61 protein-coding genes and 5 pseudogenes (2 of these 66 cut by a window edge) are annotated in these 54509 nt (G+C 61.9%); 41 read left to right on the top strand and 25 right to left on the bottom strand.

Features of this window, described 5'->3' with window-relative positions:
• Together J2R80_RS43850 and J2R80_RS43845 are read left to right on the top strand one after the other, a co-directional pair.
• Nucleotides 1-334 (top strand): annotated as a pseudogene (locus J2R80_RS43850) (dihydroxyacetone kinase subunit DhaK); its annotated part reaches 556 nt to the left of the window's first position; the annotation flags it as partial.
• The gene (locus J2R80_RS43845; protein WP_375162668.1) at nt 311-1060 is read left to right on the top strand and encodes a DAK2 domain-containing protein; all 750 of its coding nucleotides are present in this window, start codon (nt 311-313) and stop codon (nt 1058-1060) included. The pseudogene J2R80_RS43850 and the gene J2R80_RS43845, both read left to right, overlap by 24 nt.
• A gap of 19 nt (nt 1061-1079) precedes the next feature.
• Here the strand turns inward: J2R80_RS43845 and J2R80_RS34210 are convergent.
• The 11 genes and pseudogenes from J2R80_RS34210 to J2R80_RS34165 form a co-directional block, all read right to left on the bottom strand.
• A pseudogene (locus J2R80_RS34210) lies at nt 1080-1214 on the bottom strand (nitroreductase family protein); the annotation flags it as partial.
• A 483-nt stretch (nt 1215-1697) separates the two neighbouring features.
• Nucleotides 1698-2132 (bottom strand): hypothetical protein, encoded by a 435-nt coding sequence (locus J2R80_RS34205; protein ID WP_309143782.1) that lies wholly within the window; start codon nt 2130-2132, stop codon nt 1698-1700.
• 23 nt (nt 2133-2155) lie between these two features.
• Nucleotides 2156-2305 (bottom strand): hypothetical protein, encoded by a 150-nt coding sequence (locus J2R80_RS43540; RefSeq protein ID WP_309143781.1) that lies wholly within the window; start codon nt 2303-2305, stop codon nt 2156-2158.
• A gap of 98 nt (nt 2306-2403) precedes the next feature.
• Nucleotides 2404-2652 carry a hypothetical protein gene (locus J2R80_RS34200; protein ID WP_159109526.1) on the bottom strand — a complete coding sequence of 83 codons (249 nt, stop codon included), beginning with the start codon at nt 2650-2652 and terminating at the stop codon, nt 2404-2406.
• A 26-nt stretch (nt 2653-2678) separates the two neighbouring features.
• A complete protein-coding gene (locus J2R80_RS34195) occupies nt 2679-3467 on the bottom strand; it encodes a 3-hydroxybutyrate dehydrogenase (protein WP_253640125.1) in 789 nt (262 codons plus the stop codon).
• Nucleotides 3468-3540: 73 nt separating this feature from the next.
• Complete coding sequence (locus J2R80_RS34190) at nt 3541-4332, bottom strand: acetoacetate decarboxylase (protein WP_253641052.1); 792 nt, start codon at nt 4330-4332, stop codon at nt 3541-3543.
• Between the two features lie 28 nt (nt 4333-4360).
• A complete protein-coding gene (locus J2R80_RS34185; RefSeq protein ID WP_141340184.1) occupies nt 4361-5533 on the bottom strand; it encodes a DUF3734 domain-containing protein in 1173 nt (390 codons plus the stop codon).
• A gap of 40 nt (nt 5534-5573) precedes the next feature.
• Nucleotides 5574-6176: a PepSY domain-containing protein gene (locus J2R80_RS34180; RefSeq protein WP_141340183.1), complete on the bottom strand. Its 603-nt coding sequence runs from the start codon at nt 6174-6176 to the stop codon at nt 5574-5576.
• A 30-nt stretch (nt 6177-6206) separates the two neighbouring features.
• Nucleotides 6207-6914 carry a hypothetical protein gene (locus J2R80_RS34175; protein WP_253640124.1) on the bottom strand — a complete coding sequence of 236 codons (708 nt, stop codon included), beginning with the start codon at nt 6912-6914 and terminating at the stop codon, nt 6207-6209.
• 21 nt (nt 6915-6935) lie between these two features.
• Entirely contained in the window at nt 6936-7091 is a 156-nt protein-coding gene (locus tag J2R80_RS34170) for a hypothetical protein (RefSeq protein WP_168857423.1), read from the bottom strand.
• Nucleotides 7088-7291 (bottom strand): hypothetical protein, encoded by a 204-nt coding sequence (locus J2R80_RS34165; protein ID WP_141340181.1) that lies wholly within the window; start codon nt 7289-7291, stop codon nt 7088-7090. Before J2R80_RS34165 ends, J2R80_RS34170 begins: the two co-directional genes overlap by 4 nt.
• Nucleotides 7292-7443: 152 nt before the next feature.
• Here J2R80_RS34165 and J2R80_RS34160 point away from each other — a divergent pair, with 152 nt between their 5' ends.
• From J2R80_RS34160 to J2R80_RS34150, 3 genes are all read left to right on the top strand, one after another.
• On the top strand, nt 7444-7695 hold the full coding sequence (locus J2R80_RS34160; RefSeq protein WP_141340180.1) for a hypothetical protein: 252 nt from the start codon (nt 7444-7446) through the stop codon (nt 7693-7695).
• A gap of 71 nt (nt 7696-7766) precedes the next feature.
• Nucleotides 7767-8204, top strand: a complete 438-nt coding sequence (locus tag J2R80_RS34155) for a hypothetical protein (RefSeq protein ID WP_168857422.1) — start codon at nt 7767-7769, stop codon at nt 8202-8204.
• 8 nt (nt 8205-8212) lie between these two features.
• Nucleotides 8213-8863, top strand: coding sequence for a TetR/AcrR family transcriptional regulator (locus J2R80_RS34150; protein WP_141340179.1), 651 nt, complete (start codon nt 8213-8215; stop codon nt 8861-8863).
• Between the two features lie 43 nt (nt 8864-8906).
• Here the strand turns inward: J2R80_RS34150 and J2R80_RS34145 are convergent, their stop codons facing one another.
• Nucleotides 8907-9560 carry a TetR/AcrR family transcriptional regulator gene (locus J2R80_RS34145; RefSeq protein WP_141340178.1) on the bottom strand — a complete coding sequence of 218 codons (654 nt, stop codon included), beginning with the start codon at nt 9558-9560 and terminating at the stop codon, nt 8907-8909.
• A gap of 206 nt (nt 9561-9766) precedes the next feature.
• Here J2R80_RS34145 and J2R80_RS34140 point away from each other — a divergent pair, with 206 nt between their 5' ends.
• Genes J2R80_RS34140 through J2R80_RS34125 form a run of 4 tightly spaced genes read left to right on the top strand, consistent with a single transcriptional unit; the run spans nt 9767 to nt 15976 of the window.
• The gene (locus tag J2R80_RS34140; RefSeq protein WP_253640123.1) at nt 9767-10639 is read left to right on the top strand and encodes a sensor histidine kinase; all 873 of its coding nucleotides are present in this window, start codon (nt 9767-9769) and stop codon (nt 10637-10639) included.
• Complete coding sequence (locus J2R80_RS34135) at nt 10636-11760, top strand: efflux RND transporter periplasmic adaptor subunit (RefSeq protein WP_253640122.1); 1125 nt, start codon at nt 10636-10638, stop codon at nt 11758-11760. The genes J2R80_RS34140 and J2R80_RS34135 overlap by 4 nt, the downstream gene beginning before the upstream one ends.
• Nucleotides 11757-12833, top strand: coding sequence for an efflux RND transporter periplasmic adaptor subunit (locus tag J2R80_RS34130; RefSeq protein WP_168857420.1), 1077 nt, complete (start codon nt 11757-11759; stop codon nt 12831-12833). The genes J2R80_RS34135 and J2R80_RS34130 overlap by 4 nt, the downstream gene beginning before the upstream one ends.
• Nucleotides 12830-15976: an efflux RND transporter permease subunit gene (locus J2R80_RS34125; protein WP_141340175.1), complete on the top strand. Its 3147-nt coding sequence runs from the start codon at nt 12830-12832 to the stop codon at nt 15974-15976. The genes J2R80_RS34130 and J2R80_RS34125 overlap by 4 nt, the downstream gene beginning before the upstream one ends.
• A 500-nt stretch (nt 15977-16476) precedes the next feature.
• Here the strand turns inward: J2R80_RS34125 and J2R80_RS34120 are convergent, their stop codons facing one another.
• Together J2R80_RS34120 and J2R80_RS34115 are read right to left on the bottom strand one after the other, a co-directional pair.
• On the bottom strand, nt 16477-16665 hold the full coding sequence (locus J2R80_RS34120; protein ID WP_246786830.1) for a hypothetical protein: 189 nt from the start codon (nt 16663-16665) through the stop codon (nt 16477-16479).
• Complete coding sequence (locus J2R80_RS34115) at nt 16662-17621, bottom strand: LysR family transcriptional regulator (protein ID WP_256527890.1); 960 nt, start codon at nt 17619-17621, stop codon at nt 16662-16664. Before J2R80_RS34115 ends, J2R80_RS34120 begins: the two co-directional genes overlap by 4 nt.
• Nucleotides 17622-17702: 81 nt before the next feature.
• Here J2R80_RS34115 and J2R80_RS34110 point away from each other — a divergent pair, with 81 nt between their 5' ends.
• Genes J2R80_RS34110 through J2R80_RS34085 form a run of 6 tightly spaced genes read left to right on the top strand, consistent with a single transcriptional unit; the run spans nt 17703 to nt 23172 of the window.
• On the top strand, nt 17703-18281 hold the full coding sequence (locus tag J2R80_RS34110; RefSeq protein WP_141340173.1) for a hypothetical protein: 579 nt from the start codon (nt 17703-17705) through the stop codon (nt 18279-18281).
• Between the two features lie 2 nt (nt 18282-18283).
• The gene (locus J2R80_RS34105; RefSeq protein WP_253641051.1) at nt 18284-18919 is read left to right on the top strand and encodes an efflux RND transporter periplasmic adaptor subunit; all 636 of its coding nucleotides are present in this window, start codon (nt 18284-18286) and stop codon (nt 18917-18919) included.
• Nucleotides 18834-19490 carry an efflux RND transporter periplasmic adaptor subunit gene (locus J2R80_RS34100; protein WP_253640120.1) on the top strand — a complete coding sequence of 219 codons (657 nt, stop codon included), beginning with the start codon at nt 18834-18836 and terminating at the stop codon, nt 19488-19490. Before J2R80_RS34105 ends, J2R80_RS34100 begins: the two co-directional genes overlap by 86 nt.
• A complete protein-coding gene (locus tag J2R80_RS34095) occupies nt 19487-22618 on the top strand; it encodes an efflux RND transporter permease subunit (protein ID WP_253640119.1) in 3132 nt (1043 codons plus the stop codon). The genes J2R80_RS34100 and J2R80_RS34095 overlap by 4 nt, the downstream gene beginning before the upstream one ends.
• 54 nt (nt 22619-22672) lie before the next feature.
• Nucleotides 22673-23029 (top strand): hypothetical protein, encoded by a 357-nt coding sequence (locus J2R80_RS34090; protein ID WP_253640118.1) that lies wholly within the window; start codon nt 22673-22675, stop codon nt 23027-23029.
• Complete coding sequence (locus J2R80_RS34085; protein WP_159109525.1) at nt 23026-23172, top strand: hypothetical protein; 147 nt, start codon at nt 23026-23028, stop codon at nt 23170-23172. Before J2R80_RS34090 ends, J2R80_RS34085 begins: the two co-directional genes overlap by 4 nt.
• Before the next feature lie 128 nt (nt 23173-23300).
• On the opposite strand, the pseudogene J2R80_RS34080 reads toward J2R80_RS34085, so the two are convergent.
• Nucleotides 23301-23926: pseudogene (locus tag J2R80_RS34080) on the bottom strand (FMN-binding negative transcriptional regulator).
• 541 nt (nt 23927-24467) lie between these two features.
• On the opposite strand from J2R80_RS34080, the gene J2R80_RS34075 reads away from it, so the two are divergent.
• Nucleotides 24468-24692, top strand: coding sequence for a hypothetical protein (locus J2R80_RS34075; protein ID WP_141340171.1), 225 nt, complete (start codon nt 24468-24470; stop codon nt 24690-24692).
• 202 nt (nt 24693-24894) lie between these two features.
• Here J2R80_RS34075 and J2R80_RS34070 read toward each other — a convergent pair whose 3' ends face one another.
• From J2R80_RS34070 to J2R80_RS34045, 6 genes are all read right to left on the bottom strand, one after another.
• A complete protein-coding gene (locus J2R80_RS34070) occupies nt 24895-25878 on the bottom strand; it encodes an HlyD family secretion protein (protein WP_141340170.1) in 984 nt (327 codons plus the stop codon).
• Nucleotides 25875-26312 carry a DUF983 domain-containing protein gene (locus tag J2R80_RS34065; RefSeq protein ID WP_141340169.1) on the bottom strand — a complete coding sequence of 146 codons (438 nt, stop codon included), beginning with the start codon at nt 26310-26312 and terminating at the stop codon, nt 25875-25877. The genes J2R80_RS34070 and J2R80_RS34065 overlap by 4 nt, the downstream gene beginning before the upstream one ends.
• Nucleotides 26309-26518, bottom strand: coding sequence for a DUF1656 domain-containing protein (locus J2R80_RS34060; protein ID WP_141340168.1), 210 nt, complete (start codon nt 26516-26518; stop codon nt 26309-26311). Before J2R80_RS34060 ends, J2R80_RS34065 begins: the two co-directional genes overlap by 4 nt.
• A complete protein-coding gene (locus J2R80_RS34055; RefSeq protein WP_253640117.1) occupies nt 26515-28497 on the bottom strand; it encodes an FUSC family protein in 1983 nt (660 codons plus the stop codon). Before J2R80_RS34055 ends, J2R80_RS34060 begins: the two co-directional genes overlap by 4 nt.
• A gap of 102 nt (nt 28498-28599) precedes the next feature.
• Nucleotides 28600-28821 carry a hypothetical protein gene (locus tag J2R80_RS34050; RefSeq protein WP_141340166.1) on the bottom strand — a complete coding sequence of 74 codons (222 nt, stop codon included), beginning with the start codon at nt 28819-28821 and terminating at the stop codon, nt 28600-28602.
• 562 nt (nt 28822-29383) lie between these two features.
• The gene (locus tag J2R80_RS34045; RefSeq protein WP_168857412.1) at nt 29384-29524 is read right to left on the bottom strand and encodes a hypothetical protein; all 141 of its coding nucleotides are present in this window, start codon (nt 29522-29524) and stop codon (nt 29384-29386) included.
• A gap of 224 nt (nt 29525-29748) precedes the next feature.
• Here J2R80_RS34045 and J2R80_RS34040 point away from each other — a divergent pair, with 224 nt between their 5' ends.
• From J2R80_RS34040 to J2R80_RS33935, 22 genes and pseudogenes are all read left to right on the top strand, one after another.
• The gene (locus J2R80_RS34040) at nt 29749-30645 is read left to right on the top strand and encodes a LysR family transcriptional regulator (protein ID WP_168857411.1); all 897 of its coding nucleotides are present in this window, start codon (nt 29749-29751) and stop codon (nt 30643-30645) included.
• Nucleotides 30646-30783: 138 nt separating this feature from the next.
• Nucleotides 30784-30972: a hypothetical protein gene (locus J2R80_RS34035; protein WP_141340164.1), complete on the top strand. Its 189-nt coding sequence runs from the start codon at nt 30784-30786 to the stop codon at nt 30970-30972.
• A gap of 61 nt (nt 30973-31033) precedes the next feature.
• Nucleotides 31034-31360, top strand: a complete 327-nt coding sequence (locus J2R80_RS34030; protein ID WP_253640116.1) for a hypothetical protein — start codon at nt 31034-31036, stop codon at nt 31358-31360.
• 54 nt (nt 31361-31414) lie between these two features.
• Complete coding sequence (locus tag J2R80_RS34025; RefSeq protein ID WP_141340162.1) at nt 31415-31900, top strand: hypothetical protein; 486 nt, start codon at nt 31415-31417, stop codon at nt 31898-31900.
• A gap of 217 nt (nt 31901-32117) precedes the next feature.
• Nucleotides 32118-32873, top strand: coding sequence for a helix-turn-helix domain-containing protein (locus tag J2R80_RS34020; protein ID WP_246786829.1), 756 nt, complete (start codon nt 32118-32120; stop codon nt 32871-32873).
• A 169-nt stretch (nt 32874-33042) separates the two neighbouring features.
• Nucleotides 33043-34257, top strand: a complete 1215-nt coding sequence (locus J2R80_RS34015; RefSeq protein ID WP_253640115.1) for an acyl-CoA dehydrogenase family protein — start codon at nt 33043-33045, stop codon at nt 34255-34257.
• Nucleotides 34257-35156 (top strand): enoyl-CoA hydratase-related protein, encoded by a 900-nt coding sequence (locus J2R80_RS34010; RefSeq protein ID WP_253640114.1) that lies wholly within the window; start codon nt 34257-34259, stop codon nt 35154-35156. The genes J2R80_RS34015 and J2R80_RS34010 overlap by 1 nt, the downstream gene beginning before the upstream one ends.
• Before the next feature lie 27 nt (nt 35157-35183).
• Nucleotides 35184-36425: a CaiB/BaiF CoA-transferase family protein gene (locus J2R80_RS34005; RefSeq protein WP_141340160.1), complete on the top strand. Its 1242-nt coding sequence runs from the start codon at nt 35184-35186 to the stop codon at nt 36423-36425.
• Between the two features lie 30 nt (nt 36426-36455).
• Nucleotides 36456-37238 carry an enoyl-CoA hydratase gene (locus tag J2R80_RS34000; RefSeq protein WP_141340159.1) on the top strand — a complete coding sequence of 261 codons (783 nt, stop codon included), beginning with the start codon at nt 36456-36458 and terminating at the stop codon, nt 37236-37238.
• Between the two features lie 53 nt (nt 37239-37291).
• Nucleotides 37292-38215 carry a 3-hydroxyacyl-CoA dehydrogenase gene (locus J2R80_RS33995; RefSeq protein ID WP_141340158.1) on the top strand — a complete coding sequence of 308 codons (924 nt, stop codon included), beginning with the start codon at nt 37292-37294 and terminating at the stop codon, nt 38213-38215.
• A gap of 21 nt (nt 38216-38236) precedes the next feature.
• A complete protein-coding gene (locus tag J2R80_RS33990; RefSeq protein WP_253640113.1) occupies nt 38237-39259 on the top strand; it encodes a 3-hydroxyacyl-CoA dehydrogenase NAD-binding domain-containing protein in 1023 nt (340 codons plus the stop codon).
• Between the two features lie 45 nt (nt 39260-39304).
• Complete coding sequence (locus J2R80_RS33985) at nt 39305-40336, top strand: heme o synthase (protein WP_253640112.1); 1032 nt, start codon at nt 39305-39307, stop codon at nt 40334-40336.
• Between the two features lies 1 nt (nt 40337).
• The gene (gene cyoA / locus J2R80_RS33980) at nt 40338-41213 is read left to right on the top strand and encodes a ubiquinol oxidase subunit II (protein ID WP_253640111.1); all 876 of its coding nucleotides are present in this window, start codon (nt 40338-40340) and stop codon (nt 41211-41213) included.
• A gap of 2 nt (nt 41214-41215) precedes the next feature.
• On the top strand, nt 41216-43198 hold the full coding sequence (gene cyoB, locus J2R80_RS33975; protein ID WP_253641050.1) for a cytochrome o ubiquinol oxidase subunit I: 1983 nt from the start codon (nt 41216-41218) through the stop codon (nt 43196-43198).
• Nucleotides 43195-43827, top strand: a complete 633-nt coding sequence (locus J2R80_RS33970; RefSeq protein WP_141340156.1) for a cytochrome (ubi)quinol oxidase subunit III — start codon at nt 43195-43197, stop codon at nt 43825-43827. Before cyoB ends, J2R80_RS33970 begins: the two co-directional genes overlap by 4 nt.
• Nucleotides 43824-44219, top strand: a complete 396-nt coding sequence (gene cyoD, locus J2R80_RS33965; RefSeq protein WP_253640110.1) for a cytochrome o ubiquinol oxidase subunit IV — start codon at nt 43824-43826, stop codon at nt 44217-44219. Before J2R80_RS33970 ends, cyoD begins: the two co-directional genes overlap by 4 nt.
• A gap of 5 nt (nt 44220-44224) precedes the next feature.
• Entirely contained in the window at nt 44225-44680 is a 456-nt protein-coding gene (locus tag J2R80_RS33960) for a hypothetical protein (RefSeq protein WP_141340154.1), read from the top strand.
• A 592-nt stretch (nt 44681-45272) separates the two neighbouring features.
• The gene (locus J2R80_RS33955) at nt 45273-45500 is read left to right on the top strand and encodes a hypothetical protein (protein WP_141340153.1); all 228 of its coding nucleotides are present in this window, start codon (nt 45273-45275) and stop codon (nt 45498-45500) included.
• A complete protein-coding gene (locus tag J2R80_RS33950) occupies nt 45497-45730 on the top strand; it encodes a DUF6894 family protein (protein WP_253640109.1) in 234 nt (77 codons plus the stop codon). Before J2R80_RS33955 ends, J2R80_RS33950 begins: the two co-directional genes overlap by 4 nt.
• A 378-nt stretch (nt 45731-46108) precedes the next feature.
• Nucleotides 46109-47338, top strand: a complete 1230-nt coding sequence (gene hemA, locus J2R80_RS33945; RefSeq protein ID WP_253640108.1) for a 5-aminolevulinate synthase — start codon at nt 46109-46111, stop codon at nt 47336-47338.
• Nucleotides 47339-47440: 102 nt separating this feature from the next.
• Complete coding sequence (locus J2R80_RS33940) at nt 47441-47800, top strand: hypothetical protein (protein WP_253640107.1); 360 nt, start codon at nt 47441-47443, stop codon at nt 47798-47800.
• A gap of 40 nt (nt 47801-47840) precedes the next feature.
• A pseudogene (locus tag J2R80_RS33935) lies at nt 47841-47960 on the top strand (nitronate monooxygenase); the annotation flags it as partial.
• 175 nt (nt 47961-48135) lie between these two features.
• Here J2R80_RS33935 and J2R80_RS33930 read toward each other — a convergent pair.
• Nucleotides 48136-49041 carry a LysR family transcriptional regulator gene (locus J2R80_RS33930; RefSeq protein WP_229193104.1) on the bottom strand — a complete coding sequence of 302 codons (906 nt, stop codon included), beginning with the start codon at nt 49039-49041 and terminating at the stop codon, nt 48136-48138.
• Nucleotides 49042-49163: 122 nt separating this feature from the next.
• Between J2R80_RS33930 and J2R80_RS33925 the strand changes: the two genes are divergently transcribed.
• Nucleotides 49164-49766 (top strand): glutathione S-transferase, encoded by a 603-nt coding sequence (locus J2R80_RS33925; protein ID WP_141340148.1) that lies wholly within the window; start codon nt 49164-49166, stop codon nt 49764-49766.
• A gap of 269 nt (nt 49767-50035) precedes the next feature.
• Entirely contained in the window at nt 50036-50932 is an 897-nt protein-coding gene (locus J2R80_RS33920) for a helix-turn-helix domain-containing protein (protein WP_253640106.1), read from the top strand.
• A gap of 517 nt (nt 50933-51449) precedes the next feature.
• Here the strand turns inward: J2R80_RS33920 and poxB are convergent.
• Together poxB and J2R80_RS33910 are read right to left on the bottom strand one after the other, a co-directional pair.
• Nucleotides 51450-53189 (bottom strand): ubiquinone-dependent pyruvate dehydrogenase, encoded by a 1740-nt coding sequence (poxB, locus tag J2R80_RS33915; RefSeq protein WP_141340147.1) that lies wholly within the window; start codon nt 53187-53189, stop codon nt 51450-51452.
• 390 nt (nt 53190-53579) lie between these two features.
• Nucleotides 53580-53702 (bottom strand): annotated as a pseudogene (locus tag J2R80_RS33910) (helix-turn-helix domain-containing protein); the annotation flags it as partial.
• Between the two features lie 137 nt (nt 53703-53839).
• Here J2R80_RS33910 and J2R80_RS33905 point away from each other — a divergent pair.
• On the top strand, nt 53840-54340 hold the full coding sequence (locus J2R80_RS33905; RefSeq protein ID WP_141340146.1) for a DUF992 domain-containing protein: 501 nt from the start codon (nt 53840-53842) through the stop codon (nt 54338-54340).
• Between the two features lie 155 nt (nt 54341-54495).
• Here the strand turns inward: J2R80_RS33905 and J2R80_RS33900 are convergent, their stop codons facing one another.
• Nucleotides 54496-54509, bottom strand: the 3' portion of a protein-coding gene (locus J2R80_RS33900; RefSeq protein ID WP_229189074.1) for a helix-turn-helix domain-containing protein. Its footprint extends 163 nt past the window's final position; the window shows 14 of its 177 coding nt (coding positions 164-177); its start codon lies off the right edge, out of view — the gene reads right to left on this strand; it ends in the stop codon at nt 54496-54498.

Below are 54509 nucleotides of genomic sequence, written 5' to 3'. Positions count from 1 at the left end.
TATCGGGATGTCGTTGGACACTTGCACGGTGCCCGGTTCGCCCAAGGAAAACCGAATCCGGCCGGGAGAGATTGAACTGGGGCTTGGCATCAACGGCGAAGCTGGCGCTGCGAAGTTGCCCTATCTCGGTGCACGTCAGGCCATGGCTGACGCGGTCGCGAGACTTGTCCCAAGAATGAGCGGGAGCGGCTATGCGGCGCTTCTGAACAATCTCGGCTCTACGACAGCCCTTGAAATGTCGGTTCTTGCACAAGAATTGCGGCAGTCCGCGCTCGGCCCTGCGGTGTCCCATATCGTTGGTCCTGCCTCGATGATGACGGCCCTCGACATGCATGGCTTTTCGCTCACACTCTATTCGCTGAGCGCCGAGGACGAAAAACTGCTGACCACAGAAACGCCACTGCGTAGCTGGCCGGGGCTTCAGCCTTTCGTGGCGCCTTGCATCGTGCCCTTGCCCGATGGGTTGGCTCGCGTGCGGCCAACGCCTTCCGCCGATCCTGCGACCGAGGAATTCCTCATCCGGTGCTGCAAGGCGCTGATCGCCGCCGAAGCGGATCTGAACGCGCTCGATGCCAGAGCAGGAGATGGCGATACCGGAACAACCCTTGCGAGCGCGGCGAGCGCCTTGATCCAAAACGTCGGTCAGCTTCCGCTGTCGGACCCCACGCAACTCTATCGCACGCTGGGGCAGGAGCTCAGCCAGACCATGGGGGGCTCGTCGGGTGTCCTGCTCGCGATCTTCTTCGCTGCGGCAGGCGATGCGGTATCAAGCGGCCACAGCCCGATCGACGCGCTCAAGGTTGGATTGGCCAGGATGCAGGAGGTGGGTGGCGCGCAACCGGGTGACAGGACCATGATCGACGCGCTACTGCCCGCCCTTGATGCCTTGCCGCAGGGGCTGAACGACGCAGCTCGCGCAGCAAGAGAGGGTGCGAACCTGACGGCCACCATGTCCAAGGCGCATGCTGGAAGAGCCGTCTACATCAGCGCGGAACGGTTGACAGGGCATGCTGACCCCGGGGCGGAGGCCGTTGCGAGATTGCTTGAGAGCTTGTGCTAAGTCGGCATTGAACGAGTTGCCAGGGCTGGGTGTTCATCGACAACAGAAAGGGCATCGCCAAACCAATGATTTCCGCAATCAGCGCCTTGGGTACTGGATCAGGTTTGTAACCGCGGATACTCCTGCGACCGCGGATAACATCGTCAAACTGCATCTGAGTGGTGGGATGGTGAAATTGTGCCGCGGATTTGCCCGACGTGTCGAGGTTTCGGTGCAAGCCGTCGGTTGCGGCGGGCCGCCGGCTACTTTGCATGGGGTTGTTTTCGATATTTGGCGGAAGCTGCGGCGGCGCCGACCGAACGGCTCTTCAGGCCGGTGCTCAAATCGTGGGTTTTGGTCTGGAAAGGTCGGGAATTCCAGATCTTTCAATGGGGATTGACTGACACTCTCTCCGCCATTTCTACGATCTCGTGCGCCGGTTTACGATCTTGTCCGATTTCGTGCGCCTTGAATTCGTTGTTCGTATCGGGATGCATGCCAAGGGCTAGCTATGACACTCCAAGGTCGCAACTCCGAATGCATCAATCGGAGGCAGGACGACAAAGCCTGGCATTAGCACACGAACATGGCTCAGCTTGATAGGTCCAATGCTCGTTTAACTGCGCCCCGGGATATGTCTCTGGTAAAGCGAGCGCGCTCAGCTCTTCGAGCTAGAGCCCTTCAGCGCATTCCAAGCCGCTTGGTTGGCCCGATCGAACGCGTTGCGGGATTCCGCGAGCGCTGCGCTCAGCACGGACGATGACTCGCTGCCGGCCTGCTTTAGCTGCTGCAGACGCGCTTCCGCCTCTGATGCATCGGATTTCATCTGCTTGAGGGCTGCATCAAAGTCCCCGGTGTGGGTCGCGGCCACCTTGCCGGCCGCCTCGCGGAACGTGTCTGCGGCCTCGCGCCAAGCCTTTGCCTGCGCGGCGGCGATGTCCTTGAAGGTCGCTTGCTGCTGTTCGAGCTGCTTGCCGGCGCTTTCGAAGTAGGTCTTCATCTGCGCCTCGAACCCGCTCCATTGCTTCTCGAGTTCTGTCCTGCTGCGTGCCCAGGCCGCTTCGCCGGCTTCGGTTTGCGCCTTGAGCTGCACCTGGAATTCGTCGCGGCGCTTCTTCAGATCGGCGATGATCTGCCTGCTTTGACCTTGGACTCGGCCTTCGCCTGCCCGGCCTTCATCTCGAACGAGGCGAGTGCGGCATCCATCTCGTCGATGCGCTCCTTGGCCCAATTCAGGTAAAAATGCACGTTGCTCTGCTCTGACATGATCGTCTCCGCTCGGTGCTCGAATTGAATGATCTCCCAAGTCAATTCTGCAGATGTTGACTTGAGTCAACCGCCCCGATTGTCTGATGCAGCGTCCCTCAGGCCGCGAGATAGGGAAACAGCCTTGCCTCATCACCGTGCGCCGTTGACCAAGTGCGCGACGGTCCGCGAGCCATCGCTGCGTAGAAGTCGCTCGGAGCCATCAACTCGGCGTCGCCTGGCAGCACATCCTCATTGAATATCTCCTCACAGGCGCGGAGAGCGTTCGCAAGGCGGTTATCTTCCGAAGGGTTGAGCTGGAAACGGCGTATCGTCTCGTTCCGGTTGGCTCGCCTGACAGGGGACATGATTGAAGCTCCGTGAATTGAACTGGCTAGGCGACGGTCCAGCCCCCATCCATCGAGAGGTTGGCGCCCGTGATTTGAGCGGCATCGTCGCTGCACAGGAACAGTGCCAGCGAAGCAACCTGTTCGGCGGTGACGAACTCCTTCGTTGGCTGCGCGGCGAGCAGGACATCATTGATGACTTCATCCCGCCGCATGCGCCGGGCCGCCATCGTGTTCGGAATTTGCTTCTCGACGAGCGGCGTCCAGACGTAGCCGGGGCTGATGCAGTTGCAGGTGATCTTCGAGCGAGCGAGTTCCAGCGCGACGGTCTTGGTAAGGCCCGCAATGCCGTGCTTGGCTGCGACATAGGCCGACTTGAAGGGCGAGGCGACCAGCGAATGCGCCGAGGCCGTGGTGATGATGCGGCCCCAGCCGCGCTTCTTCATGCCTGGTACCGCCGCGCGGATGGCATGGAAAGAGGCAGACAGGTTGATCGCGATGATCGCATCCCACTTCTCGGCGGGGAATTCCTCGATCGGCGAAAGGTGCTGGATGCCGGCGTTGTTGACCAGGATGTCAACGCTGCCGAAGATCTCCTCACCGAGAGCGATGAGCTCGGCAATCTCGCTTGGCTTCGCCATGTCCGCGGGTGAGTAGATCGCCCTGACCGTGAAATCGCGTTCGATCGCGGCACGCTCCTGCTCGACATCGGCAGGCGCGCCCATGCCGTTGATGACGACGTTGGCGCCCGCGCCGGCAAAGGTTCGCGCGCACGCGAGGCCGATGCCGCTGGTCGAGCCGGTGACGACAGCTGTCTTTCCGTTCAGAAATCCCATTTCGTACACTTTCCTCACTACACATGCGAATGACGATAGCTGCTGCGCCGGAGTTCGCGACGCCCAGTTGAACTTAAAAGACCAAGGCGTTCTCACCGGCTCGAATCGAGCCGCGAGCCGGCTGCTGCAAATAGTCGTGCACCACCTTTCCGAGGCCGAGCGTAAGGTCGGCGCGGATGTGGACGGCAGAGATGATCTCCAGGACCGGAAGGTCGGCAACGGGCGCCAGGGCGTGGGGCGCCAAGGCGAGGGCCGCGGGTCCGGCCCAGGCACCCTTCAGCACGATGTCTTCTAGATGATATTGGACGAGCTCGCAGATGCGGGGGCTGCCGTCGACATGTGGGATGATCTTGAGCAGGAAGTTCGGCTCGTTCAGGGCCGCCTTGATTTTCGACAAGTCGGCCGCGCGATGCTTGTAGCCCATCGTCCCGGTCGCAACCCGGAGCGGGCCGTAATCCAGCGTGCCGATCAATGTGTCGATCTCGGTTCGCAATGTCGGCTGGGCGAGCTTCTTCGGAAAGCCCCATAGCTCGCGCCCGCCCGCAATGGGGCCTTCGTCGTTGAGGAACATGCAATGCGTATAGCCGCCCTTGCGTCCGCGGAAGGAGACGGGGATGACCTGTCCGCTTTCCGTGTAATCGCCAAAGCCGTTCGAATCCGGCATGCGAATGAATTCATATTTGACCAGAGCTTCTCGCACGTCGACCTCAAGCGGCTCAGGAACCACCGCCTGGAGCTTGGCCGGATCGGTGCGATAGGTGATGATCAGGTATTCGCGATCGACGAACCGGTAAGGCCCGGGCGGATAGGCCGGGTTGGTCAGCGGCATCGCAAAGGCTCGTTGTTTCACGTCAATCTCGCGCATTTGTGCTCTCCAGGCGGTTGGGGTGGGCCTACTCGCGGCCGTCTTGTTCGAGATCAAACGTGAAGACCCCGTCGGGGCTCGAAGGCCGCGCGAGCACCTCGGGATGGCGCAGCGTGCGCAGCGCGTCGTGGTAGCCGGCTTGCCAGTGGTCCTGCATCGAAAGGCGCGAGAACTCGTAATCCTTGGAGTGCCCCTCGTGATTGCGCGCGCGATAGATCAGATGGACGATGTTGTAGACGTTGCGGGACACTGCCGTGCTGAGGAGCTTTACGTTCTCGTGCTGGCTGAGATCGTCAGGCAGTCGGCCAAGCAGATCCGTGAGTGCGCGCCGCAGGCGCTGCACGCGCTTGAATTGGTCGGTGCTGGCGCGGGTGCGGCTGGAATACTGGATCTCCTTGTGTCGCGTGACGACTTCAGCCATGTTGCGCGGAAGTTGACCGCGGGCGCTCCAGAGGTCGACCTGGAACGCAAGCATGTCCTGCGGGGCATCAGACTCGATCACCCATTGCAGCGGTGTGTTGGAGACGAGACCGCCGTCCCAATAGTGCTCCCCCTCGATTTCCACGGCGGGGAAGCCCGGCGGCAGCGCGCCGCTTGCCATGATATGCTCGGGCCGGATCGTATGGGTCGTGTTGTCGAAATAGACGAAATTCCCTGTTCGTACGTTGACCGCGCCCGCGCTGAAGCGCGTCGTTCCGTCATTGAGACGATCGAAATCGACCAGGCGCTCCAGCGTCGTCTTGAGTGCGCGTGTGTCGTAAATACTGGTCGCATCGTTGGCGCCAGCGAGCTGCAGCCAGGGTGGGATGGGGCGGGCGGAAAAAAATCCGGTTGCGCCGCACGTCGCTGCCAGGCCGGCGCTCATTTGATTGATGAGGTTGCGCGTGTTGTCGCTCTTCGCCCAATCAAGGAAAGGTGTTCCGGATAAGTCCCAGGGCGCCGTTGAAGTGACCTGGGTCCAGAAGTCGCGCAGGCGCTCGACACGGGACTCAGGCGGGTTGCCCGCGATGATGGCGGCGTTGATGGCTCCGATCGAAATGCCGGCGACCCAATCAGGATGAATGCTGGCTTCGGCCAAGGCTTCGTACACGCCCGCCTGATAGGCGCCGAGCGCGCCACCGCCTTGCAACAGCAGCGCGATGCAGTCAAAGGGTAACCGTCGTTGCGCGGAAAAGAGCTCGGATCGAGGCTGGAAGTTCATGGTGCGGTTGCTCTTGAGTTTTGCGAAGTGAACACGCGTTTCAGCGCTGGCTTGCGCTCTGCTTTCCAACTTTGCTCGGCTCGAGCATCACTTCCTTCAAATGGTCCCCGGCGGCGACGACGACCACGAAATTCAACCTGCCTTCTTGTCTCACGAGACCACCGGCGAGCGCACTGCCGGCCGCAGCTCTTTCGGCGACTTGCACCGCATCCGACAGTTCCTGCTTGCTCCATTTCAAGGCAATCATCTTGGCGAGATCGTCCCGATCGAGCTCCTTCAGGGAAGACGCCAGCTCCTTGCCCGTGACGCTTCCGGTATTTGCATCGATGGCGTTCTCCCACACGTTTTCATTTCTCATCGTGCGAACGCGGTAGACGGGTGGGTTGGCGAGTTCAAAGCTGATGTCGGCAGTCTTCGAGCCGTCATGCAGACGCTCGGCGATCTCCATTGCCCGGCTGAGCGGGACTCGTATGGTGCGGAATTTCGTGAGTACGCGCCGGATCGCAGCGTCCTCGGCTTCGCTTTGCGCCGTCGCGCTCGGCCTGTCCCCGTTTGCGGGATTTTGTGCCACGTCGGCAACCGCGCCGGTCGTCGTGAGCGCAGCGGACCATACAATCAGGGCAAACAAATGCTTCTTCGACATTGGTGAACCTCGTTTAGATTGGTCGACCGCCTACCAAAGGCGAGTGAGGGCGAACGTATCGCTGCAAGAGCTGTGGCCTGCCGAGCCGCAAGATCCCGCAGTGCCATGCGGTGTCGCGCGCCGCGCGGCTTGCCGTCGTTTCTCGGCAGATAGGTGAGAAAGCTTGTGGGTTATCTCCGGCGAAGCCAATGCATTGGAATTTCGGGAGACGTCCTCGACCGCCGACTGTGCAAGACTGTTGCGCGGTTGTGGGGGCATCGTCACGGGAGAAACCTCGTCTTCATCGGTTTGAACGTCCGAGCCCGTGCTTTGAATCGTATCGGGTGCATGGTCCGGCTGCGTAGTGGCTGCGGCGATCTCCTTGTCAGCGGATGACGGCAGGAGCTGATTGGTATCGATCACGACGCGCTCCGGTCCCTTGAGGCCGGAGTGGACGCGAATTGAAGGCCGCACAGCATCTGGTCCGGCAAAGTGGTCCGGGAGCTGCACCGGCAGCACCCAGTCGGTCGCCAGAAGCAAGCAGACCAGGGCGCCGCCAACCGTAAGAAAATAGCCGCGCAAGGGAAGGCCGTGATCAGTCGATCGGCTCGCGCGCATGAACTCGAGGGATCGTCGGTTCACGGCACGCGTCGCCTGGCAGCGGAATAATTCAGTCTCATTGTCGGATACTCCAAAGGGCGCGATGCCGGCTCGCGTGCTCGGCATTTGCCACTTCAAAACTTCGGCGATGTTCGGCACGCCAGGACTCCGGATGCCGTCTCACGCGGTGTGCGCGTGATAGTCGATTTCGTCGGGCGCAACGCCTCTGCGCGCCAGTTCGGACTCGATCATGTCGAACATGCATTCGAGCGGCGCAAGCCAGACGTTGACCCAGTAAATGATGCTGTTGCGGGCCATCAGCAGAGCTGGCGTCATGCGAATGTCCTGCGTTCCTGGCCAAGCCTGACGGTACTGAGCCGGCGGACGAGGGTTCGGACCCACGCGACCATCGAGATCGTGATGCCGAGCAGCAGGCTCAGGACCACGAGACACAAAGCGAGGACAACGTTCAGCGACGCCGCGGCGAGCCCCGGTAAGGGGTTTTCACGCATCAACGCGAAGAGAAGAGTTGACATTCTCGACCTCGATAATAAACTATACCGTATATTTCATATAAAACATGCTTCATGGTTGATGTCAAAGGCAAGGGCCTCACAAACGCGTTACGGCGAAGCGAGGCTCCGCTCCGGCGAACCAGAAGCTTCAAGCGGTGAGAGGATTCGACGTGATGAGATTGACGCTGGCGCTGTTCATCGGCGCGGGGGTCGTGGCTGCGAGCTCAGCCGCGTCCGCCCAGGAGAACCGTGGCACTCCGGAGCAGAGAGCGGCCTGTGCGCCCGACGCCTTTCGTCTGTGCAGTGTCTACATTCCCGATCCGTCGGGAGTAGAAGCCTGTCTGCGGCTCAGGAAGTCGGACCTCAGCGAAGCGTGCAAAACAGTGTTCGAGCAGGCGAGCACCGGATCAGACAGGGCCAAATAGAAGCAGCTTCGCAGGGGCGAGATCAGATCCGCGTTGATTGCATCAATCCTTTTGGAAACAGGAGCGACATAATGAGTACCATGTACATACCGGCTTTGGCCGCCTTCGGCGGCTCTGCGTTCGGATCGGTTTCGACCATCGTGAGTGGATGGTTCAGCCGACGACGTAAATTGCGTGAGCGTCATCACGCCCGCTCGTTCTCGAAGCGTGAGCGGCTGTATCGCAGCTTCATCGAGGAAGCATCACGGCTCTACGCCGAGGCCCTGGTCAATGATCAGGCAGAAATTCCGCAGCTCGTCAGTCTCCATACGCTGGTGGGACGAATGCGGATTCTCTCGAGCAACGAGGTTGTTCAGGCCGCCGAGCGCACCGGGCGTCTGATCATCGAAACCTATCTGTCGCCAAATCGCACGTTTGTGGATCTGCCCAACTTCATCGAGGAAATAGATCCATTGCGCGATTTCGGCGAAGCTTGCCGTCGCGAACTCATGAACCGGCCAGCTCCGTGAGAAGCGTGATGCGGGAGCAGATTGACGACCGGACCAGGAATGCGGGCGGGCGCCGCAGGATCGTGCGGGCAGCCAAGGCCCTCTATTGTCAGATCGGTCACAACAAGACCACCGTGGCCGACATCGGCCGGAGCTTGTCGATGTCCTCAGCCAACATCTATCGCTTCTTTCGCTCAAAACAGGCGATCGAGGAGGCTGTCGTAGGTGAATTGCTCGATGAGATCGTGAGCGCGGCAGCCGAGGCGGGGCGCGGCGGCGGGTCGGTGCTGCGGCGCCTGACCGCAATCCTGAAGGCGATTGCCGAGTGTAACGAAGGTCGACCCGCAAGGGACCGGAGACTGCAGGACCTTTTGGCCTCGGCGGTTCGGCAGAATTGGTCCGTCGTCCTCGCCTACGAGGACCAGATCAGGGGGGTGGTCCGGCCAGTGATCGGCACCGGTCAAGAAAACGGGGAGTTGCGGGACGGCAGTCCGATGGCATTGACCTGCTGCCTTCTGGAGGCCCTTGATGTCTACCTCAATCCCTCGCGGACCGGAGTGACGACGCTTCGGCCGAGTTTCGAGGAAATGTTGAGTTTCTGTACGGGTGCGTTGCGCCGCACGCCGTCGGTGCAAGCGCTCGATATGGCATCGCACCTGGAGATAGCGGTGGGCCGCTGACGGATCGGCTCGGGCGGCCCGCGATCAGACGGCAGGCCTGCAACTAGTGGTACCAGTCCGACTCGCACGCCGCCAGGAAGAAGCCGACCCGTTCGCGCACGAAACCGGGAAGCTCCTTCTTCAGGTCTTTCGGCGTCTCGCCGATGAGCGAGCGAAACAGCATCGGCAGCAGGACCAGGTCAAGGAAGATCTGCGCCGTGGCGCGGCTTCGTTTGGCGCTGAACGGTCCCCTTGGTGTACGGGCAAGCTTCTGGGTGGCGTTATCCAGCCACTGCGACACCGCAGCCAGGGAGCGATCGCGCGCGGCGTCGTGGACGTTGCGGCTCAGTTCGGGAAACCGCTGAGATTCGGCGATCGTCGCCCGGACCATGCCCAGCGACTCCTCGATAACCCTATCGACAATGGCGATTCCGAGGCTCATCAACTTGTCCTCGATGGTGCGGCCTTCGGGCGAGAAGCCCTCAAAATCCGTCAGCCCGTCGATGCTGCGAGCCACCACGGCCGCGAACAGTGCTTCTTTGCCGGGGAAATGAGCATAGATGGTCGGCTTGCTCGCGGGAGCAAGTTCGGAAATGTCGTCGATGCTTGCGCTGCGGAAGCCTTTTTCGAGAAACAGTTGCTGGGCTGCATCGAGAATTCGCGCCTGCGCGTCGCCGGCAAGATCCTTGGGCGGTCTGCCTCGCTTCGTCTTCTTCATTCTTGGACCTCCAAAATCACGAATCTGTGCGCGTCGGTTTCCCACTTGACACGGGCTGCAAAGAAAGGCAAGAAAAAGAAAATATACGGTATAGTTTATTAAATGGGGCTCGATGGTTGCGGGCCTGGCGAATGCTCCTGCGAGGATCAGGCTCGCATAGGTGGGGCGTTCGAGCCCAATCGTCCGAGCAAAATGAGGAGAGTGTCGTGACTATCTTGAGCCCAGACCCGTCCGGCTTGCCGGAGCGCGTTCTGTTGCGCGAACTGCATCACAGGGTCACCAACGGGGTTGCCTTCGCCATCGATGTTGTCTCCGCCGCCGCCGTTCGGGTCGAGGGGAAGGAAGCCAAAAGCGCACTCAGCGATGTCGTGGAGCTGCTGCACGGTTATGCCGACGTGCATCGCGCTCTGGCGATGCCTGCGGGAGATACGCTGATTCACGCCGCCACCTACATTCGCAAATTGGAAGGTGGCATGCGCCGAGCGCTGCTGGACCGGATGAACATTCAACTGGCCTTCGCGACTCACTGCCTCGCGCTTCAGCCGGAGCGCTGCTGGCACCTGGGGCTGATCGTCCATGAACTCGTGATGCACGCGGCTAGGCACGCCTGCTTCGACGGGCGGGCCGGGCAGATCAAGGTCAAGCTGACGCGCGCCGGCGCCCTGGTGAATTGCGTCGTTCTGGACAACGGCTCGCGCCCGGCGCGCGACGTCTCTGACCGCGAACTGCGAACAGCGAGAGATCTTGCCAGGGCTCTCGGCGGCCGGATCGAGCAAGGCTTTGGCGTCGAATTCACCTCGATTGTCCTCTCTATTCCGCTCAGCGAACGCGAACTGGGTCCAAACCGGTCAATCGCGACGCGCCAGGCGAGGGCTCCGCGCCGCACGAGAGCTGCCGCTTCAGACAAAGTGGTGTTGAAGGCCAGCGCAGCGGCCGATCATCAATGCGGGCCTACCGCTGCGATAGACCCGTTTGCGGGATTGCTGTGCCAGCACGACCGCGAGCTGGCCCTCCCCTGTCGGTCCGCCGATGTCCTTGGCGGGCTGCTGTCGCCTTCCCATCCTGCGGACGCGTCATGACAACCCATTCTTCCAATCCGACCGATCCGCTTCGGACGCTCCCTGCGGCCAAGGCCCTCGTCGCGGCGGCCGTGCTTGCCGGCGTCGCGCTGAGCGGCTGCAACGACCGCGCGTCACAGACGGCCGCGCGCGCCACACTGGTCCGGACCACGATCGTGCAGCCGCGCGACCGGCAAGCCTCTCTCACGCTGACCGGGGAGATCCAGGCGCGCTTTCGTGCCGATCTATCTTTCCGCGTCAGCGGACGCGTGGTTGCCCGTACCGTGGACGTCGGTGCTCACGTCAACAAAGGCGACGTTCTCGCCCGTCTCGAGCCGGCGGAGCAACAGGCCGACGTCGATGCCGCGACCTCGGCAGTGGCCTCGGCCGAAGCCCAGCTGCGCGTGGCGAAGGCTACCTTCGAACGTCAGAAAGCGCTCATCGCAAGCGGCTTCACCACCCGGACCGTGTACGACCAGGCCCAGGAAGGTTTACGAACCGCAGAGGGCGTGCTGGAAGCCGCCAAGGCCCAACTGGGCACCTCCAAGGATGCGCTCGGCTATGCCGTCCTGCGCGCTGAAGCCGACGGTGTCATTACCGCTCGAAACCTCGAGGTCGGCCAGGTCGTTCCGGCTGCCCAGCCTGTGTTCTCGCTTGCCCAAGATGGGGAGCGGGATGCCGTCTTTGAGGTCTATGAATCCGTATTTCTTGGTGAGACCGACAGCCGCCGCATCACGCTGGCGCTGGTCTCCGATCCCGCCGTGACCGCGACGGGTGAGGTGAGAGAGATCTCACCGTCGATCGACGCGAAGAGCTCCACGATCCGCGTCAAGGTGTCCATCGACAATCCGCCGGCCGCGATGACGCTGGGCAGCGCCGTCGCCGGAACTGTCAAGACGAAAGCTCAGAAGGACATCACCTTGCCCTGGAGCGCGCTGATGGCCGCAGGCAGGAGGCCTGCCGTCTGGACCGTAGACCCGAAAACGAAGACTGCGTCGCTGAAGTCCGTCACGGTCGGCGCTTATGAAGCCGGTCAGGTGCTGATCAAGGCAGGCCTCGAGCCCGGCGAGCGCGTCGTCGTCGACGGCGGCAAGCTTCTGAGTGTCGGCCAGTCGGTCACTGAGGAGGGAGATCAGTCATGAAGCGACAGGTCATGATGATCGCTGGCACGCTCGCGGCGGCCTCGTTGCTCACCGACTGCCAGCAGGAGATGAACGCGCCGGAGCCCGTGCGCCCCGTGCTCTCAATGGTGGCCAAGCCGAACAGCGGTGACAGTACGGTTGCCGTCGGCGTCGTCGAGCCGCGCTACAAGACCAACCTTGGTTTTCGCGTGCTCGGACGGCTGACTTCGCGCCCGGTCTACGTTGGCGACATCGTCAGCGAAGGACAAATCATCGGGACGATTGATCCCACTGCACTCGATCTCGCCGTTCGCGCGGCCAAAGCTCAACTTGCGAAGGCCGAGGCGCAGTTTGCGACGGCCAAGGCCACGGAGGAGCGGCAACGCACGCTCATCACCAGCGATGCGACCACCAGGCAGACGCTGGATAATGCCGAGCAGGCCCGCGCCGGCGCCGAAGCAAGCGTCGCGCAGGAGCAGGCGAACCTGACCAAAGCCATCGAGCAACTCGGCTATGCCCAGATCAAGGCCGACTTCGGCGGTGTCGTCACCGCCGTCGGCGCGGAAGTCGGCCAGGTGATCTCGCCCGGTCAAACCGTAGTGACGGTCGCGCGGCCGGACATTCGCGAGGCGGTCGTCGATATCGGGGAAGACCTACCAGTGCCGCTCGAAGTCGGTCTCCCGTTCACCGTCAGCCTGCAGCTCCTTCCCGCGGTTCAGGTCGAAGGCAGCATCCGCGAAATCGCACCGCAGGCCGATGCGGTGACGCGGCTGCGACGTGTCCGGATTGCGCTCGACAACCCGCCCGAAAGCTTCCGTCTTGGCGCGACCGTCACGGCAAAGCTCGGGAAGGACCAGAGCAAGGTCTTGCGCCTACCCGCATCAGCGGTGCTCGCCCGGGACGGCGCAGATTTCGTCTGGGTGGTCGATCAGTCCGCCGGCACCGTCTCGCTGCAGAAGATCGATGGTGTCGCCGAACAGGCGGGCATCCGCGTCACCGGCGGACTTGCCGCCGGCGCCCGCGTCGTCACCGCCGGAGTCCACAGCCTCAAGCCCGGACAACACGTCCGTATCGAACAGGATCAAGAGCCATGAAGTCGTTCAACCTTTCGGACTGGGCGCTCGGCCATCGTTCGCTCGTCTGGTATTTCATGATCGCCTTCATGGCGGCCGGCCTGTTTGCCTATCTCCAGCTGGGACGACAGGAGGATCCTGACTTCACCATCAAGACCATGGTGATCCAGGCGCAGTGGCCGGGCGCCTCGCCCGAGGAGATGACGCGTCAGGTCACCGACCGGATCGAGAAGAAGCTGGAGGAACTGGAATCGCTCGACTACACCAAGAGTGTAACGGTCGCGGGTCAGGCCACCGTCTTCGTCTACTTGCGCGATTCGACCAAGGCGGCCGACGTCAAGCCGACCTGGGTGCGCGTCCGAAACATGATCGCAGACATCAGGGGCGATTTCCCACAAGGCGTGATCGGGCCCGGTTTCAACGACCGCTTCGGTGACGTCTTCGGCAACGTCTATGCCTTCACCAGCGACGGCTTGAGCCAGCGACAGCTCCGCGATCAGGTCGAGGATGTCAGGGCCAAGGTGCTGACGGTGCCCGATGTCGGCAAGGTTGACATTCTCGGCGCGCAGGACGAGGTGATTTATCTGGAATTTTCTACCCGCAAGATCGCAGCGCTCGGTCTCGACGTCCACGCCATCATGAATTCGCTCCAGGGCCAGAACGCGGTGGCGCCCTCCGGCGTGTTCCAGGAGGGGCCGGAGCGGATCAGCGTCCGCGTCAACGGCCAGTTCACCTCGGAGGCGAGCCTGAAGGCGGTCAATCTGCGCATCAACGACCGCTTCTTCCCGCTGACCGATGTCGCGACCATCACGCGCGGCTATGCCGATCCGCCGTCAACCCTGTTTCGGTACAACGGTCAGCCCGCCATCGCCCTCGCGATCGGCATGAAATCCGGCGCCAACCTGCTGCAGTTCGGCGAGGCGCTGAAGGAGGAGATGACGAAGATCATCGCCGACCTGCCGATCGGCGTCGGCGTCCACCTGGTTGCCGACCAGCCCGTCGTGGTCGAACATGCGGTCTCGGGCTTCACCGAAGCCCTGTTCGAGGCCGTGATCATCGTGCTCGGCATCAGCTTTCTGAGCCTGGGCATGCGAGCCGGTCTCGTGGTCGCCATCGCCATTCCGCTCGTGCTCGCGATCACCTTCGTCGTGATGGCCTATTGCGGCATCTCGCTGCAGCGCATTTCGCTGGGCGCCTTGATCATCGCGCTTGGCCTCTTGGTCGACGACGCCATGATCGCGGTCGAGATGATGGTGGCGCGGCTCGAGATCGGCGATCCCCTCGAAAAGGCGGCAACCCACGTCTATACGTCGACCGCGTTCCCGATGCTGACGGGAACGCTTGTCACGGTTGCTGGCTTCATCCCGATCGGGCTCAACAGCAGCAATGCCGGCGAGTTCACGTTCACGCTGTTCGTCGTGATCGCGGTGTCGCTGATCGTCTCCTGGATCGTGGCCGTCTTGTTCACGCCGTTGCTCGGCGTCACCATTCTGCCAGCGAAGATGAAGGGACACCACGAGCAAAAGGGGCGCGTCGCGCAGATGTTCGCGCGCCTGCTGCTGTTCTGCATGCATCACCGTTGGAGCACCGTCGCTGTCACGGCCGGGGCCTTCCTGCTCGCCCTGTTCGGCTTGCAGTTCGTGCAGCAGCAGTTCTTCCCCTCGTCCGACCGTGCCGAACTCGTGATCGACTGGAACCTGCCACAGAACGCTTCGATCACCGAGACCAATACCCAGATGGCGCGCTTCGAGCGCGAGCAGTTGCAGGGCAATGACTCCATCGAGCACTGGTCCACCTATGTCGGCACCGGCGCGCCGCGCTTCGTTCTGTCGTTCGACCTGCAGACCGCCAACACCTGGTTCGGTCAGCAGGTGATCGTGACCAAGGGCGGCATCGCCGCGCGCGACAAGCTCAAGTCGCAGTTCGAGGACTATTTGAGGAAGACGTTCCCGGGCACCGACACCTACGTCAAGCTGCTCGAGGTCGGCCCTCCCGTGGGACGTCCGGTGCAATACCGCCTGAGCGGCCCCGACATCGCCGAGGTACGCAACCTCGCGCAGAAGCTCGCAGGCGTCATCCGCAGCAATCCTGACCTCGGCAATGTGGTGTTCGACTGGATGGAGCCGGCGCGCGTCGTCAAGGTCGACGTGCTCCAGGACAAGGCACGCCAGCTCGGCGTGACCTCGGAAGATATCGCCACCACCCTGAACTCGGTGCTTCAGGGCTCGCCGGTCACGCAGGTGCGTGACAGCATTTATCTCGTCAACGTCACGGGACGAGCGACCGCGCCGGAGCGCGCTTCGATTGATACGCTGCGCGACCTGCAGATGACCGGGCTCGGCGGCCAATCGGTGCCGCTCGGCGCGGTCGCCAATCTGCGCTACGAGCTGGAGCAGCCCACGATCTGGCGCCGCGCCAGGATCCCGACGATTACTCTCAAGGCCGCCGTGGTCGGCAACGTTCAGCCGAAGACGGTCGTCGACCAGCTCGCACCGAAGGTGGCGGAATTTACCAAGCAGCTGCCCGCGGGCTACTCGATCAAGATCGGCGGCTCGGTGGAGGAGAGTGCCAAGAGCCAGGGGCCGATCGTCGCGGTCGTACCCTTGATGCTGTTCATCATGGCGACCGTGCTGATGGTGCAGCTGCAGAGCTTTTCGCGCCTGTTTCTGGTGTTCGCTGTCGCCCCGCTCGCGCTGATCGGCGTTGTCATGGCCATGCTGCCAAGCGGCGCGCCGCTGGGCTTCGTGGCCATCCTCGGCGTGCTGGCTCTCATCGGCATCCTGGTCCGGAACTCCGTGATCCTGATCGTGCAAATCGAGGATCTCAAGAAGGAGGGCAGGCCCGCCTGGGATGCCGTGGTGGAAGCAACCGAGCACCGCATGCGACCAATCTTGTTGACCGCGGCCGCCGCAAGTCTCGCGTTGATCCCAATCGCACGCGAAATTTTCTGGGGGCCGATGGCCTATGCCATGATGGGTGGGATCATCGTCGGTACGCTGCTGACGCTGCTGTTTCTGCCGGCGCTGTATGTGGCGTGGTTTAGAATTCATCCTGATCACAGCGATCAACTGCATGGGGCCGATGCTCCGGTGCACGAAATCGCCGCGCCCGGGCGAAGCTCCCCGCGCGATGCGTCAGCGCCGACCCTTGAGCCGCAATTCTAGCAAGGGAGACGCTATGTCCCGAAAGAAACCGTTGACGCTGGCTGCGACGTTCGCAGCGATTTCGCAGGTGCCAGGTGCGGCGTTTGCGCAATTGCCGCCGCCTCGTGCTGCGGATACGATGCCAATAGCACCTGTTGCTACGCCCCACAGCGCTACCGGCGCGTCCTCATCTCCGATTAGCTCCCGCTCATCCTCCCAAGTATGCTCATGGATATCGTAGGCGCCCTGGCTTGGCTGGTTCGTGTGACGAAAACCGGCTCGATTTCAGCAGTGGCACGCAGGATCTTTCCCTCGATCAGTATTTGGGCGTCCGTCCTCTGTGTCGAACTGCGTAGCTCGGTCTATGTTGGTTCCTAAGTCCCACTCCCGATGGTGCCGGTCTTCCAATGTGCTCGCGCAGAGGAATTTTCAATTCTGCGCGTAGCTGAATTGGTGGGTTTTGGTCTATGAAGGTCGAAAATGCTTTATCTTTCAACGGGGATTGACTGACACTCTCTCCGTCACATCATTCGGCTGACAGCGGCTCGCCCGATATCGTCCAGCTTTGTCCTGTCAAAGATCGCTATCCGCAAGGTCTTGAAAGAGGTGTAATCGTCGGGCTTCGCGCCGATCCAGATGCCGGGAAGCATCATCGGCAACCGCTCGCCATGCAGCGACGTCGCCTGGAGGATGAGGTTTTCCGGGGTCAATGCCCCCGTAAAATCAGGCTGATCTGCACACCGAGGATCTCTGGTGTAGCCACATGCCGCTCGTCGTCAGATTGCGGCTGTCGCTCCACGATGGTGTCGCGCAGCCAGCGATGGGCCGGCACGTCGTCGAACCGGCGGTGCCACATCATGACGCTGCGCAGCCTGGGAGTGTCGAATGGAAGCTCGTGGATCTCGATGGCATGGGCCCGACGAAACTCCTGCGCGAGCTTGCGCCCGAGGATGGCGATCAAGTTGGATTGGACCAGAACAGCACCAGCGGACAGATAGGGCACGTCAAGTGCAACGGTGCGGGTCTGCGTCAATGCCTGATCGATGAACTCCAGATCCTCGCCACTTGAGCTGATCGCAAGATGGGGCGTTGCCGCGAGGGCCTCGACCGTCAGCTTCTTCCGTAGCGCGGGGTGGCCGCCTCTCAAAGCCGCGACATAGCGATCATCGATCAATAGCCGCGAGGCAAATCGCTCGCCGGCTGCTTCCCTCGCGGCGATCGCGAGATCGAGTTCGCCGCGATCGAGCCGATCGGCAAGATTGAGCGTGCCGCTCGGGACCAACGACAACCGCACTTTCGGCGCCTGGGCGCGGACGGCGGCCACGATAGGGCCCACCGCGACGACTGCGGCATAATTGTTGACCGCGATGGCAAAGCGCCGGTCGGCCGTGGACGGCTCGAAGCTGTCGCCTTCCACTGCGAGCTGGAGCTCGTTGAGCGCTTTTCGGACCGGTAGCGCAAGCTGCTCGGCCCGCGGCGTCGGCATCATTCCCGACGGCGTGCGGACGAACAATTTGTCCTTCAGCGCGTGTCGAAGCCTGTTCAGCGCGTGGCTGACTGCGGGTTGGCTGATCGAAAGCGCATCGGCCGCCCGCACGACGCTTCTCTCATGCAGTACGGCGTCAAATACCAGCAGCAGATTGAGATCGAGATTGCGAAGTCTCATGGCGGACTAGATGCACAACGTGAATTGAGAGATAAAGGCAATTCATTTGAATAATAGGCTGAGGAACGCCAGTTTCCCAGCATGTTCTTCGTCAGTCACACCGCGACGCCCTCGGCGCGGCCCAATGCAAGGATCATGGTCGTGCTGATTGCCGGCCCGGAACCGTCGACCCTAGCGCCGGAAGATCTGGCGCCCTGGCGGCAGCTAATCCCCTCCGCAATGTGGGCTCTCATCGGCCTGACCCAGGTCAACCGGACCACGATTCTCGACAATATCGCCGCGCTGATGAAGCGAAGGGCGGCCAACCCCCGGCGGTTGATTCTCCTCGGTTGTGGCGAAACCGGGCGTCGAGCGTTCGAGCTCGTCGCCCAAGGTACGATCGACTGCGCAGGGATCGTCGCGATCGACATACCCTGCCACCCGCTCTCGTTCGCCATCGTTCCAACGCCTACGGCTATCCGCCTCGTCGTGCATCACCACGGCTCGGGGCGGGCCGGAGATGGCCTCGTCGAACAATTGCAGCGCGCGGACATTGACGTTCGCGTCATCGGACTTGGTGCTGTCGCCGCCAACAAATCAGCGACAATCGCGAGCGCTGCGGAAGCCTTTGTGCTGGAGCTGGCCGCGATGGTCGGTCGTCACAGCGGACACGGAGCTTGAAGATGATGATGCCAAGACCTCTGAAGATGGCGGGTGCAGCTCTTCTAGTCACCGCGGCGGCCGGCTTTGGCGGATATATCTGGCTGGGTTCGGCGAAAAGCGCCGCATCCCGTGGCGAGGCCTCCCGCACGCCTGTCCCCATACAGGCCGCTATCCCGGTGACAGCCGCAGGCGTCGCGCAAGGTGATGCGCCTATCGTTGTGGAAGGCCTTGGCACAGTCAGCCCGCTCAACACCGCGACCATTCGTACTCAGGTGCAGGGCACTCTCGAAAGCGTCGACTTTGTCGAGGGACAGGAGGTGAAACGTGGCCAGGTGCTGGCCCGCATCGATCAGCGCGTCTACGAGGCGCAGGTGGACCAGGCGGAAGCGGCGCTCGTTCGCGACCAGGCAAGCCTGAAAAATGCGAAGGCAAACCTAGCGCGGACACGACCGCTTGCGGACCGTGGCTTTGCCACCCAGCAAGCGCTGGATACGCAGAATTCGCAGGGTGGCGCAGGGCGAGGGTACCATTCAGCTCGACCAGGCAGCGCTCGAGGCGGCGCAAACGCAGTTGAGCTTCACCACGATCACCGCGCCATTGGATGGCGTTACCGGCATCCGCCGAATCGATCCAGGCAATATCGTCCAGCCCAGTGATCCCAACGGTCTCGTCGTGCTGACCCAGCTGCAGCCGATCGCAGTAATCTTCACCTTGCCATCCACCGAGATCCCCGATGTGCAGAAGGCGATTGCGGCGGGAGACGTCGCGGTCGACGCCTATGATGCTTCGAACCGCCGCAGGCTCGATCATGGCAGCCTGATGCTGATCGACAATCAGGTGGACAGCTCGACCGGCACGGTGCGGCTCAAGGCCTCCTTTCCCAATGCCGCCCGGACTCTCTGGCCCGGCGCGTTCGTCAACATCCATCTGACCGTCGCGGTCCGCAAGAATGCGCTGACCGTGCCACTGACGGCGGTCCAGCAGGGCCCGAACGGCGTCTTTGTGTACGTGATCGGGCCCGACCACAAGGTAACTGTGCGCCAGGTCGTAGCGGGGCAATCGCGTGCCGGCAAGGTGCTGATCGAGCAGGGGCTGTCACCGAACGAGACCGTGGTGACCGCAGGTCAATACCGGCTCAGCGCGGGAACGAGGGTCGAACTCGTTCCGGACAGCCAGAGCAGCCGGGTTCAGAACGCCACCACCGCAAGTGCAGGGATGCTGCCATGAACGTTTCAGCGGGGTTTATTCGCAAACCCGTCGCGACCGCTTTTCTCACCATTGGGATTACCCTGATCGGGTTGGTTGCCTTCTTTCAACTGCCGATCTCGGCGTTGCCGACGGTGGATACGCCCACGATCCAAGTGACCGCGCAGTTGCCGGGCGCCGATCCGCAGACCATGGGCTCCTCGGTTGCAACGCCCTTAGAGCGGCAATTCGGCCAGATTGCAGGGCTGACCGTCATGAGCTCGAGCAGCGGGCTCGGCAATACGCAGATCACCCTGCAATTTGCGCTGAACCGCAACGTCGATGCCGCCGCACAGGACGTGCAGACGGCGATCAATGCGGCCTCAGGCCAGTTGCCGAAGAACATGCCGTCACCGCCGATCTTCCGGAAGATCAACCCAGCCGATGTCCCGGTGCTTTTGATCGCATTGACGTCGGACACCCAGCCGCTCACCAAGGTCAACGACTATGCCGACAGCATTTTGGCGCAAAAACTCTCCCAGGTGCCGGGCGTGTCGCTGGTCACAATCGGCGGCGCGCAGAAGCCGTCGATCCGGGTACAGGTCAACCCGGCGAAGCTCGCGGCGGCGGGGCTCGATCTCGAACAGCTCCGTGCAACGCTGGGCGTCGCGACCGTCAACCAGCCGAAGGGCGCGCTCTACGGGGCGCAGCAATCCTTCACGCTGGCCACTAACGACCAGATCCTGACCGCCAAGGGCTATGACGACCTCATCATCGCCTATCGGCATGGCGCGCCGCTGAGGCTTCGCGACGTCGGCCAGGCGATCGTCGCCGCCGAGGACATTACGCTGCATGGCTGGTTCAACGACAAGCCGGCCGTCGTCCTTGCGATTCAGCGGCAGCCCGGCGCCAACGTGATCGCCACCGTCGACCGGATCAAGCAGCTGCTTCCGCAGCTGATCTCAGGCCTGCCGTCTGACATCAAGGTCGAGATTGCCTCCGACCGCACCCAGACCATCCGCGCGAGCGTGGCGGACGTGCAGTTCACATTGGTGCTGACGATCGCTTTGGTCGTAGGCGTGATCTTCCTGTTCCTGCGCAACGTCCGAGCGACGCTGATCCCCGGCATTTCCGTGCCGATCTCCCTGATCGGCACCTTCGGGGTGATGTATCTGTTCAACTACAGCCTCGACAACCTGTCGCTGATGGGACTGTCGATCGCGGTCGGTTTCGTGGTCGACGACGCCATCGTGATGATCGAGAACATTTCGCGGCATATCGAGGAAGGCTTGCCGCCATTTGAGGCGGCGTTGAAAGGGGCCGGCGAGATCGGCTTCACCATCATGTCGATCTCGGTGTCGCTGGTGGCGGTGTTCATTCCGCTGCTCTTGATGAGGGGCGTCATCGGACGCATGTTCCAGGAATTCGCCGTCACGGTGTGCGTCGCGATCGCGGTATCCGTTATCGTCTCGGTGATGCTGACACCAATGATGTGCGCCTACCTTCTCGACTCAGGGCACGGCGCGAACCCGGGAGCGCTGTTGCGCGGCCTTGAGCGGGGCTTTGTCGCGATCCAGGCCGGCTACGAAGCCGTGCTCCGGCTCACGCTGCGGTTCAAGCCGCTAACCATGGCGGTGTTGCTCGCAAGCGTAGGAGTCACAGGTGTGCTGTTCGCGGGCATTCCGAAAGGGTTCTTCCCTCAGCAGGACACCGGCATGATCGCCGGCATCACGGAGGCGTCCGCCGATGTCTCGCCGAGCCAAATGGCGGAGCTGCAGCGTCATGTCATCGACATCATCGCAAAAGACCCTTCGGTCGCCAATGCAACCGGCTATATCGGGCCGGGCGGCCCGACCGTCACCGAGAACAACGGTCGCCTGTTCGTGCTGCTCAAGCCGCGCGCGCAGCGGCAGTACTCGTCCGACCAGGTGATCCGTCAGCTCGATGCCAAGCTGCAGACGCAAAAGGGCATTCAGGTGTTCATGCAGTCCACGCAGGACATCAACCTTGCGAGCCGGCTATCGAAGACGCAGTATCAGTTCACGCTGACGGATGTGAATCAGGACGAGCTCAACAGCTGGTCCGACAAGCTGTTCAATAAGCTCAAGACGCTGCCGGAACTGGCCGACGTCGCGACCGACCAGGCCAATGCCGCCCGCCAGCTCAAGCTGAATATCGACCGCGACGCCGCGTCTCGGTTGGGCATCGATCCCGCGGCGGTCGACAATGCGCTCTATGATGCGTTCGGTCAGCGCCACGTCGCCCAGATCTTCACGACGCTCAACACCTACTATGTCATCCTGGAAGCCGATCCTTCGTTCCAGCTTGGGCCCTATGCGTTGAACCGCATTTATGTCAGCTCCTCCAACGGGTCTATGGTGCCGCTGAGCCAGTTCACCTCGATCGAATACGGTGTTGCACCGCTCTCAGTGAACCACCAGAGCCAGTTTCCGTCGGTGACATTGAGCTTCAACCTCGCGCCCGGGACGGCGGTGGGTACGGCGGTAGCTGCCGTGCAGAAAGCCACGGCCGACTTGCACATGCCTTCGACAGTCGCGACCAGCTTCCAGGGCAATGCCCAGGCATTCCAATCCTCGTTGTCTTCTACGCCGATCCTCATCGTTGCCGCCGTGATCGCCGTCTACCTCATCCTGGGCATGCTGTATGAAAGCGCTATTCACCCGGTCACCATTCTGTCGACGCTGCCGTCCGCAGGGCTGGGCGCTCTGCTGACGCTCTGGGCGTTCGGCTTCGGTCTCGACGTGATTGGGTTGATCGGGATTATCCTGCTGATCGGCATCGTGCAGAAGAACGGCATTATGCTGATCGATTTCGCGCTCGAAGCCGAGCGCAACAGAGGGCTAACGGCCGAGCAATCGGCATACGAAGCCTGCCGCATCCGGTTTCGTCCAATCCTCATGACGACGATGTGCGCGATGCTCGGCGGCGTGCCGTTGATGATCGGCACCGGCACCGGCGCAGAGCTACGCCAGCCGCTAGGATACGCCATAGTCGGTGGCCTGATTGTATCTCAGCTGATGACGCTGTTCACCACGCCGGTTGTCTACATCTACCTCGATGGGATGAGCCGGTGGTTTGCCGGCCTGCGTGCGAAGGTTTGGCCCTCGCGAGGCGACCACGGAGCCGGCGCCGCGGAGACGGTTTCGTAAACGCTGCAGGAGATATTCGAGTGCCCTAGACATGCTCGGGTCGGCTGCGTCGCTTTGACAACTCTGCGCACGTTCTGGCTCGCCCAGGCGCTGGTGAGCGCACCGGGCGACATCGACGGACAGGCGCTGCTTCGCGGGATCGATCTGAGCCCTTGGGCCGCGGCAGCGGCCATTGTGCCGATCTGCCAGCTTAGCGTTGTGGCCGTGCCGTCCGTGCGCCGACGAAATCCGCACACCGTTTTCTGGGGCGCCATTGCGGTGCTGAGCGAGGCGGCGACCGTGTTCGCGCAAAATGTGGACACATTTCTCGGGGTAGGGGACCTGCCCGCCAGCCTCCATGTCGCGGCCTTGCTGCTGCTCGCGATTATCGTCGACCATCGCCTGGCCGGCATGATCGCGGAGCAATCATGATCGCGCTCGTTGGGCTGTCCTTGAGCAGCCAAGTGCTCATGGCAGTGCCGGTGTTCCTGGCCGGATTTTGCTCTTCTGCGGCGGGTTTCGCGCTGCTCGCTTTCTCCGCGACTGTCTATTCGGCCTCAACCGTCAACCGATGAGGCCTCGCGGTGTAGTGGGGACATCGTGCGCTTACTGTCGGCATCGACGTCCGGCAACCCGGGGGCACGAATCGTTGGATTTGCGCACCCACCCAACCTAAGTCGACTGCCTCGTACTTCGGCCCTGCTTAGGTTCGAATTGGAATATGCCGAGCTACGTTACGATCTTCCGGCTTTTCGCTCGCCGCAAGGCCGGCGACAACGCCGATGCGGTCAGCCTCGACACGGTTCTGGCTCATCTTGCGCTTGCCTTCGAATCTGTTGACGGGGATGCGTACTCCAACGATCCCGCGCAACTGGGAGGCGATGTAATCGGCGGGAGCATTGCCGACAGCCCAAGGCTCCGCGCGAGACTGTTCATGAATGATGGTCAGACGCCTGACCACCTCGAGCAGACGCTCGGGCTCCTGGAAGATCTCCACCGGGCCGTATGCGTGGACGGCAATGTAATTCCAAGTCGGCACCACCTTCCCGGTTTCTTGCTTGGTGGCATACCATGAGGGCGTCACATAGGCCTCCGGACCCATGAAGATTGCCAGAGCTTCGCCGTGGCCGACCGCCAGTGTGGATTGCCCCTCGCGAGGTGCCCGTACAGCACTCCGTGCTCGCCTTCGGTCTCATCGAGGAAGAGCGGCAAAGGCGACGCGATCGGCCCCTCGGCCGTGGCCGTGACCAAATTGGCCAGAGGAGCGGAGCGAATGGTCGCTCGGATACTTTCGATATCGCCGTCCTTGAAGGCGGGGGGCACGTACATGGTGGTTCTCCGTTCTCGGACCCAAGATAGCCGCGCCCCGCTATGTTTAGAACTTCCAGTTGTGGAATACCTTGCTAATCCAGTTGCATAGGCCTGGCTGAGGCGAACGGCAGACGATTGAAACCAGTGACTCGGCGCTGTCTGACCCACGGGTGCGATACAATCCCGTCTGAAATACCGACGGTGAAGTTGTAGCTAGGGTCGCAGGCGCCTCTTTGCGTCACAACGGCGGTCCCCAGGATCCATCATAGGCCAATCGCGCCTGCGCGGGTGATGTCAGGGCGATCAAGCAACCGGTAGCAATCATCCAGAGCGAAGGCGTCTTCATAATAGGTCTCCTTGTTGTGAGGGATACTCATTTGCGTCTGGTCACCCGCGGTTCGGCCGCCGTCGAGAGAGATCGCGAGGCTCCTAATCTACGCTTCCGCGGTCCGCGGTGTCGCGCGCGCAATGCTAATTTTTGCGCTTCGGAAGGGACTGTCTTCATCGTTCCGCACCCGCTGGCGTCAGCGGCCCCGCCGGCGCCGCTCGCATCAGGCTGATGACCAACAGTCCGAGGATCGCAGCCCAGAAGGCGACCTGCAAGCCGTCGATGATGGACAGGACATTGGCTTCACGCCGCACGAGTTACCTCAGCATCGTCGTGGCGCGCGCCAGCGTCGTCTCCGCGGCGACGCTATGCTGGGCAACCCGGCCGATCAGGCTACCGAGAGCTTGCGCCACTTCCGCGTTCTGGCTGACCGCATTGGCGCTGTCGACGACGTAGGTGAGGGCTGCATCCTAGTCGGAATAGAAGAGCTGATCCGACCGAGTGGAGCGGGCAGACGACGAGATTTGCGCCACCGCACACAGAACGGCGAGCAGGCCCGTCGCGAGCGCCCAAAACGCTTTGTGTCTTGCCGAAGGGTACCGTTGCGGGTTCGTGGACATGCCGATGGCCATTCTTCGTAGTGCGCATCAGGTCGAGCCTATTGAAGGCCCGCCCTGCAAGTTGAGAGGCCGGCTGTATCATTGCCGTAGCAGCCGGCATGTCGTGAAGCGGCCAGTCGGTTTCCAGCTTTCCCCGTGTCGTCGCGCGAAGCCGAAGCAAGGACTTCGACCGTCGCCGTGGCGCCGGCGACGAGCTTGTTGCGCTGGTCGGCGCGGTCGAGCGCGATCCGGACCGGAACGCGCTGGGCCAGCCGGACCCAGTTGAAGGTCGGATTGACGTTGGCAAGAAGGGTAGAGCCATTGCTGCGATCGCGATCCTCGATACCGGCGGCAACGCTCTCCACCTTACCTTGCAACAGGCGACTGCTTCCCATCAGTCGTACCTTGACAGGGTCGCCAGCGTGGATGCGCTGCAGCTTGGTTTCCTCGAAGTACCCCTCCACGCGCAGCGTATCCGTATCGAGCAGTGCCATCACGCCTTTACCGGGGGTGAGGTAGGCGCCGGGCTGCAGCTCGTTGTTGGTGACAATGCCGCTGACGGAGGCGCGCACCTCGCTGCGCTCGAGATTGAGCTTTGCCAGCGCAACGTCCGCTACGGACTGGTCATAGGCAGCCTGTGCTGAGCCCTGGGTGGCGATGACCTGATCCATTCGCTGGGTCGACACGACGACGCCGGGCGTCAGCGCGCTGTAGCGCTTCAGGTCGGCATTGGCGTTGTCGAGCACGGCGCGTTTGCCTTCCTGCACCGCCTCGGCCTGCCTTAGCGCGATCTCATAGCGCGCGCGATCAATCCGGAAAAGCACATCGCCGCGTTGTACTTGCTCGTTGTCACGGACCAGCACCTCGCTTACGAAGCCAGAGACATCGGGAGCAACGGGCACGACGTCGGCCCGCACGTGACCATCGCGAGTCCAGGGCGCGTCAAAGTAGTAATCCCAAAGCTTGTAGCCGGCCCATAGCGCGAGCATCACCATGAGGCCGGTCAGGGCGAAGCGGCGTAGCGAACTCAGAACGGCTTTCATGACATCAGCTCCTTGAGGTCGGGCGGGGGCGCAACACCAACGCGGGCTTCTTGATCCCGGCGGTGCCTTGCGGCTTCAAAACCGTGCATGCCGGTCTGCCATTGCAGGCCGACAATCGTCCCCTTCACGGGCTGCAGCAGCAGGAGTGCCGCTAGCCCGGTAACGGGCACCCAGATCAGCAGTTGAAGCCAGGCGGGAGGTGAATAGGCCATCTCGACCGCTAGAAGCGCCGGCACGACAAGATGACCAACGATAGCGATCACGAGATAGGCCGGGAGGTCGTCTGCGCGTTGCGGCGTGTAATCCTCGCCGCAAGCCGCGCAGCGCTCGACAACTTTCAGAAAGCGGCCGAACAGATGGCCCTGACCGCAGTTCGGACACTTCATCGTGAACCCGCGCCACAAGGCTTTCGAGAATGAAACAGGGGCGTTCATGAGAAAAACTCCGTGGAAGCGAAGACGAGCCCGGCAACCAGGCAGATGAAGAGTGCGAAGTCGAACAGCGCGGGATGCCAGATGCGGCGATACAGGTCGGCATGCTTCATCAGCTTGCTGATGATGCGCGCAAGAAAATAGGCGGCCACGCTCCAGAGCAGCAGGCTCGGAACGATGACGCCGAACAGGTCAAGCTCGTATTTCATGCGGCAACTGTCCTGTGTTCGATGTCGTGCGGCTGATAAGCCGGCGTCCGCGGGAAAAGGCCGGAGCGAACCCCGGTCAGACCCAGCAGCACCTCGTCGCGGGCTTCGCCCGGCTGCTCCCGCAACGTGATTGCGATCGCGCTATCGAGCTGTTCGACCAGTCCGTTGGGAAGTGAGCCGGCCGTCGAGCTCCTGCAAATCGAGGCAATGCGAGCGAAGAATGCTTCGATCGTCGCCCTTGAGCGGCGTGACAAGCCGAGGCTCGCCCGCCTGACGTCGAGAACATTGAGCGCCGTTCGAAGCTGGCGAAGATTGGCAGCGTCGCTTCTGGCATCGGCAGGGACCACAGCCACGCGGGCGGCGAGCAGCGCAAGGCGATGCTGCATTAGACTTGCTAGCGCAAAGGGGCTTTGGTTCGACTCGCGCCCCGCGACCGCGGCGAGAGTTCTCCAATTGCTTCGGAGCAACCTTCCTGCGATCCAGTCGGCTCCAACCAGGCGAACGATGCCGGAAATGACGCCCGTCAGGGAGACGCCAACCATCAAAGCGACGCTGGAGTTGGCATAGGACAAGAAGTCGGCCGAATAGGTGTCGGTCAACGCCAATTGCACGGAAATATAGATGGCAAGTATCGAGCCGACGCGGGCCGTCGCGGGTCGCGCAGCCATCCAGCCGAACAAAAGGAAAGTCGGCATCAGCGCGACGATGAGCATTTCGAGGGTCGTGATCCGCGGCAATACGCCGAACAGGTAGATTCCATGGATGGCGATAACGACGAGGAACAGTCCGTAGAAGTTGCGGAACGTCGGAAGGGGATCGTCGACGCCCGCGAGAAGGCTGCCGACGACGGCAGCAAAAAGCGGAGCGACAATGCCGTCGGTCCAGCCGGTCGCAATGGCGAAACAGCAGCAGCCCAGCACCGCAAGGGCCACCGACCCGGCCGACAGGAGCGCAGACCAGTAGTCCCGATGCGGGACGGCTATCGCCAACGGGCTGGGAGGGAAGGCAAGAGGCAGCGAATCGGGATCGCGATCGTCAACGATTGCCTCACGCAGGAGCCGGCAGTCGCGTGCGACATCGATCAGATTGCGCAGGCGGATGGCGAGGCCATTGATGGCAATGTCGGTCCAGTTGGCGTCGACGTTCAGCGCCGGCCGTACTTCATCCAGGGCTGCACGCAGCGCATCGGCCTGCCTTTCATCGCTGCCGCCGCCTGCGAGCCATTCCGCGATCCTCGCGCTAATTGCCGCAACGCGTGCCGACGCCTGTTGGTGCGAGATGAGCGCGAGCTGGCGGTCCTCTATCGATCCCAACAGCGGCAGCAGCGACAGCATGTGGCGCCTCAGGCGCTGCAAGCCCCGCGACACGTTTGCCGAAGCGTCCTTCTCGTAGGCAAGATGACGGCCAAGCTGGTCGATTTCGGAGGCTGCGGCAGCAAGGCGCAAGCGTTCAGTGTCACGTTCCTTGTCGCTGCCCCGACCGGTGAGGACGCCGACAGCGAGCCCGCGTGCTCCGGTGAGCCAGGCGTCGGCTTGTGCGATGACTGCAGACGTCACACTCCGCGGCAGTACCAGCATCGCAACGACGCTCGCGCAGAGGATTCCGAGCGTGATTTCCTGCACCCGGGAGACCACAATGTCGAACGTCGCCTGCGGAGCTGTGACGATCGGAAACCCGAGCAGCGCCACGGTGTAGCCGGCGAGCATGAATATGTAGCTGCGCGGCGTGCCGTCGAGCAGCGAGAGGTATAGGCAAATGCCGACCCAGAGCGCGACGGCAAGACTGAACAGCTCCGGCGCATTGATCAGGTTCGGGACTAAAGCGAGCGTCGCTGCCGCGCCGATCAACGTTCCCAGGATGCGATAGACCGCCTTTGAGGTCGTCGCCCCCGTGAGCAGGTTGGACGTGATATAGACCGACGCCATCGCCCAGTAGGGGCGCGGCATATCCAGCAGGAGCGCGATCGAGAACGCCAGCATCGCCGCTGCGTAAGTGCGAAACGCAAAGATGATGGCGCGTGACGTTCCCGGAAGGATGAGGTGTGGTTCATGGCGATGTCCTGGCGCCAGGCAGAATTGTCTTTAGCAGTGAACGACGCCCGAACGGTCGCGGCACGGCGCAACATCGGCGCCCGAAGCCGCCGCCAACTTGCCGCATCCTTGCCAGCGGGATCGCTCAATCTTGCAGGCGGGTTCCATCGACGCTTTGACGGCGACGATAGCGTCCGGTCGCAGGACGCTCACGAATATCGCGAGGCCCAGCAGCTTGCCTGCGAACACGGCGACGCAAAAAATGTCCTTCATGTCAGCACCCTTCAGTCGACCTTGATCGTCCCAGTCATACGAAAGGCTCCCGGCACCGGCTTTGCCGGGATTGCCGAAGCATTGTCATTTGTTGCTGCCGAAGCCCGAGCCGGCGCCACCTCTGCCAGCGCATTTGGCAGCCCGCGGGCGGGATCTGGTGGCGGCACGAGGCCCGGCTCAGCATGAGCCTGTGCGAACGACGGCGCTGAATGCGCGGTGTCAAACACCACCCGCTCAGGCCATTTGTGATTAGACCGGATCTGAAGGTTGACCCTTTCATTCGGGGGGATTTCAGCGCGTGAATGAGCAACCGGCGCGGGGAGCAACAGATCCGCGACAAAAAGTACTGCGAGAAGGACACTTCCGACCCAAAGAAAATACTGACGTATCGGCATGACAAACAGACCGCGTTAGCGGAATCCCTCTCATATTGAGTCGACGGCAGTTCTCATTCACCATTGATAATGAAGCGGCTGGTCATGGGATTGGCTTCGCATGCCGTTCGTTTGTCATTTGTTGCTGACGACGAAGACTGAGGTATTCAGCGCGGCTTAACGAGGATTCAGTCGCCCGCTGATTGCGGGATCATCCACATCGAGACCGTTCGCCAGCTACCGTCGCTCGACAGGTGTTGATACGCGACGAAGTCAGCGTCATCGTTGTGCAGAAGTTCGTAGCGGAAAGGTTCGATCCGGGTGTTCATTGAACTCTCCTCGGTAAGCGACGTGCATCGCACGTCTTCTTTCAAGGAAATGGACTGAACGGCTTGCCTTAACAGAGCTCGGAATCGGAAAGGCTCTTCCCGAACGGCGGAAGGCCGAGCCGGTTCATGTTCCTGGATTGCTCACAAGTGCTTGGCGGCCTTCCGATTTCCGGGGTGATATGGCAAAATGCAAAGCGCGCTTTCGAAATAGGGAAGGGGCCACGATGGATCGGCTGGAGGCGATGTCGACCTTTCTGACCGTGGTCGAGCAGGGCAGTTTGTCCGCGGCGGCGCGCCGGTTGAAAACACCGCTCACAACGGTGAGCCGCAACGTATCTGAGCTCGAGTCTCACCTTCGGACGAAGCTCTTCAACCGATCGAACCGACAGCTGGTGTTAACCGAGACAGGCGCTTCCTACCTTGCGGCCTGCAAGCGTATCCTCACGGACGTGAGTGAAGCGGAGCGTACAGCGTCCGGTGAGTATACCGCGCCGACTGGCGAGTTGTCTGTGACCACCCCGCTGGGTCTTGGGCGTATCATCCTCATGCCGATCATCGTGGACTTTCTCAAGACTTATCCGGATATCAAGGTCCGGATGATCCCTACTGATCAAAAACTGAGTCTGGCTCAGGAGCAAATCGATATCGCGGTGCGGATCGGCGAGCTCCCGGATTCGAGCTTGATAGCGTTACGGCTCGGCAGCACACGCCGAGTGGTCTGCGCCAGTCCCACCTATCTGGCGGCTCGCGGAACGCCGCGCACGCCAGACGATCTGGTCGAGCATGATTGCATCAGTTATGCCGGCTTCTCGCCACCCGATTCCTGGACATTCGTCAGGGACAAGGCGACCATAGCGGTGCCAGTGCGTACGCGGCTCATCGTCGGCAGCGCCGAAGCGGCTTGCGCCGCCGCGCGCGCTGGCGCGGGAATTTCCATTGTCTTTGCCTATCAACTCCATGATGCGCCGGGGGAAGGAGCCTTGACAACCGTCCTCAATGCATTTCAGCCGCCGGCAATGCCGGTCAACCTCGTCTACGCGGCCAACCGTTTTCTGCCGATCAAAGTTCGCGCTTTTCTGGACTTTGCCGCGCCGCGGCTGAAGCGAGCCTTCGCGGAGTAGGCCGCTACGGGGGGCTCGGTCCGAGCTTCCGGAATTTGGAAGGATGGCTTCCGGTTTTCCCGCCTGTTGACCCAAGGCTTTCGCCCCACCTCCCGCTCAATGATCTGCCGGAAACGGCGTTACGAGTTGGAGGCGAATATGGGTGAAGTTATCCGATTCATGTCGAAGGACGAGCGCGAAAGGCTCCGCCTGATATTTGAAGCCCGCGCGATGTACGACAGCGTCTTCCCGCCGACGGATTCCGTCAACAGGCAGCTCGATGACACACCAATCGTCCATTCGGTCAATGGAACCTGGATCCATCAGGGCGGCGAGTGTTTTTGGTGATCAACATCGTGGCGGCCCTCGCTGGCCCATGCCGCTTTCGGAACTGATAGGAGAAATCGCAATGTCACTCCGCAGCATGCTTTTCGCCGCCGCATTCGGTATCGCCGCTCTGGCGCCTGCATATGCAGACGATCTGCGCCCAATGGAGGGCAAGAGCATCGATCTCGGCGAGATATCCGGGATCGCTTACTACACGGTCGAGCGCGATGGTTTCCGTGTGGTGGCCACTCTAGCGCAGGGCGAGGCAGGAAAGCCGATCCGTCTCGTATCAGTTCTTGCGCCTGGTCAACGCGTGATCCTCTCTACACCGCAGCAACCATACGCGATCGAGATCAGCCGGAAGGGCGATCGCGTACTAGTTCGCAGCGCGATCACGGCCTCGAACTGAACTTCGACTTGAGGGGGTAAGGTCGGTAAGCGAAACGTAACAAGGAGACCGCGCATGTCCACCATCCATCTTCACCGAACGACCACGGTGACGCCAGAGCAGTACATCGCCGGCCTGACTGATTTCGGGCCTGGTCGCACGACGCTGTTTGGCAACAGCGCCGATGCGTGTCTCAAGGTGCATCACCGGAGCAGCTCGCATGCCGACGTCACGGAAGGCTCGGGCGGCATCTGGGAACGGCTGCACTACGACTGGTCCGATCCCAACCGCGTCGTCCTTACGATGATCGACTCCAATGTGTGGGGTGGCACATCGGGCCACACCTACACCTTCACACGTCATTCCAACGGGAAGACCGACATTGACGTAGTCGTCATACGCGAAGGCAAGAACCTGATGGGGCGGCTCCTCGGCTTTGTCCTCCGGACTATCGGCAAGCGCGTTCCGGAAAAGGCGTTCGAAAATTCCGTCAAGGCCATCAAGGTCCGGAACGAGAAGTTCAAACGGCTGCGCACAGGCATTTCCGAGCTCGCTGCTTGAGCAACTCTGCGGGAGCGGCGTCATGGAGGTACTACAAGAGCAACGGGCGGCTGCAGTCTGGACTGAGTCGTGGCCGTACTTCGACTTTTGGGGAAAGCACGGCCCCGTCAATCTAGCTTCAAGTTCGATGAACCGGGGCTGGTCGGGCCTGTCGGCTCAGCTGTGCAGCGTCGGCAGGGCGGTGTTTCCATGGAGAACCCCGCAATCCGAGATCAGAATGTGCGTCGATGTCCGCGGCAATAAATCATTCATTGCTCGGCGGGCCCCGGGCATCGAAAGCCGGATCGCCGTAAGGCGGGGCACGGTGTGGCTCTCGCCTCCCGGCTTGCAGGAAGGTTCGCTTGATATCGCCGAAGATATGAGCGGCGTGTTGCATATCTATCTTCCCCTCAGCCACTTCTCTCCGGGCAATCTCGCTATCAATATAGATGCGTCGGCAATCGGCGGGCTAAGCTACGAAAGTGCTCTCGAAGATCCGTTGCTGGCCGAAATCGGACGCGCGGTCGCATCGGAGCTGGTGGCTGAAACGGCCGCCGGAAGCTTGCTCATTGAAGGCCTCGCATCGAGTCTGGCGGCGAGGTTGGTGCAAAGGTACATCAGGAAATCGACTGGCCAGTCCATCTTCCCCGCCGCGAGGGGAGCGCTCGATCGACGCCGGCTCCAGCGAGTGCTGGATTACATTGAAACCAATCTGGAAGGCGATCTCACCCTCGATCGCATAGCCTCGATTGCCTGCCTGAGCAGGTACCATTTTGCGCGGGCGTTTAGGCAGGCCATGGGATTATCCCCGCATCGTCACGTTAGTGTCCGGCGCCTGGAGCGCGCGAAGGCGTTGCTGACCGGGGGCGACAGGCCGCTGGCGGACATTGCGCTGGCGCTCAGCTTTTCCGACCAGGCCAGTTTCACCCGCGCATTCAAGCAAGCAACAGGTCAGGCGCCGGGTAAATATCGCCAGAAGCTGGGCGCGCAGTAGCGGCGGGCGGGCGCATGCGCGCATTTGCACTGCAGCGCTTTTCGCCAGCAACAAAAGACAAAACGACAGCACATGATGCAAAGCCGTTGGCCAACGGCTTCCGTACCTTCGATGCCATGAGCAAAGAGGCCAGCGCCGGAGCCGCGGCCGGACAACGCAGGAGATCAACATGGCCACCGCTACCGCACTGAGGCCTTCGAAGCAGCTTCCGCCGCCAAATAGCGACTTTTTTCAATTCGCTGACCTGCTGGGCGACGAGGAGCGGGCGATCGTCAAGAAAGTGCGCACCTACATGGAGACGAAGGTCCAGCCCATCATCAACAAGCACTGGGCCGCGGACACGTTCCCGTTTGAGCTGCTGCCGTCGTACAAGGAGCTCAACATCGCCGGCATCGGCATCAATGGCTACGGCTGCCCGGGCGGAAGCCCGCTGCTGGTTGCACTGGTCGCGCTGGAGATCGCGCGAACCGACGTTTCGTTCTGTACCTTCCACGGTGTTCACACCGGTCTCGCGATGGAATCCATCTACCTTGCGGGCACCGAGGAGCAGAAGCAGAAATGGTTGCCGCCGATGGCGCGCATGGAAAAAGTCGGCTGCTTCGCGCTGACCGAGCCGCTGGTGGGCTCTGGCGCCGGTGCTGGACTCCTCACCACGGCAAAACGCGACGGCGACACCTGGATCCTCAACGGCCAGAAGCGCTGGATCGGCAACGCGCCGTGGTGCGACATCTCGATCGTCTGGGCGCGCGACGTCGCCGACAACCAGGTCAAGGGTTTCATCGTCGAGAACAAGACGACGCCGGGTTTCAGCGTCGAGAAAATCGAGAACAAGATCGCACTGAAAGTTGTGCAGAACGGCCAGATCACGATGACCGACTGCCGCGTGCCTGACTCCAACCGTCTGCAGGGAGGCAAGGGAACGTTTCGCGATCCTGCGCTGGTGCTGCGCGGTACCCGGCATGGCGTTGGCTGGGAAATCACCGGCGCCCAGATGGGCGCTTACGAACATGCCCTCAAGTACGCCCAGGAGCGCCTGCAGTTCGGTAAGCCGATCGCATCGTTCCAGCTGATTCAGGAGCTGCTGGCGAAAATGCTGGGCAACATCGTAGCCTGCCAATCCATGCTGGCGCGCGCGGTGCAGCTGGAAGCGGCGGGCAAGCTGACGGATGCGCAGGCAGCGATCGTCAAGGCGTTCTGCACCAGCAAGGCGCGGGAAACGGTCGCCTGGGCCCGCGAGGTGCTGGGCGGCAACGGGATCGTGGTCGACTACAACGTGGCGCGCTTCTTTGCCGACACTGAAGCGATCTACTCCTACGAAGGCACTTACCAGATGCAAAACCTGATCGTCGGCAAGGCGATCACCGGGTTCAGCGCTTTCGTGTGATGTCGCAGACCGGGCCGGCGCTCTGGCGCCGGCCTGTCCCTCAGGCAGGAGCAATCGATATGTCGACAACAACAATTACACCGCCTCCGGCGGTTGCCGCCATCGCTACAAGAGCGCTGACGCTCACGAATGTCCTCTACACGAAGCAAGGCGCGATCGCCTACGTAACGGTCAACCGGCCCAAGGTGCTCAACGCCCTGAACGTACCGACGTGGCAGGAGCTGCAGGCCGCTTTCGCGGATGCGCAGAATGATCCTGCTGTGCGCGGCGTCATCCTGACGGGCGCGGGCGACAAGGCCTTCATCGCCGGCGCCGACATCGGTGGCCTGGCGCAGGCGAGTGCGATCGACGCTGAACGGTCGAGCCGCTTCGGCCAGCAGGTCCTCGATCTGATCGAAAATCTCGGCAAGCCGGTGATCGCAGCGATCAATGGATTTGCGCTCGGCGGCGGCTGCGAGACCGCGATGGCATGTACGATCCGCATCGCGGTGGAGCATGCAAGGTTCGGCCAGCCCGAGGTGAAGCTCGGATTGCTTCCCGGAGGTGGCGGCACGCAGCGGCTGCCGCGCCTGGTTGGGAAGGGTCGTGCCCTCCAGCTCATCTTGTCGGGCGGACTGATCGGCGCTCAGGAGGCCCGCCGCATCGGGCTCGTCAACGAGGTCGTCCCAGCTGCAGACCTGATCGCACGCGCAGAGGCAATCCTGAACGAGATCGTCGCCAACGCGCCGATCGCCGTCACGTACGCCCTCGATGCCGTGAACAAGGGAATGCAGACAAGCCAGAACGAAGGCTTGGCCCTTGAAGCATCCTACTTCGGGCTCTGCGCCGGTACCGAAGACAAGAGGGAAGGGACCTCAGCCTTCCTCGAAAAGCGCGCACCGCATTTTGCGGGACGTTGATCACAATCATTTTCAGGAGAAACGCAAATGGCAAACGAAAACATTTTCTCGGGCTTGAAGGTCGTGGACTTCTCGAGCTTCGTCGCCGCACCGGGCGCGGCTGTGATCCTCTCCGACTTCGGCGCCGACGTCGTCAAGGTCGAGCCGCCGCACGGCGATCCCTGGCGCAATGGGCACAAGGTAGCGTTTCAGCCGAATTCCCACGATCCCTATCAGTGGCATCTCTCCAACCGCAACAAGCGGAGCATCGCACTCGACCTCAAGTCACAGAGCGCGCAGCAGGTCATCTTCGAGCTCGCCAACTGGGCGGATGTGTTCATCGTCAACACGCCGCACCACGCGCGCAAGAAGCTGAAGCTCGAATATGACGACGTCGCGGGATGGAATCCACGCCTGATCTACGCCGACCTGACGGGCTTCGGCGAGCACGGGCCGGATGCCGAGCTGCCCGGCTTCGACATCACTTCGTACTGGGCGCGCAGCGGTCTATTGTCGATGACGCGCGATGCCGGCGCGCCGCCCACCTGGCCGGTGGGAGGCAGCGGCGACAACGCCACGGCCGTCGGTCTTTATGCGGCGATCGTGACCGCCCTGTACCGGCGCGAGCGCACCGGCAAGGGCTCGTATGTCACGACATCTCTGCTGGCCCAGGGCGTGTGGTCCGCGAGTGTTTCCATTCAGGCAGCTCTCGCCGGCGCCAAGTTTCCGCCGATGCACGACCGCACGCATCCTGCCAATGCGGCGGCGAACGTCTATCGTTCCGCCGACGGCACCTGGTTCGTTCTGATCGTGACGCCCGACAAGTTCGCTGCTGTGGCGAACGCCATCGGCCGCCCGGACCTGCTGATCGACCCGCATTTCTCCGATCCCAAGCAGCTCGTCGCCAACATGTCGAAGCTCACCGAAGTCTTCGACGAGGTCTTCGGCGCCGAGCCCATGGCACATTGGCATTCGGTGTTTGCCGACGTCAACGTCACCTTCGGTGAAGTGCGCGCACCGCAAGAGGTCGTCAACGATCCGCAACTGACGGCAAACGATATCGTCGTTCCGCTCAACGGCGCCGGCGGCAAGCTGACCTCCACGATCTCCAGTCCGATCCAGATCCACGGCGTGGACAAGGCTCCAGCGCAGCGTGCACCGGACCTCGGTGAGCATACCGAGCAGATTCTCGCCGAACTCGGGTTCGACCCCAGGAGCATCGACAGCCTGCGCGAAAGCGGCGCTATTGCGAAACCGGCGCCATCCCGCAAGCAGGAAAGCGCGACTTGATGGCTTCGCCAGCATGAAAGGCAACAGATCATGAGCGACATCATTACCGAGCGTTCCGACGGCATCTTGCGGGTCGAGTTCAATCGCCCCGAGCGGAAGAATGCGATGACGAACGGCATGTATCTGCAGCTGGCGCAGATCCTCAACGAGGCGGCCGAAGACGACGACGTCCGTGTCGTGCGCTGGCACGGCGCCGGTGATACCTTCTGCGCCGGCAACGACGTCAAGGATTTTCTCAAGACTCCGGCGCCCGGCGAGAGCCCGCAGTCCCGCTTGATGGATGCGTTCATCAAGTTCGAAAAGCCGATCGTCGTAGCCGTGCAGGGCGCGGCTGTCGGAGGCGGCACCACGATGCTGACGCACTGCGATTTCGTCTTCGCAGGCGAAAGTGCGAAATTCAAGCTGCCGTTCATCGACCTCGCGCTCGTGCCCGAGTTCGGATCGAGCTTCACGATTCCGGCCCGCATCGGGCACCTGCGGGCGGCAGAATTGTTCCTGTTGGGCGAGACTTTCGGCGCCGCGCGTGCTGCGGAGCTGGGCCTTGTGACCCGCGTGGTCCCCGACGCTCGGTTGTTCGTCACAGCGACGGAAACGGCTGGAAAGCTCGCGGCAAAGCCGGCCGGTGCATTGCGCGCCGCCAAGCGGCTGCTCAAGCGAGGCTTCGTCGACCAGGTCAAGGCGGCCATCCAAGTGGAAAGCCGAGAATTTGGCGAGCGGCTGCACTCCGCCGAGGCCCGAGAAGCATTCGCGGCATTCCTCGAGAAGCGTCCGTCCAACTTCACCCGCTCGACAGCTCCGGCAGCGGCCAAGTAGGCCCACGCGACGCCATGCATCGTTGAGACAGCCCTGACACGAAAGGACAGAACATGACCGTACTGCAGGCCACACGAGCAAAGGCGCCATCGGGCGCGACCCATTCCGACCGATTGTTTCTCCTCGACCTGAGCGGAGGGCGTGTCCTTTCCATGGATCCAGACGGGACGAACCGCAAGGTCGTTGCCACCGACTGCCCCTATCCTGACGGCATCGCCGTCGACGCCGCTGCCGGTCACGTCTACTGGACCAACATGGGTGTTCCCAGCCGTAACGACGGCTCGATCGAGCGCGCTGACTTCGATGGCAGCAACCGGATGTTCATCATCCTCCCGGGCGGCACGTTCACGCCGAAACAGCTCCATCTCGATAAGGCGAACCGCAAGCTCTACTGGTCCGACCGGGAGGGGATGCGTGTCATGCGCGCCAACCTCGACGGATCGCAGATCGAGACCTTGATCCAGACCGGAGACGGCGAAGACGACCGGCGCGACCAGACGCGCTGGTGCGTTGGCATTGCCGTCGATCCCGAACGGCAACAAATCTACTGGACGCAGAAGGGCGGCGACAACGCCGAAGTCGGGCGCATCCTGCGTGCCGGAATCGACATGCCGCAAGGTGAAACGCCAGCTAACCGCAGCGATGTCGAGGTCCTGCTCGACGGCCTGCCCGAGCCGATCGATCTCGAGATCGATCCTGACCGGCGTCTTCTCTACTGGACCGACCGCGGCAATCCTCCACGCGGTAACACCGTGAATCGCGCGCCGATCGACGCAAAGCCCGGGCATAACGCGCCGCAGATCGTGGTGTCGAACCTGATGGAAGGCATTGGCCTCGCCTTGGATGTCCCGGGTAACAGGCTGTTCGCAACAGACCTCGCCGGCTCCCTTTACGTCGCCAACCTCGACGGTACCAACAAGCGCACGGTTCTCGCGGCTCAAGGCAATCTCACCGGCGTCGCCTACGTCGCTCTCTAGAAAACGCATCGGAGCACTGACATGACCATCACTACCAAACCCATTCGCTGCATCGCTATCATCGGAACCGGCGTGATCGGCGCGAGCTGGGCCGCGCAGTACCTCGCCAAGGGGCTTGAAGTCGTCGCAACGGACATCGCGCCCGATGCGGAGACCGCGCTGCGGAAGTTCGTGAAGTCGGCCTGGCCGGCGCTCGAACGGCTCGGCCTGTCGCCCGGCGCGTCGCTGTCGAACCTGAAGTTCACCGCCGGCCTTGCCGAAGCTGTTGTCGGCGTCGACCTCGTCCAGGAGAACGGGCCCGAGCGGCTGGACTTCAAGCAGAGGCTGTACAAGCAGCTAGACGAGCTGCTGCCGCCTGACGTGATAATCGCGTCGAGCTCGTCCGGGATCAAGATGAGTGACATTCAGTCGGGCGCAGCGTTGCATCCGGAGCGTTGCGTCATTGGTCACCCCTTCAATCCGCCGCACTTGATCCCGCTGGTTGAGGTGGTTGGCGGGAGCAAGACCTCGGAACAGACGGTGCAGCGCGCGATCGCCTTCTATAAGTCGATCGGCAAGAAAGCCGTGCGGCTCAACAAGGAAATGCCGGGCCATGTCGCCAACCGCCTGCAGGGCGCGCTGGCTCGGGAAGTCTATTACCTCATTGCCGAGGATGTGCTGAGCGCTGCTGACGTCGACGACGCTCTGTCCTGGGGGCCGGGTCTGCGCTGGGGCATCATGGGCAACATGATGCTCAATCACCTCGGCGGCGGCCCCGGCGGAATCGAGCATTTCCTGCACCAGTTTGCCGGCCCGATGAGCGCGTCGTGGAAGACACTCGGTTCGCCCGTGCTCACGCCCGAGGTGCAGAAGAAGCTGATCGACGGCGTTCATGCCGAGGTCGGATCGCGCAGCATCGCGGAGCTCGAGGCCGAAAGAGACGAGATTTTGCTCGGTCTGCTGGAACTGCGCACCAAGCGTGCGGGGACGAGCGCCGATTCGAGCGATGGGCCCGTCAGCATCCTCAAGGCATCGCCCGACCTGTTTGGTGCGTCGCCGTGTTGACCGCGTCAGGCGCAACCAGGAAATGTTCTCCCTGAGGAATCCACCATGAACAGCATCGCGATGTCAGTATCGCGCCTTCGGTTGACCTCACGGTCCGGCTGGGCCGAGCGACCGCGCCACTTCATCAGTTTGGCGAAGCCGCGCGTGATGGCGCTCTCGCTGTTCACTGCCTTCGTCGGCTTGATGATCGCGCCGATACGCCTTGAACCACTTGCCGGGGTCATCACGATTCTGGCCATTGCAGCCGGCGCTGGAGCCGCCGGCGCATTGAACATGTGGTACGACGCCGACATCGACGTGGTCATGGCGCGCACCGCGACGCGACCAATTCCACGCGGCAAGGTCTCGAAGGCCGAGGCGCTTGTCTTCGGGACCGCCCTTGGCGTCATTGCAGTCGCGACCCTCACTTTGGTGGCGAATCTCGTGGCGGGCGCGCTGCTCGCCGGCACCATCCTCTTCTATGTCGTCGTGTACACGGCGTGGCTGAAGCGAGCGACACCACAGAATATCGTCATCGGGGGTGCGGCCGGCGCGCTTCCACCGGTGATTGGATGGGGCGCGGCGACCGGGCAGATCGGGCTCGAGCCGCTGGTTCTTTTCCTCATCATCTTTCTCTGGACGCCGCCGCATTTCTGGGCGCTGGCGCTGAATCGCACCGATGATTATGCGCGTGCCGCCGTTCCCATGCTGCCGGTCGCTGCAGGACGAGCGGCAACGACGCGGCAGATCCTTGTCTACAGCGGTCTCCTTGTTCTCGCTTCCGAGTTGCCTTGGGTGCTCGCGTTTGCAGGCGCGATCTATGGCGGCATCGTCGCCATCTGTGGCGTGCTTTTCCTCTTGCTTGCACTCCAGCTGAACCGGAGCGCCGCGGGCGATCGTCGCGCGGCTCACAGGCTGTTCGTCTACTCCATCGCATATCTGACCGTGCTGTTTGCAACCTTTCTGGTCGATCACAACGGCGGTGCTTTCGCCTCGACGCGGTTGTCGCATGATGACTGGATTAGCGTGTCGCCATCAGCCGCTCGTCAGCTGCGCGCCGCCTGCAGTGCATGCGGCATCAAGGTTCGGGAGATCTGATATGCGATACGTTTCGCTTACCCTGGTCCTGCTGGCGGCCGCGACACTCGGTGGCTGCGACGGCGTGCTCGATCCCAAGGGTCCCATTGCGCTGGCCGAGCGGCAGATCCTGTTCAACGCGACCGGCATCATGCTGGCGATCGTGATCCCGGTAGCCATTGCGACGCTTGGCGTTGCCTTCCGGTTCCGGGTATCGAATGAGCGGGCGCGCTATCGGCCGGATTTCGTCTATTCCGGACGCATCGAGATGCTGGTCTGGTCGATCCCGCTGATGACCGTGCTGCTTGTCGGCACCGTGGCCTGGATCGGCGCGTACGATCTCGATCCGCCGAAGCCAATTGCTTCCACGACAAAGCCGCTGAAGATCCAGGTCGTCTCGCTCGACTGGAAATGGCTGTTCATCTACCCGGAGCAGGGCGTGGCGAGCGTCAATCATTTGACGATCCCGGTCGGCACGCCGGTCAGCTTCGAGCTGACGTCCTCGGGCGTTATGAACAGTTTCTTCGTGCCGCAGCTCGCCGGCCAGATCTACACCATGGCCGGAATGGTGACCCGGCTGAACCTCGTGGCCGACCATCCCGGCACATATCGCGGCATGTCAGCGAATTATAGCGGGGCGGGTTTTGCCGACATGGTTTTCAAGGTCGATGCGCTTGCGTCCCAAGACTTTGCCCAATGGGCGACTGCAACGCGCAGCGCCGGGCCGGTGCTCGACACACAGAGTTATAGCGACCTGGTCAGGCCGAGCAGGGCGGTTGCGCCCTTCACCTACCGGTCAGTCGCGGGCGGCCTGTTTGCCGGCATCATGGATGCCGCAATGCAACCGACTGCCGGTCTCTGCGTGCCTTATCCCAAATCCATGAGGGCAGAACGATGAACCTGCTGGGCAAACTCGATTGGAGCGCCATTCCGTTCCATGAACCCATCATCATGGGCACGGTGGCGAGCGTCGGCGCCATCGTCGTTGCGGCTCTCGCATGGGTCACCATCAATGGATACTGGCCGTATCTCTGGCGCGAATGGATCACCTCGGTCGATCACAAGCGCATCGGGGTCATGTACATCGTCCTTGCGCTGCTCATGCTGGTGCGCGGCTTTGCGGACGGCATCATGATGCGTACCCAGCAGGCCGTCGCGGCCGGCGGTGCGCAGGGCTATCTGCCACCTGAGCATTTCGACCAGATTTTCTCGGCGCATGGCACCATCATGATTTTCTTCGTAGCCATGCCGTTGGTGATCGGCCTGATGAATTTTGCCGTGCCGCTGCAGCTCGGCGTCCGCGACGTCGCGTTTCCCACGATGAATTCCGCAAGCTTCTGGCTCACCGCAACGGGAGTCCTGCTGATCAATGTCTCGCTCTTGGTCGGCGAATTCGCCAAGACCGGCTGGGTTGCCTATCCGCCGCTCAGCGAGCTGCAGTTCTCGCCGGGTGTCGGCGTCGACTATTACCTGTGGTCCCTGCAGATCTCCGGCATCGGGACCCTGTTGAGCGGAGTCAATTTCGTCACCACGATCCTGAAGATGCGCGCGCCCGGCATGAGCTATATGCGCATGCCGGTGTTCTGCTGGACCGCGCTCGCCTCGAATCTGCTGATCGTGGCCGCATTTCCGGTGCTCACCGCGCTGTTCGCAATGCTGCTGCTCGATCGTTACCTCGGCTTTCACTTCTTTACGCTGGATGCCGGCGGCAACGCGATGATGTACGTGAACCTGTTCTGGGTCTGGGGTCACCCCGAAGTCTACATTCTCGTGCTGCCGGCATTCGGCATCTATTCGGAGGTGAGCGCGACATTCTCCGAAAAGACGCTGTTCGGCTACCGGTCGATGGTCGGCGCGACGCTGGCGATCTGCGTGCTGTCTTACACCGTGTGGCTGCATCATTTCTTCACAATGGGCGCAAGTGCTGGTGTCAACGCCTTCTTCGGCATCACCAGCATGATCATCGGAGTGCCGACCGGCGTCAAAGTCTTCAACTGGTTGTTCACGATGTACGGCGGTCGCGTCCGCTTCACGGTGCCGGTACTCTGGATGATCGGCTTTATGGTGGCGTTTGTGTTCGGCGGCCTCACCGGAGTTTTGCTGGCGTTGCCGGCTGTCGACTGGCAGGTGCACAACTCCGTCTTCCTGGTCGCCCATTTTCACCACGTCATCATCCCGGGCGTGCTGTTCGGCGCGATTGCCGGTTACAATTACTGGTTTCCCAAGGCATTTGGCTTCAAGCTGGATGAACGCTGGGGCAAAGCCGCGTTCTGGTGCTGGTTTATCGGGTTCCACCTTGCTTTCATGCCGCTCTATGTGACCGGGCTGATGGGCATGACCCGCCGTCTGCAGCACTATGATGTGCTGGCCTGGCAGCCCTGGCTGCTGGTCGCGGAGGCAGGTGCTGTCATCGTCATGGCCGGAATCATCTGTCAGGTCGTGCAGCTCGTGGTGTCCATTCGCGACCGCGAGCAGCTCCGCGACACCACCGGCGATCCCTGGAACGGACGCACCCTGGAATGGTCCATCGCATCGCCGCCGCCGGCCTGGAATTTTGCGGTGCTGCCTCGTGCGGATGAGATCGATGCCTTCTGGGCAAAGAAGCAGCGTGTGCTCGCGGAGCAGGATTTGTCCGGGCGGCAGCGCAGGTACGAGCCGATCGAAATGCCCAAGAACAGTCCGGCCGGTTTCGTGACCGCGTTCTTCGCAGTGATTATCGGCTTCGCCCTGATCTGGCACATCTGGTGGATGGCAGGCGTCGGGCTTCTCGGCGCGACCATAACGTGGCTCGCCTTCATGTTCCGCACGGAGGACGAAGTCGAGATCCCAGCGGAACAGCTTGCCCGGTTCGATCGGACACATCCGGTGGAGGTATCGCTATGAACATCCTGGTTGAGGCAGACGCCGTACAAAAGGCCGAACTCCTTGATGTCGCCGAGGCGGGTCCCGCGTCCAAGCGAATCATCGCCGGCTTCGGGTTCTGGATCTTCCTGCTGAGCGACATCGTGATGTTCTCGGCGCTGTTTGCGAGCTATGCCGTGCTCGCAAAGGCGACTGCGGGTGGTCCGACCGGTGCCCAGTTGTTCGATCTGCGCAATGCCGCGATGGAGACTGCGTTTCTCCTGTTCTCCAGCTACAGCTGCGGACTGATGTCGCTCGCCATCAATTCGCGCCATCATCTCGGTACCTTCTTCGGTGCCGTGGTAACGTTCCTCCTGGGTGCGGCCTTTCTCAATCTCGAGCTCAGTGAATTCCAGAACATGATGGCGGTGGGGGCGTCCCCGCAACGCAGCGCGTTTCTTTCCGCCTTTTTCACGCTGGTCGGATGTCACGGCTTGCACGTAGCGGTCGGACTGGGCTGGTTGGTCCTCATGATGGTTCAACTGTCGCAGCGAGGCTTCCAGCAGGTCGTGGTGCGCCGCTTGCACTGCTTCTCCCTGTTCTGGCACGCACTCGACATCATCTGGGTCCTGATCTTTACAATTGTCTACCTGATGGGAGTCCTGCCATGACCGACACACGTTGGGATGTTGCACCGGGAGATCGGCCGGCGATTCCGGCCTCGGAGCGAAGCGCGTCTTCCGGCTTGCTCGTCAACACGATCGGCCTGCTGCTGGCGGCGATCCTGACAGCCACATCGTTCTGGGTGGCCAACACGTCGGCAATCTGGGCTCCTGGCGTGCCGGCCGGACTCGCGGTCCTTGCCATCGCCCAGATGGGCGTGCACCTAGTGTTCTTTCTTCACATTACGACGGGGCCGGACAGCACCCACAATATCCTGGCGCTCGCGTTTGGCGTGCTCATCGTAATCCTCGTCATCGCGGGCTCCCTCGTGATTATGGCCAATCTGAATGAGAACATGATGGCGCATGGCGAGATGATGAATTTGCAAATGCAGCGCTAAAACACATGGACGCTTCCATCATTTCTGCGCTCGCCGCCCTTATCGGCGCGACCATTGGCGGCCTGAGCAGCGGAATCGCCAATTGGCTCAACCACCGAAGCCAGGTCCGCGCGCAATGGTTGCTTCATGAGAAAAACCGGCGGCAGATCCTCTACAGGGATTTCATCGAGGAAGCCTCGAGATGTCACATCGATGCGCTTCAGCATCACGAGGTAAGTGCCGGTACCCCCGGCCTGGTTGCGCTGTATGCGAAGCTCAACAGGATGCGAGTGCTGTCCTCCAGGCCGGTCGTGCGAAGTGCCGAGCACATCGCCAAGACGATCATGGATACCTATTTGGAGCCGGACAAGAGTTTCGGCGAACTGCGTGACATGGCCAAACGCGGATCCATTGACCTGCTGCGCGAATTCAGCGAGGCCTGCCGCGAGGAATTCGACGAGATGCGCGACCGGCAGCTTTGACCGCGGATGCCGGGCATCAGGGACCTTGGTACGAGCCCGCCGCGGTGTTCTAAGCAACCAGCGACAAATCGCAACATTCGAAGCAAAGCCTTCGACCATGCGCCTCACTAGTGCCGTTGCACGGGAACGAAAGGACTATCGATGCTGAAGCTGGTGACGTTGTGTTTGGTCCTCCAAACATTCCGTACGGCTATCAGAACCTTGGGCCTGGACGACTTGATTCACTGGACATCCATTGAGCCCTGAGTGGATTCAATTCGATCTGGCCCGAGCCTGGGTTCGATCGAGCGTTCTCCTGTCTGCTGACTCAAAAGTGAAGCCCGACGGAACCGAATAGGGCATCTCAGTGGCTCATCGGCATGTCGGCGTTACTCCGGTGAGGAGACGCGCCGGTCAGCCTGTCGACCCCGCCCGGCCAATGCGAGATCTGGCTGCGAAATTCACGGGCGGATCGGCCAGGTTCACCGGCAGCCATCGACAGCAACCTATGACAAAATCGCGACAACCAGAGCAAAGCCGCGCCCGGGAAAAATCTGCATAACGGAGCCAGGCCGCATCGATCCCGCTGATCGCTGGCCCGAAGGAGGGTACCATGACGTTGCAGATTTCACGAGGCAGGGAATATCTGAAAACCGCGCATGCCTTGCTCCACTCCGCCAGCACCATGACAGATCTGGCAGTTGCGCATCAGCTGAAGGCCCTGGCCGACTTGTACGAGCGGCGAGCGGCGCAAGCTTCGCATGTCGATGCGGCCAAGGCATTGGCCCGCGCGGCCACCCATGCTGAAAGCCAGGCGCGGTTTGAAGGAGACCGGACATGACCCAGGTATTTTTCCACCGCTCCACCACGAAGAAGGTTTTCCTCGATCACTCCGGGGCCGTGATGAACGATCTCGCTGAGGCGCGCGATCATGCGACCCGCCTCGTGCGATCCTTCACCAGCGAGCACAGCCTCGAGGACTGGCGTGACTGGGTCCTGCATGTCAGTGACGACCAGGGCGATGAGCTGTTCGTCGTCCCCTTCGCTTTCGTACTTGGCAAGCCGCATTGAGGTCAGCATGCGCGCAATTGGATCGCGGAAAGTGTCGCTTCGTCAGATGGTGAACGAACTCGCGTGCAGACTGAGCAAGCTTATGGCGAGGGCTCATGATTGGTATCGGCCCGAGCGTCATTACATGCGTGGCCCGGGCCCAAAATGGTTCTCCAAGCATGGAGCATCCGCATCTGTCACGATTAGCTGAAGGCAGCTTGGGCTCCCGGCGCGTGCCTCCCCCCGTGTCCCTCGCCGGGCATCCCCGCGGCCGGTCCTTTCCCCTCCCGAGGACCGGCCGCCCCTTTCAGCCTGATGGGCGACAGCGGACCGGATGGGCTCGGCTGCTCCTTGAGTAGGCGAAGTCCCAATCGTTGAGCAAAACCAGGCGAAGATTCCATGACCTATGATCATTTCTTTTCTGCGGCGCTAACTCGGCTGTACGCCGAACGACGCTACCGCGTGTTTGCCGATCTCGAGCGCATCGCCGGACGTTTTCCGCACGCAGTGTGGCATTCTCCGGATGGCCCACGGCCGGTCGTGATCTGGTGCTCGAACGACTATCTCGGCATGGGTCAGCATCCGAAGGTGATCGGCGCAATGATCGAAACCGCGGCCCGCATGGGCGCTGGCGCGGGCGGCACCCGTAACATTGCGGGCACCAATCATCCACTGGTCGAATTAGAGCGCGAGATCGCGGACCTGCACGGTAAAGAAGCCGCGCTGGTCTTCACCTCGGGGTACGTGTCGAACCTGGCAGGCATTGCGACCATCGCCAAGCTGCTGCCGAATTGCCTGATCCTCTCTGACGCCTGGAACCACAATTCGATGATCGAAGGCGTGCGGGGGGCTGGCGCGGAAAAGAAGATCTGGCGTCACAATGACGTCGATCACCTCGAAGAATTGCTGGCGGTGGAGGCACCCGAGCGGCCGAAGCTGATCATATTCGAAGCTATCTACTCGATGGACGGCGACATCGCGCCGGTGAGACGCATTTGCGACCTCGCGGAGCGCTACCACGCCATGACCTACATTGACGAGGTCCATTCGGCCGGCATGTACGGCCGCGGCGGCGCCGGCATCGCCGAGCGGGAAGCCGCGTTGCATCGCATCGACGTCGTCGAGGGTACCCTGGCCAAGGCTTTCGGCTGCCTGGGAGGCTACATCGCGGCGAGCGTCGATATCATCGATGCGGTGCGTTCTTGCGCGCCGGAATTCATTTTCACTACCGCGCTGCCGCCTGCGGTCTGCGCCGCCGCCACCGCGGCGATCCGGCACCTCAAGACGTCGCAATGGAAGCGCGACCGCCATCAGGAACGCGCGGCGCGGGTAAAATCCGTGCTCAATGCGACAGGTCTGCCGGTAATGCCCAGTGATACGCACATTGTGCCGGTGATGGTGGGTGATCCGGAGAAGTGCAAGGAAGCGAGCGATCTCCTGCTCGCCGAGCACGGCATTTATTTCCAGCCAATCAACTATCCCACCGTCCCGCGTGGCTCCGAGTGGCTCCGCATCACGCCGACTCCCTATCATGATGACAAGCTGATTGACGCGCTCGGTGAGGCGTTGGTCGATATATGGTGCCGGATCGGATTGCCGCGGCGACACCATGCGCTCGCGGCAGAGTGACCTGCAGTGCATTCCGCATCGGCCACGGGTTCGCCGAAATCAGTAAACTGCATTGAGGCAACATTTTCGAGGAAGCGAATGATGGAAACAGTGGAGCGCACAATGAGAAACCTCTTCACATCCGCGGTAGCCGCGGGTTGCCTGGTCGCCTTCGTATCAGTCGCACAGGCCCGCTCGGCGTATGACGGGTCATGGGACCTTCTCTTCGTGACGCAACGAGGCGCGTGCGACCCGACCTATGATTTCTCTGTCAACATCACTGACGGCGTCGTCACGCAACCCAACCTCGTGAAGTTCAAGGGCCGTGTTGCTCGCTCGGGCGCCGTCAGCGCCTCGGTGAGCGTCCCGGACAAATATGCGTCCGGGTCGGGCCGGCTCTCGGGCAATTCCGGTCGCGGGACATGGGGCGGCTATTCGGGACGTGCGCGTTGTTCGGGGTACTGGACCGCCCAGCGAAACTGACGCTCGAAATCGTCCAACGGGCGGAAAGCGGAGTTTCCAATTGAAGACAGCAATCACCGAATTGTTCGGTATCCGGTATCCGATCATCCAGGGCGGCATGCATTATGTCGGCTTTGCCGAACTCGCATCAGCGTTGTCGAATGCCGGCGGCCTTGCCATGACGGGCAAGTCCAGACCGTGCGGCGCCCCAGACAACGATTACCATGCTCAAGCAGGCATAGTGCCAGTTTGCGTTCGGAGGATCTCTCCGGCGGGCCCCTTCAATGGCGAAGTGTGGCCCGACGCGCTGATGGCACCTTCAATCAGTCGACCACTAATCGCCTAGGGTGCCCGGATCATTCCCGCTCAAGACCCGGAATGGTTGGCAGTGCGGCGGCGAGGTAGTCGACGAAAGCGCGGACCCGACGCGGCACGAAGCGGCCGGAAGGATAGATCGCATGCAGCTCCAGCGGAGCGTAAGCGTAGTCCTCCATGACCCGCACCAATGCGCCGTTCTCGAGCAGCGGCTGTACGAGCGGCACTTGGGCGCCGCCGACGCCAATGCCGGCGCGGATCGCCTCGACCAGCACGAACGTATTGTTGGCGAGGAAGCGCGATCGCACGCGCACCTCCAGCGGCCCGTCCGGGCCATTCAGCGACAGGACGTCCCCCGCCGCCGACCAGCTGAAGCGCACATGCGGGTGGCGCGCCAGATCTTCCGGCGTTTGCGGGCATCCCTCGACGGCGACGTACTCCGGAGAAGCTACCAAAATCCGCCGTAGCATCGCCAGACGCCGCGCCACCAGCCCGGGGGAAGCGAGCGTGCCGAGACGGATGGCCACGTCGACAGCCTCGCCGATGAGATCGGCGTATCGGTCGTCGGTGATCAGCTCGACCGCTAGCTTCGGGTGAAGCCGCTGGAAGCCGATCAAGATCGGCGCCACATGCGCCTGGCCGAACCCGACCGGCGCATGCACCCGCAGGATGCCGCTCAGCGTGCCCGCCGCCTCGGTCACCCCGTCCTCGACCTCGGTCACCGCCTCGAGGATTCGGCGGGCCTGGATGTGGTAGCGCTCACCGGCCTCGGTCAGCGCAAGGCGGCGGGTGCTGCGGTTCAGGAGGCGCACGCCCAGCCGCCGCTCCAGCGCTGCCACCTGCTGGCTGACCGCAGGCTGCGTCAGCCCCAGCTCTCGCGCTGCCGCCGACAGGCTGCCGAGCTCCGCCACCCGCACAAAGGTTGCCATCGTGATGAAACGGTCCATCGCCACCGATCTCAAAGGGCTGCTTATGGATGATAGTAGGCACAATCACCTACCGAATGCACCACGAATGAATGATCTCTCCGGGACTGGTCCTGATTGATTTCCTCAACCTGGAGACGACTATGAAAATGTTTTACAATCCGTTCTCGCCCTTCTCCCGCAAGGCCCGGATCGTCGCCATCGAGACCGGCCAGCAGGACCGGATCGAGCTGGTCCTCATTAACACCGAGGACCCGGCAAACGGTCTGTCGGCGTACAACCCGGTGCGCAAGATCCCGGTGCTGGAGGCCGATTTCGGCCCGCTCTACGACAGCCCTGTAATCTGCGAGTATCTCGACTCGCGGCATGACGGACCGAACCTGCTGCCCGCCGCGGGCGAGGCCCGCTGGCGCGCGATGCGCTGGCAAGCCCTGGCCGATGGACTGTTGGATGCCGCGCTCCTGATCCGCTACGAGCTGAACCTGCGCCAGGAGTCTGGACGCAGCGAAGCCTGGATCGAGCGCCAGACGACCAAGATCCGGAATGCGCTCGACCGTATGGAGGCGGATGCGGCGGAGCTCGAGGGGCCTGTAACCATCGGCACAATCAGCGCCGCTTGCGCCCTAGGCTATCTGGACTCGCGCTTCGCCGACTGGGACTGGCGCGAGACCCATCCCGGCCTGGCAGCTTGGCATGCGGGCTTCGCCAAGCGTCCTTCCTATATCGCGACGATCCCTCGGGCATGAGCGGTGCGCCGACGCCTGATCACCGCGTGACGGCGACTTCGGTTCGGGACGATCCACCGAACGCCCTTCGATGATCTGGGAGGATCCTCTCGAGTTTCGTCGCATCGCGGCAAATTTCGAAAGGCCTGGTTCAGAAGATAGCAACGTCCAACCCTCGGGAGGGCATCATGGAGATAAGACGAGAGCAGCCAGCCGGCGCGAGCGTAGAACCACAGCCTCACGGCGACCGTTGGCAGAGTCGCGGTCCGACGAAGTTATTGTCGTCTTCGATGAATCGAGGCTGGTCTGGCCTGTCGGCCGAGGTGCGCACTCATGGCAAAAGCGTAATTCCCTGGCAAGGCACGCAATCCGATACCGAGATTTGTATCGATATCCGTGGTAATGGGTCGCTCATCACGCGGCGTGCTTCCGGGATCGTGGATAAGAAGGTCACCCGCCCCGGCACCGTTTGGCTAACTCCAGCGGGTTGGCGGGACGGCTCCGTCGACATCGCCAACGATCTGCCGGAAATCATGCATATCCATCTTCCCTCGAGCCAGTTCTCCCCGAGCAAGCTCGGTATCGACGTCGATGAGTCGGTGCTCGGCTTCCTGAGATATCAGAGCGCCTTCGAAGATCCGCTACTAGGCGAGATGGCGCGGGCCATCGCGTCGGAACTGCAGGCCGAAACCTCTGCAGGCACGCTGCTGGTCGAGTCACTGGCAAGCAGCATGGCCGCCAGGCTGATTCAAAAACACATCTGTACGCCAACCGCCTCCTCTGTTACCCGCTTAGCGAGAGAAGGGCTCGATCGCCGCAGGCTCTTCCGCGTGCTGGATTATATCGAAGCAAACCTCGAAGGCGATCTCACTCTTGATCGCATGGCATCAACGGCGGCTCTGAGCCGCTACCACTTTGCCCGCGCCTTCAAGCAGGCCGTCGGACAATCTCCCCATCGCTATGTGAGTACCAAGCGCCTCGAGCGCGCGAAACTCCTGCTGATCGAAGGTGATCTCCCCTTGGTCGAGATTGCACTGGCACTCGGCTTTTCCAGCCAAGCCAATTTTTCACGCGCGTTCCGGCAGGCGACCGGTCTGGCGCCCGGCCAGTATCGTCGGGGGCTTGGATCGTGGGAACGCGACCCGTCGGTGGACGATATCAGTCGGGCTCTTCCGATTCTGGCGTGATCGCGGGCGCGGGGCGGCCGGGTCAGCGCGGTCGGCATTGTGACCTGGCTTGATTTGATGATTCAGTTTTTATGAGTGATTGGACCTTCCGGGCACGTTTCGAGATAAATCGATACACGCGCTTGCAGGCACCTCGACTTCGGCAAAAATGTGCAAGCCATGTTTGCGCAACGGTTCGCCAACTCCCGGTTTTTCAACCACCAACGCCGAGACCCCGCGCCTGGCAAGAGCGTTTGGAAAGCCCGAGAGAAAAAGAAACTCCTTCAGTCCGTCCAAACCGTTGAAATGCGCCATGACAGGTGCAGGACCCTTTGTCTCGGCCGGAACGAATAAACGCAGGAAGCGCCGTCTAAAGGAACCGTTACTCTCTGCCAATCCACACCACCTAGTTTCTAAATACTTCGAGAAACTTGCAAGCAGCAGGTCGTAGGCCGCATGCGAGGAGGATATGTGCGCGCCGGCATCCGTTCGCCAGTAATGTACATGACCGTTGCTTGAGCTGAAGATGCTGGCCTCCTCATCTCCAGAGGTTCGTTTTGGCCAGGTCGATCAACTCGTCGCCGCGGCCGCTGATCACGGCCTTGATCATGTACATGGTGAAACCCTTGGCCATTTCCAGTGTGACCGAGGGCGGCATGGCGAGTTCGCTCCGGTTCACGACCGCATCGATCAGCACTGGACCGTCGTGCGCGAGCGCCGCAGCAATTCCTTCCGTGACGTCGGATGAATGCTCGAGGCGGATGCCGCGTATGCCCGCGGCTTCGGCCATCGCTGCGAAATTCGGATTCTTGAGCTCGGTGCCGTAGTTGAGAATTCCCGTCGACTTCTGCTCCAACTCGATGAAGCCCAGGGCACCATTGTTGAACACGACGACCTTTACGGGCAGCCTTTGTTGGGCAAGGGTGAGAAGATCGCCCATCAGCATGGTGAAGCCGCCATCACCCGAGAGCGAGATTACCTGGCGGCCGGGATAGGCGGCCTGCGCCCCCACGGCCTGCGCCATGGCATTGGCCATGGAGCCGTGCCAGAACGAGCCGAGCAGACGGCGCTTTCCGTTCATCGCCAGGTAGCGGGCAGCCCAAACCGTTGGCAGGCCGACGTCGCAGGTGAACACCGCGTCATCTGCAGCCTGGTCGTTGATCGTCTTTGCGACCTGTTGTGGATGAATCAGTGCCTTGCCCGGCATGGCCACGGCAAGCTCGTCCAGCGCCTTGCGCGCCTTGGTGTAGTGGCGCTGCGCCTGTGCCAGATGTGTGCCGTCGGCTTTTGTCTTGAGCAAGGGAAGCAATGCCGCAAGCGTCGCCCGGACATCACCCACCACACCGAGATCGACAGTGGCACGGCGGCCGATATTCTCCGGCCTCAAATCGACCTGCACGATACGGGCATCGCGGTTGTCCGGATAGAATTGCCGATAGGGAAAATCGGTCCCGAGCATCAGCAAGAGGTCGCAGTCGCGCATGGCGTAATAGCCGGAGGAAAAGCCGATCAAACCCGTCATGCCCACGTCGTATGGGTTTTCCCATTCGACATGTTCCTTCCCCCGCAGGGCGTGCACCATGGGCGCCTGGAGCCGTTCGCCCAGGGCTAGAAGTTCGTCATGCGCTCCCGCGCAGCCGGAGCCGCAGAGGACGGTCACGCGGCTCGTGCCATTGAGCAGTCTAGCAAGCTTTTCGAGGTCGTCGGTTGCCGGCGTTACGACCGGCATCGGCGGCAGCAAGCTATCGGCTTTTGGGGCTGGTGCAATCATAGCCGCCTGCAGGGCGACGTCGCCAGGAATGACAAGCACCGACGCGCCTCGCTTGCCGACCGCTTCCTTGATCGCGACCTGCAACGCTCGCGGCATCTGATCTGCTCCTGACACGAGCTCGCAATAGTGGCTGCATTCCTTGAACAGGTTCTCCGGGTGGGTTTCCTGAAAATAGCCGCTGCCGATCTCGGCGGAGGGAATATGCGCAGCGATTGCGAGCACAGGAACGCGTGATCGATGACAATCGAACAGACCATTAATGAGGTGCAGATTCCCCGGCCCGCAGCTTCCGGCGCAGACTGCGAGCTCGCCCGTCAGATGGGCCTCGGCGCCCGCGGCGAAAGCGGCGACCTCCTCGTGACGAACGTGGACCCAGTCGATCCCGCCATGACGCCGGATCGCATCCGTCAAGCCGTTGAGACTGTCCCCAACCACGCCGTAGATGCGCTTAATGCCGGCCGCCGCCAGCGTCTCAACGAATTGGTCAGCAACGGTTTTGGCAGGCATGGCGCGTCCTCGAATGTTGAGCAAGCCGCGTTCGGCCAAAAGGCTGTCAGCGCGGGTTCTTTCTCGGAGCGCTCAGGATACCGATGCATCGGACAGTGGCTTTTCTTCGGTTGCCGCTGTTTTGTCAGGAGTTGCTGAAAACACGAGGATGATGACTGAGAATGAAACTACATTCCCGCCAGCGGCTTTCCCCTAATTTGCAACCGAGTTCGCGGCCAGACTTGCGCACGCCGCCGGGTGTCAACTACGCAAGTCATCCGCGCCTTCTCAGCGGCAGCAGGCATGCCCTTGCATTCCTACCTCGTGGGTCTGCGGGGTGGGCGCACGAAGGTGGCGCTGCGGACCGGAAAGCACCTGACATTCAGGCCTGCAGGCGCCATAGGCGACGCGCTAACGCGCACGCCGTCGCCAATTGCTCGGGGTATCGCCCGTTAGCTTCCTGAACGCCGCGGCGAACGCGGTTTGGGAAGAATAGCCGAGCGCGACCGCGATTGAAAGCACCGACGCGTCGGATCAACGCGACAGAACGGCCTGACGACGGGTTCGGCTGTCCGATTTTGCATAGCCTCGTCGGCTCTCACGTGCTCCTCTACGAAAACAGAACGCGGTCAGGACCAAGCGCCGGCCCGCGATTAACTAGTCTTTGCGAGATGATCGGGAAGCGAATGCGTGCACCAATTCTGGCTGTCCTCTGCGTTCTCTGCGCATGGTCCGGCTCTGTGTCCTCCGCAGGCGCCCAACAGGCATCGTGGACCCAGATCGGCATGCTGGCTTGCAAGCTCGACCCTAGCGTCGGGTTTGTCATATTTGGCCATCAATCGATGTCATGTCGCTTTACACAGAACCCGCCATTGCCGACTCAACTCTATGAAGGCGCCCTCAATACCGTCGGAATCGATATCGGCGTTTCAGCCGGCGGCGCACTCGCCTGGGCGGTCCTTGCCCCGACGGCAGGCCCTCCGCCCGGAGCTCTCGCCGGCGAATATGTCGGGGCGTCAGGCGACATCGGCCTCGGCTTAGGCGCCGGCGTCAATGTTCTAGTCGGTGGCTCGGGGCGGTCATTTGCGTTGCAGCCCGTCTCGGTGGAGGGCTCGGTAGCCGTCAATGTGACCCTCGGCCTCTCCGGGCTCCAACTGCGTCCGATCTATTGACGCGCCGCCGTCCGACCGCCGTTTGTGCAGTCCCGAATTGCTCGACGAATGCGTGGCGCGCTTTCCATAGCGGGCTTGCGCCGGGGGAAATTGCCTCCGTGCCAATCGGAGGGGCTGCTGTCGAAACGGAAGCGATTGTCCGAGGGCGGCCGCGCCTACCGCGGTCTCC

The sequence above is a fragment of the Bradyrhizobium sp. USDA 4541 genome, from assembly GCF_024171085.1.
Lineage (GTDB): Bacteria > Pseudomonadota > Alphaproteobacteria > Rhizobiales > Xanthobacteraceae > Bradyrhizobium > Bradyrhizobium australafricanum.
This window is presented reverse-complemented; position numbering and strand designations above follow the sequence as displayed.

Coding starts and splice junctions, on each gene's coding strand:
- J2R80_RS43845 (WP_375162668.1), top strand. CDS start 311: ATGATGACGGCCCTCGACATGCATGGCTTTTCGCTCACACTCTATTCG.
- J2R80_RS43540 (WP_309143781.1), bottom strand. CDS start 2,305: ATGTCAGAGCAGAGCAACGTGCATTTTTACCTGAATTGGGCCAAGGAG.
- J2R80_RS34200 (WP_159109526.1), bottom strand. CDS start 2,652: ATGTCCCCTGTCAGGCGAGCCAACCGGAACGAGACGATACGCCGTTTC.
- J2R80_RS34195 (WP_253640125.1), bottom strand. CDS start 3,467: ATGGGATTTCTGAACGGAAAGACAGCTGTCGTCACCGGCTCGACCAGC.
- J2R80_RS34190 (WP_253641052.1), bottom strand. CDS start 4,332: ATGCGCGAGATTGACGTGAAACAACGAGCCTTTGCGATGCCGCTGACC.
- J2R80_RS34185 (WP_141340184.1), bottom strand. CDS start 5,533: ATGAACTTCCAGCCTCGATCCGAGCTCTTTTCCGCGCAACGACGGTTA.
- J2R80_RS34180 (WP_141340183.1), bottom strand. CDS start 6,176: ATGTCGAAGAAGCATTTGTTTGCCCTGATTGTATGGTCCGCTGCGCTC.
- J2R80_RS34170 (WP_168857423.1), bottom strand. CDS start 7,091: ATGACGCCAGCTCTGCTGATGGCCCGCAACAGCATCATTTACTGGGTC.
- J2R80_RS34165 (WP_141340181.1), bottom strand. CDS start 7,291: ATGTCAACTCTTCTCTTCGCGTTGATGCGTGAAAACCCCTTACCGGGG.
- J2R80_RS34160 (WP_141340180.1), top strand. CDS start 7,444: ATGAGATTGACGCTGGCGCTGTTCATCGGCGCGGGGGTCGTGGCTGCG.
- J2R80_RS34155 (WP_168857422.1), top strand. CDS start 7,767: ATGAGTACCATGTACATACCGGCTTTGGCCGCCTTCGGCGGCTCTGCG.
- J2R80_RS34150 (WP_141340179.1), top strand. CDS start 8,213: ATGCGGGAGCAGATTGACGACCGGACCAGGAATGCGGGCGGGCGCCGC.
- J2R80_RS34145 (WP_141340178.1), bottom strand. CDS start 9,560: ATGAAGAAGACGAAGCGAGGCAGACCGCCCAAGGATCTTGCCGGCGAC.
- J2R80_RS34135 (WP_253640122.1), top strand. CDS start 10,636: ATGACAACCCATTCTTCCAATCCGACCGATCCGCTTCGGACGCTCCCT.
- J2R80_RS34130 (WP_168857420.1), top strand. CDS start 11,757: ATGAAGCGACAGGTCATGATGATCGCTGGCACGCTCGCGGCGGCCTCG.
- J2R80_RS34125 (WP_141340175.1), top strand. CDS start 12,830: ATGAAGTCGTTCAACCTTTCGGACTGGGCGCTCGGCCATCGTTCGCTC.
- J2R80_RS34115 (WP_256527890.1), bottom strand. CDS start 17,621: ATGAGACTTCGCAATCTCGATCTCAATCTGCTGCTGGTATTTGACGCC.
- J2R80_RS34110 (WP_141340173.1), top strand. CDS start 17,703: ATGTTCTTCGTCAGTCACACCGCGACGCCCTCGGCGCGGCCCAATGCA.
- J2R80_RS34105 (WP_253641051.1), top strand. CDS start 18,284: ATGATGATGCCAAGACCTCTGAAGATGGCGGGTGCAGCTCTTCTAGTC.
- J2R80_RS34095 (WP_253640119.1), top strand. CDS start 19,487: ATGAACGTTTCAGCGGGGTTTATTCGCAAACCCGTCGCGACCGCTTTT.
- J2R80_RS34085 (WP_159109525.1), top strand. CDS start 23,026: ATGATCGCGCTCGTTGGGCTGTCCTTGAGCAGCCAAGTGCTCATGGCA.
- J2R80_RS34075 (WP_141340171.1), top strand. CDS start 24,468: ATGACCAACAGTCCGAGGATCGCAGCCCAGAAGGCGACCTGCAAGCCG.
- J2R80_RS34070 (WP_141340170.1), bottom strand. CDS start 25,878: ATGAAAGCCGTTCTGAGTTCGCTACGCCGCTTCGCCCTGACCGGCCTC.
- J2R80_RS34065 (WP_141340169.1), bottom strand. CDS start 26,312: ATGAACGCCCCTGTTTCATTCTCGAAAGCCTTGTGGCGCGGGTTCACG.
- J2R80_RS34060 (WP_141340168.1), bottom strand. CDS start 26,518: ATGAAATACGAGCTTGACCTGTTCGGCGTCATCGTTCCGAGCCTGCTG.
- J2R80_RS34055 (WP_253640117.1), bottom strand. CDS start 28,497: ATGCTGGCGTTCTCGATCGCGCTCCTGCTGGATATGCCGCGCCCCTAC.
- J2R80_RS34050 (WP_141340166.1), bottom strand. CDS start 28,821: ATGAAGGACATTTTTTGCGTCGCCGTGTTCGCAGGCAAGCTGCTGGGC.
- J2R80_RS34045 (WP_168857412.1), bottom strand. CDS start 29,524: ATGAACACCCGGATCGAACCTTTCCGCTACGAACTTCTGCACAACGAT.
- J2R80_RS34040 (WP_168857411.1), top strand. CDS start 29,749: ATGGATCGGCTGGAGGCGATGTCGACCTTTCTGACCGTGGTCGAGCAG.
- J2R80_RS34035 (WP_141340164.1), top strand. CDS start 30,784: ATGGGTGAAGTTATCCGATTCATGTCGAAGGACGAGCGCGAAAGGCTC.
- J2R80_RS34030 (WP_253640116.1), top strand. CDS start 31,034: ATGTCACTCCGCAGCATGCTTTTCGCCGCCGCATTCGGTATCGCCGCT.
- J2R80_RS34025 (WP_141340162.1), top strand. CDS start 31,415: ATGTCCACCATCCATCTTCACCGAACGACCACGGTGACGCCAGAGCAG.
- J2R80_RS34020 (WP_246786829.1), top strand. CDS start 32,118: ATGTGCGTCGATGTCCGCGGCAATAAATCATTCATTGCTCGGCGGGCC.
- J2R80_RS34015 (WP_253640115.1), top strand. CDS start 33,043: ATGGCCACCGCTACCGCACTGAGGCCTTCGAAGCAGCTTCCGCCGCCA.
- J2R80_RS34010 (WP_253640114.1), top strand. CDS start 34,257: ATGTCGCAGACCGGGCCGGCGCTCTGGCGCCGGCCTGTCCCTCAGGCA.
- J2R80_RS34005 (WP_141340160.1), top strand. CDS start 35,184: ATGGCAAACGAAAACATTTTCTCGGGCTTGAAGGTCGTGGACTTCTCG.
- J2R80_RS34000 (WP_141340159.1), top strand. CDS start 36,456: ATGAGCGACATCATTACCGAGCGTTCCGACGGCATCTTGCGGGTCGAG.
- J2R80_RS33995 (WP_141340158.1), top strand. CDS start 37,292: ATGACCGTACTGCAGGCCACACGAGCAAAGGCGCCATCGGGCGCGACC.
- J2R80_RS33990 (WP_253640113.1), top strand. CDS start 38,237: ATGACCATCACTACCAAACCCATTCGCTGCATCGCTATCATCGGAACC.
- J2R80_RS33985 (WP_253640112.1), top strand. CDS start 39,305: ATGAACAGCATCGCGATGTCAGTATCGCGCCTTCGGTTGACCTCACGG.
- cyoA (WP_253640111.1), top strand. CDS start 40,338: ATGCGATACGTTTCGCTTACCCTGGTCCTGCTGGCGGCCGCGACACTC.
- J2R80_RS33970 (WP_141340156.1), top strand. CDS start 43,195: ATGAACATCCTGGTTGAGGCAGACGCCGTACAAAAGGCCGAACTCCTT.
- cyoD (WP_253640110.1), top strand. CDS start 43,824: ATGACCGACACACGTTGGGATGTTGCACCGGGAGATCGGCCGGCGATT.
- J2R80_RS33960 (WP_141340154.1), top strand. CDS start 44,225: ATGGACGCTTCCATCATTTCTGCGCTCGCCGCCCTTATCGGCGCGACC.
- J2R80_RS33955 (WP_141340153.1), top strand. CDS start 45,273: ATGACGTTGCAGATTTCACGAGGCAGGGAATATCTGAAAACCGCGCAT.
- J2R80_RS33950 (WP_253640109.1), top strand. CDS start 45,497: ATGACCCAGGTATTTTTCCACCGCTCCACCACGAAGAAGGTTTTCCTC.
- hemA (WP_253640108.1), top strand. CDS start 46,109: ATGACCTATGATCATTTCTTTTCTGCGGCGCTAACTCGGCTGTACGCC.
- J2R80_RS33940 (WP_253640107.1), top strand. CDS start 47,441: ATGAGAAACCTCTTCACATCCGCGGTAGCCGCGGGTTGCCTGGTCGCC.
- J2R80_RS33930 (WP_229193104.1), bottom strand. CDS start 49,041: ATGGACCGTTTCATCACGATGGCAACCTTTGTGCGGGTGGCGGAGCTC.
- J2R80_RS33925 (WP_141340148.1), top strand. CDS start 49,164: ATGAAAATGTTTTACAATCCGTTCTCGCCCTTCTCCCGCAAGGCCCGG.
- J2R80_RS33920 (WP_253640106.1), top strand. CDS start 50,036: ATGAATCGAGGCTGGTCTGGCCTGTCGGCCGAGGTGCGCACTCATGGC.
- poxB (WP_141340147.1), bottom strand. CDS start 53,189: ATGCCTGCCAAAACCGTTGCTGACCAATTCGTTGAGACGCTGGCGGCG.
- J2R80_RS33905 (WP_141340146.1), top strand. CDS start 53,840: ATGATCGGGAAGCGAATGCGTGCACCAATTCTGGCTGTCCTCTGCGTT.